Below are 51026 nucleotides of genomic sequence, written 5' to 3' on the forward strand. Positions count from 1 at the left end.
CCGCTCGTCGTCGACGCCGCCGCGGTGCTCGACGAGTTGGCGTTGCCGTCGGGGCTGACGACCTGGAGCGCCGCCTGCGACGGCGGTTTCATCAACGGCGAATTGGGCATTCCCACAATCGTTTTGGGGCCGGGAGACATCAACACGCAGGCACATCAGGCAGATGAGTCGGTGTCGATCGATGAACTGGTCTGTGCGGCACAGGTGTACCTGCGGCTGGCGACGAGGATGTTGGGGTAAGACGGCGTCAACGCGAAACCAGCTCCGGCTCCACTCCTTGCTCCGGGATCCCCGTCCCGCGCAGTGAGCAGCCCGCGGTCTCCTTCAGGAAGGCCAGCGCCACCATGCCGATCGCACAGGCGGCCATCATGTACGCGGCCGGGAAGAGGTTCCAGCCGGTGCCGTCGACGACGGCTTCGTTCACCAGTGGCGCCGTTCCGCCGAAGGCCGCGGTGGCGACGTTGTAGGAGATGGCGAAACCGGCGTAGCGGACCTGGGTGGGAAACATCGCGGGGAAGGTCGCGGAGATGGTGGCGAGCTGCGGGATGTAGAGCACGCCGAGGACCACGAATCCGACGATGGCCCACGCAAACCCCTGTCCCATCAGCCAGTACATCGGCAGGGCCAGGACGAACAATCCGATGAGCGAGATCCACCACATGGGCTTGCGCCCCGTCGAATCCGACCATCGGCCGAAGAACGGAATCAGCAGCATCATGATGACCTGGCCGATCAAGACGACGGCAGAACCGCTGTCTTCGTCGAGGCCGATGGTGTTCTTGAGGTAGTCGGGCTGGTACGCGAGGAGGGTGTAATTGGCGACGTTGAGCGCGATCACCATGCCGAACATCGTCAGGATCGGGCGCCAGTAGGTGCTCACGAGCTCCACGAGCCGGCTCCACGCGGTGCCTTCGACCGCCTCGGACTGCTTGACCTCGTTAAATACCGGCGGATCGTCGAGCTGCGAGCGCAGGTACAGCCCGATCGCACCGAGCGGCAGCGCCAGCAGGAACGGAACGCGCCAGCCCCACGAGTTCATCTGGTCGTCGGAGAGCATGAGGTTGAACAACAGCACCAGCGCCGTTCCGCCGGCGAATCCGGCCAGCGTGCCGAACTCCAGGAAACTGCCGTATCGACCACGTTGCTTGTCGGGTGCGTACTCGGCCATGAACGTGGCCGCGCCGCCATACTCACCACCGGTCGAGAAGCCCTGCACGACGCGCAGCGCGATCAGCAGGATGGGCGCCCACACACCGGCGACCGCGTGCGACGGCAGCACGCCGATGAGCGCGGTCGCGCCGGAGATGAGCAGGATCGTCATGGCGAGGACGCGTTTGCGGCCGAGGCGATCACCCAACGGTCCCCAGACCATGCCGCCGAGCGGGCGTAAGACGAAGGAGATCGCGAAACCGAGCATGGTTCCGACACCGCCCCAGGAACCGGGAAAGAACGTGTGGGTGAGATAGGTGGTGGTCGCGGCGTAGACGCCGTAGTCGTACCATTCCGTCGCGTTTCCGATGGCCGACGCCCCGATGGCGCGGCGGAGGTCCTTCGTGTCGACGGTCAAGGTGGTGCTCGCCTGGTCAGTCATCTGCGCCTTCCGAATACCTCATGGGCCAGCTGAGGTGCGTGTCGTCTCTAGTTACGTGCGTTATTTAGGCAAAGTAATAGCGTCCTCTTAGGTGTCTACCCCATGAATTCCCGACGGCCAACCGGAAAACAGCGTCGAACATCACATTTCGCACCGCTGACCTGCGACATCGACCGAAGGTCACGATGGCGCAACAGCTCGCTGGCAGGTGATGCACAGGTTTCGCTTAGGCCATTCGGACGGTTGGCCACTAGGATGCGAAAGGTTGCGCATGCATACCAGCAGTTGTTGTGAGATCGGAGATGCTTTGTCCGGGATAGTCGAGAAGGACGCGGAGTCGACGCCCCCGGTAACCGCTCCCCCGCCCAAGCGCGACAAGCATCTCTACCAACTCGACCTGGTCCGGCTGATCACCTTCGCCGCGGTCATCCTCGACCACGTCATGCTCGGCGTCATCCCGCTGACCAGCATCACAGCCGGCGGCATAGAGATCTTCCTGCGCTACTCGCGCTACTCGTTCTTCGCGCTGACCGGCTTCGTTCTCGGCTTCCAGTACCGCAATCGCGAACTCGACACGCTGACTTTCTGGCGTCGTCGCTACAAGCTGATCGGTATCCCCTACGTCACGTGGACGCTGTTCTACTGGGTGTACTCACGCTATGACATCGGCGGCTGGCACGACGTGTGGAACACCGTCGACTCACCCAGCCACATCCTGGTGACGCTCAAGTCGCTGGCCTACGACCTCATCACCGGAAACGCCTGGTACCACCTGTACTTCCTGTTCGTGAGCATGCAGATCTACCTGGTGTTCCCGGCGCTGCTGTGGGTGCTCAAGCGCACCTGGGGCTACCACCGCTATCTGCTCGTCGCGAGTGGCGCGTTCCACGTCGTCCTGCTGTACGCGATGGTGCGACCGCCGCTGGGCATCTTCACGCACGGTCCTCAGGGGACCATCTGGATGCACCTGTTGGTGACGATCCTGCCGTACCAGTTCTTCGTGCTCAGCGGGTGTATCGCGGCGCTGCATTTCGAAGCGTTCCACGCGTTCCTCAAGCGGTACCGGCTGGCGAGCTTCGCGGTGGGAATCGTGGTGATGTCGGTAACGCTGATCTACTACGTCCACCGGATCCATGCGGGCGAAGACATGTTCCGGGCGACCAACGTGTTCATGCTGCACAACGCATTCGCCTACATCGCGATCGTGGTGATGCTGTACGGCCTCGGGTCGATCTGGCAGGAGCGGCGCAATCCCGGGTCGACCGCCGACCGGTTCCTCAAGACCGCGGCCGACCGATCATTCGGCATCTACCTGGCGCACGGTCTCGCGCTGGAAGAATTAATGAACATCGTCCACGTCCACCCGGACTGGCTCGCCTGGCCGACGATGATCCTCACCTATCTCGGTACCGCGGTGCTCACCGTGTTCATGGTGGAAGTGTTGCGCCGCAGCCCGATCAGTCTGATGACCACCGGGCGCGAGCCGCTGCCTGCGAAGGGGCAGCGGGCGTGGCTCTGTGCCGCGGTCGGCGGTGTCGGCGTGGTGATCGGGATAACGATCCGATTGCTGTTCCATGCGCGCGTCGGAGACCTGACCGCGCTGACCGGCGCGGTGTTGATCGCGACGTCGGGCTGGGTGTGGTTGCGGCAGCGTCGGGCGCTCGCGGAGCCCAAGCCGGTGGTCGAGCGGGTCGCGACCGCGGACTGACGGCGCGGTTGTCGTGACGTCGAGTCCGCGTGGCTTCGTGTCCCAACAAACGCAGACGGATCCGACATAGCCACCGCCCTGAACAACCCAGAACATCATGCGCCCCACGAGTTACAACGAACCGTTGGGATCTACTCACCACCCGACCGGTGCGGCCGGCGTTCTGGGCGCAGTTGCATGCTCGATCCCGACGGCGAGCCAAGAGACGGCGACAAGGATAAGACACGCCAACGCCGGTTCGAGCGCCTGACGTAGCGCGAAGTCAAGGCCCGACGAGAACATCCACGCGTACGCATAAACCACCCCGCAGAGGACCCCGCCCACGGGTGCTAGCACGATCATGCCCAACGACGTGCGGTGTCCCGCGAGCCAGGCCAACAGCAGCAGGCCATAGGCGATCCCGTGCCCCACCGCATATTCGGTCATATCGTCGAGCACCAGCCACTGGACACTCCACTCCAACTGAAGACTCCCTGCCGTCGGGCCGATGTAGGCGAGGAAGAACGCCGCCGCTCCAAGCCATGCGCCGAGGTGGATCGCCGCACCGTGGCCGACGACCGTCCTCGATCGGAATGCGAGTAACAGCACTACCGCCAGAAGTCCGAAGACCCCGGCCACGACGGCGGACATTCCCAATGACATCCGGTCGACGGCATCACAATCGGTTGGCCCACCGCAGGTCGTGTAAAGGTGGTGCCGCACGTATGACTCGATCCCAACTGCAAACACGAAGCACACCATCAGCGCAGCGACGAAAGCCGAACCGTACGACCGACCTGACGGCTGCTGCGCGTGCGAGAACGGGTACGGCGCGGGATATCCGTCCCGGCCGATACCCTGCGGTCTACGGTTGTTCGGGCGGTGGCGGCAGGTATTTACCCGGCCCTAGGGGACTCGACATGCCCCATCAGTCCCCTCACCGCTACCCCACGCCATCGACCGAACGGGCCAATCGGCGTGCCTGATGTCCGGGCATCGAGTCCACGTGTGCACTCACGTCCCCGTGGCGGGTATCGGAGGGCGTATTGCCCTCGGATGCCGACGAGGGGGACGCCAATTCACGCTCAACACAAACGGCCCCACCCATTTCTGGGTGGGGCCGTTCGTATTTCGCGTAAGCCGCGGGGAATCTATCCGATCTTCAGCGACTCACCGTCGCCCGCGACGTCCACCGGAACGGTGTCGCCGTCGCGAACATCGCCTGCCAGCAGCGCTTTCGCGAGCTGGTCGCCGATGGCCTGCTGCACCAGGCGGCGCAGCGGACGGGCGCCGTAGAGCGGGTCGAAGCCGCGCTCGCCGAGCCATTCCTGTGCCTTCGGCGTGACATCGAGCGTCAACCGACGTTGCGCCAGGCGCTTGTTGAGCGCCTTGAGCTGGATGTCGACGATCGACGTCAGCTCCTCCGGGCTCAGTGCGTGGAAGATGATCACGTCGTCGAGCCGGTTGATGAACTCGGGCTTGAACCGCGACCGCACCGCCATCATCACCTGATCGGCGTCGCCGCCCGCGCCGAGGTTGGACGTCAGGATCAGAATCGTGTTGCGGAAGTCCACCGTTCGGCCCTGACCGTCGGTCAGGCGACCTTCGTCGAGGACCTGCAGCAGTACGTCGAACACGTCCGGGTGAGCCTTCTCAACCTCGTCGAACAGGATCACCGAGTACGGGCGGCGACGAACGGCCTCGGTCAGCTGACCACCGGCGTCGTAGCCGACGTACCCGGGAGGCGCGCCGACAAGCCTTGCGACACTGTGCTTTTCACCGTATTCGCTCATGTCGATGCGGATCATCGCCCGCTCGTCGTCGAACATGAACTCCGCCAGCGCTTTTGCGAGCTCCGTCTTACCGACACCGGTCGGTCCGAGGAACAGGAAACTGCCCAGCGGCCGATTGGGGTCGGCGACACCGGCCCGTGCGCGCCGCACGGCGTCGGAAACCGCTTGCACCGCTTCGGATTGACCGATGACGCGGGCACCGATCTCGGACTCCATTCGGAGCAGTTTCGCCGTCTCGCCTTCGAGCATGCGGCCGGCCGGGACGCCGGTCCACGCGGACACGACGTCGGCGACGTCGTTGGGTCCGACCTCCTCTTGGAGCATGACGTCCTCGCCAGGTGCGGTTCCGGTCTTCTCCAGGGCGGCGGTCAGGTTCTTCTCCAGGGTCGGAATCCGGCCGTAGCGAAGCTCGGCGGCCTTGCCGAGGTCGCCGTCGCGTTCAGCGCGATCGGCTGCGCCCCTGAGGTTTTCGAGTTCCTCCTTGAGGTCGCGGACCGCGTCGATGGCCGAGCGCTCGGACTGCCAGCGCGCGGAGAGCTCGTTGAGCTTCTCCTTGTTGTCGGCGAGTTCGGCGCGCAGCTTCTCCAGGCGATCCTTCGACGCCGCGTCCGTTTCCTTCTGCAGCGCAAGCTCTTCCACCTCGAAACGGCGGACGATACGTTCCACCTCATCGATTTCGACTGGGCGGGAATCGATTTCCATCCGAAGTCGCGACGCGGCCTCGTCGACGAGGTCGATGGCCTTGTCGGGCAGGAAGCGCGACGTGATGTAGCGGTCGGAAAGCGTTGCGGCAGCGACCAATGCGGAGTCGGTGATGCGGACACCGTGGTGCACCTCGTAACGCTCCTTGAGTCCACGCAGGATGCCGATGGTGTCTTCGACCGATGGCTCGCCGACGTAGACCTGCTGGAAACGTCGTTCCAGTGCGGCGTCCTTCTCGATGTACTGGCGGTACTCCTCCAGGGTCGTCGCGCCGACGAGGCGCAATTCACCGCGAGCCAGCAACGGCTTGATCATGTTGCCCGCGTCCATGGCGGAATCGCCTGTGGCACCGGCTCCTACGATCGTGTGCAGCTCGTCTATGAAGGTGATGATCTGTCCGTCGGCGGCCTTGATCTCGTCGAGGACGGCCTTGAGCCGCTCTTCGAACTCGCCGCGATACTTGGCGCCCGCGACCATCGAACCGAGGTCGAGGGAGATGACGGTCTTGCCGCGCAACGACTCCGGGACGTCGCCTTCGACGACGCGCTGTGCGAGGCCTTCGACGATGGCGGTCTTGCCGACGCCGGGTTCGCCGATGAGGACCGGATTGTTCTTGGTCCGTCGGCTCAGTACCTGTACGACACGGCGGATTTCGGTGTCGCGGCCGATGACCGGGTCGAGCTTGCCTTCACGAGCGCGGGCGGTCAGGTCCGTCGAATACTTCTCCAGTGCCTGGTACTGCGACTCGGGATCGGGGCTGGTGACCCGAGCGGCACCGCGGACCGACACGAATGCGTCGCGTAGTGCCTGCGGGGTGGCGCCACTGTTCGACAGGAGCTTGGCAACGTCGGTGTCGCCGGTGGCCAGGCCGACGGTCAGGTGCTCGGTGGAGACGTACTCGTCGCCGAGTTCGGTGGCGAGTTGCTGAGCCGCGGTGACAGCAGCGATCGACTCACGCGACAGCTGTGGCTGTGCGCTGGCCGACGAGACCGTCGGCATGCGGTCGACGAGGCCCTGGGCCTGGCGTCGAACATCGACCGGATTGGTGCCGACCGCTTTGAGCAGCGGTGATGCGATTCCGTCGGTCTGGTCGAGCAGGGCGACCAGAATATGGGCTGGCCGAACGTCGGGGTTGCCGTTGGCCGCAGCGCTTTGCACGGCAGCCTGCAACGCAGCCTGCGTCTTGGTGGTGGGCGTGAAACTGTCCACTAGTACTACCTCTCGTCTGTGTGTTCTGGCGACGGACGCGGTGTGCGCATTCCAGGATGCCAGAGTTAAGTCTTATAGGCTCAGGTTTGAGCCTTCGAGAGGTGTAACGCGGTCAAAGTTGAGTTTGTTCCGCTCAAGTTTGAGTTGGGAGAGTGAGGTGGGTCATGTTTTGGGGTGGGGTGCGCCGCGCTCGCTCGTGGTCCGGACTCCGGCGTCCAGAGACCGGACTACCGGACCTGATCGCCACATCCGTCACACGGGACGGACTGCGAGGGTAGGTTCCGGTCGAAAGCGACAACCCGAACAACTGGTCACCGACCAGATTTGAGTCCTCGGCCCGGGCAGCACGCTGCGCCAGTTCGGCCTGCAGTTGCGTGAAATCGTTCACGTCGGCCTCCTGTGGCTCAGTACTTCGTCGTCCTCAAAGAGAGGCCGCCGACCAGTACCTGTGCGGTGGACAGGACGTACTCGCAGAGCCGCCAACACATCGCGGTCCTTCGATGCGCAAGCTGATAGGGCACCCCGCCCGAGTTGACATGGGCTCAGATGTGCCGGTTTCGCGGAGGCCGTCGGCAGTTGCGAAGGAGGCCCCCGCATGAACTCGATGGATGCTCACCGGTGAAACTGCGAAGACCTTGCTGATCGCGCCCGATTCTCGTGCGCTAGCTTCTGAGACTTCAAGTGGCGTGCTGGACGCTGCGTGCTCACTGTTCGCCCTTCGCTTGTAGTAGGTCAAGCAGTTGTCGTTCGGCGGCCACCAGATCATCGCGGTCTGCCGAGCTGTCGTCCGCGGCGAGTTCGACGGTCAGAAGGAACGTTTCCAAAGCGCTGCGCACCTGCTCAAGCCACCGATCGCGCGATGCCTGGTCAACAGCTGTGAAACCGGCCTGTGAAATCGGGTCGGTGGCGGTCGGCAGAATCGAGATAGCGCACGAGATCGATTGCGGCCCACGCATCCACGTGGCGGTGCCGAGGAGGTCGTTGACGACCGCGACGACCGGCACGAGTGCGTCAGCCAACTCGCCCCCGCTAAGCCGAAGGATCAGCGTCGGATCACCTGACTCGGCGTCGCGAATCGATTCAAGAGACAGTCCCGCTTCGATCGCGACGACGCCGGCTTGCCGCTCGACGAAGTCATAGACTGCACCATTCAGGTCAATCGCCCGAAACGACGCCATCAGGTCTTCGAGTAGAACTAGCCGCCCTGAAGCAGCGCTGCCGCGCCATGTCGCGATCCGTTCATCTGTATCGCCCTCACTGATTCCTGCAGTTGGCAAATTCTCGTAGAGCCAATGCCGGACCGCAGTTCGCCGCTGAAAGCGCAGTACCGCCGTGTAGTAGTCGACCAGTCGTGCAACCACCGCCGAGTGCGCTGGCGGCAGCAGCTGTGACCTGACTCGCGCCCATTGCTGGTACCCACTGAAATCGCCGGCAGCGAGGCGATCTACTGCTAGCCTGCCCACGGCAATGTCTTTCGCAGAATTCGGAGCGTGCACGTCGGCGGAACGCAGTTCGGCACGGAGCATGGCCCGCAGTAGCAGTTGACCGTCCTGGTCAGAGTTGGCCGATTGAGTGGTGTCGGTTCCGAGCATGTAGCTCAATGCGTCTGCTGCTGTGGAGTGTTTCGCCGCGGTCTGCGTGCTAGCCCACCCGCCGCGCCACTTTGGGCGGTCTTCGATGCCGAAGGTCAGGGTAGCGCGGTAGCTGCGGTCGTGGTGTTCGCCGCGCGATTCGAAGTCGACTTCGAATGGGACTTTCAGGGGGCCGCAGTACTGGACGAGAAGGGTAGTCGGGTCCACTGTCGGGGTGAACGACGACACCCATTTCCACAGCACCGAAGGTTGGCGTTCCATCAGGAGGTCGCCGTTAGCGCGCCACGCCGCGGCCACCACCGATTGGGTGACGTCTTCCTTGACATCTGCGGAGATGCGCATTCCCCTGCTGTGCAGAATTCCCGCATTCAGTGGCATTTCGTTGAACAGTTCGATGATCGCGTTCCGCGGCAACGATGGCGTGGTGACTGCGGTTGTTGGCACCTCGTACGACTCGTCGAGAGTATGCAGAACGTAGTGATGGCTTACCAAGTTGCTGAGGACTTCGGCTCCCTCGGTCGCCAAGACACCGTAGTCGCGCTGGTGTGCTCGCGCCACCAGCGTCTGGTTCTCATAGACCCAAGATCTGTGGGTGAGCGCCTGCGCCATCAGCCCGACATCGGCGACTTCGAACGCGCCGGCGGCCCACTCACGTGCGTCCTCGTGGCGTGGAAGTTTTGCACTATAGAGTTGCGGCCTGACCTCGGGAACCCGCGACGGCGGTGCAGGCACGCAGTCCGGTGCATACGAGTGCAGGTAGGTGCGCGCGGCCAGTTTCCGTGCAGCCTTTCCGGACCGTGCTGTGCCGGATGCGGACAGTCCGTCGACTGTGACGGTGACGGTGAACTGTTTGTCGTGGTCAGGGCCGGTATCGGTCCGGCTGAAGGTCGGGGCGGACGCGACGTGCGAGGTGAGCAGCGTCATCCAATCGGGTTCCGGCACGCTCGGTGTGTACTTGATGTGGTCCAGGAGTCGGTCTGCGGGCGCCTGCGATCCTGTAATCAGCGACAATGCCCCGAGAATCTGCATCGCGACCTTTTCTGGCGCCGAGCTTCGACCGCCCGCAGCCAATGTGGCAGCCTCTCCTGTGCCGTACAAGCTCAACTGGTTGGCCGTCACCCAGGCTGCCAGGGCGGATCGCGCGTCCCTGTCTCCTTGCAGGGTGGCACTCACGTCGTTGTTTGAAGTGAATTCGCCTCGCTGTGACCGGACCCGGTCCAGCAGTGCCACCCGCATCCAGCCCCGCCCCAACGTCGCCAGCAGATCCAGTACCCCCGAGGTGATCGGCGGTTGCGGTACTGACTCGTACAAGTAGCTTTGATGGAGACGCGCCCACCGCACCCACCGCAGGGCAGCGTCGTCTGGTTTCACTTGCAGTGTTTCCAGGTCGTCAGCCAATGCATCCGGAAGCTGCGGCAACCAGGCAGAATTAGGCGCTTGCGGCACGGACTGTGCCCACCGCGTCGCGATGGTCTCTGGGCGAGGCGCGAGATGCTGGCCGATGCCTGCTGGTGCTGCCGCGGCCCGTTTCGTGCGTTGCGCAGAGACCGCCCGCTCGGGTGCGTGAATGCGAATGAGCTCATCACGTAGCCACGGCCGCAATGTAGGGGTACGTCCAGACTGGATCGCTTGCTCGGCTAGGCGGCACTCTCGTGTACGGGTCCGCGATCCTGCAATCGCTGCCAGCTTCCGGACTCCCACCAAAGTTGGGAGCACCGCATCAGCCGCCACCGCCAGATCATCAGTCAAATGGACCTTCCGGAGACGAGCCTGCTCATGCAGGCGTCGCGCCATCATATGAAGAGGCTCTGGCGGTGGCGGAGTTCCCAGCGCAACAATTCCTACCCAACGGTTCCCAAAACTGAACGCTGAAATGACCTGCTCCAATCGTGTCCACCGCGGCCGCGGCCACACCAGGGCTACATCACCCCTTCGCGACGACCTTCCGTCTACGAGTGAAGCGTAGACGGCCATTCCGACAATCTCGACACGACAATCGGTGCCATGCGACAGCCGGATTCGTTAGTGCGGCAAATGATTTGCTGGAGGTTCCTGGCTTGTTAGTCGAGCAGTTCTCACAGCGCTTGCGCCTGATTTCACACTGCCTCTCGCTCGTGTTGTGTTGGCGCAACTTCTTCGAGGATGCAGCTGGAAGTGCGGCACAGTTGTTTCGTAGGTCGACACGCTGCCCATGCCGTCGGCAGATTGGCTCCTATCGACACTCCGGCACCGGACGGCACGGCGTAGGCCTAGGCGTCGGCCAGTCCTCAACGGGTGTGCCCACATCCCCACCGCGGTGTCGATTGCGCCCGGCTCTCCGAAGGCGGACCGCCCGCGACTTCACCGGAACTCCACACGGGCCTCGTAGTCGGCCCATCCGTCCGGCCTGACGAGTTGGGCAGGTTCGCGGAGGTCTGCGGCGGGGCGGTCCCTGTCGTCGTCGGGTAATGCCCTTGATGGTGACATCCGACTGCGACAATGTCTCCCCATTTTCGAGCAGGCTGTTCGTGAAACAGCTTGAGCCTCAATCTGTTTCGTCTGCTTTGGAGACCGCCGCAGGAGTCTCCGCGGGCGATCCGGCGCAGTGGGACGGTCACTTCGGCGTCCGATCCAGCCCGGTTCCGCGCAGGAACCGGTGCCATGATCGCTGCCGGGCGAGGTAGGCCTCGATGTGCGGAGGTAGCGCGGTGTCGGAGTTGTGGACGGTGTCGGAGTTGTGGGTGGTGTCGTTGTCGTTCACTTCCATTAGACGCAGCGGGCGGGCAAACGGCTCCATCAAGTTACGTACGTGGTCAGATGCGACAGCGAAGGATCGTTCAAGGATCATCTGCAACAGATGCGCAATCTCGACATCGGCGCATTCACGGCGACGGCGTGCACGTCCGACCAGTGCATCCACCGGATGTCGAGAGGCGAAAGGATCGAGCAGTCACGTCGGAACAGGCCAGACTCCACGGAGAAGATGCCATCGGGATGCGCCCTCCGGGGGCCGCTGCTGCAGCGGAGGACGAGGAGGTGCCGCGGAGACGGCCGGCGAAGTCGGCCAGAAGGAGGACTTCTCACGGACGTCCGACACCTGGTTGAGATGCATGTCTATGGTCGCAGAGTGGGAGACAAACCGGACGATCCGACGGCTATGAAGGCGCCCCGCCCTGGCGAAGAGACCGCAGAGGTCATGATCACCGTCAAGACGTATCCGAACCCGAGCGACTCGTACGGCGAGACGGTCTGCGTGGCCGGCGTCCGGCTTGACCGTCGCGAGCCCGAGTGGATCCGCCTCTACCCGGTGAAGTTTCGCAACGACGACTTTGACAACACCTTCAAGAAGTACGATGTCATCCGCGTCAACGGCGCGTACAGCCACAAGAGCGATAACCGACCTGCGTCGTTCCGGCCCCGCCAGGACAAACTGGTTCTCGTCGACCACATCGGCTCGAAGCCCAACTGGCAGCGGCGTCGGCTGAACCTCAGTGATCTGATCGGTGCCACGACGATGTGCGAGCTCCTTGGCCAGAACCCGATCGGCGGGATGGCCACTCCGTCACCATCTATGGGCTTGATCAAGCCCATAGACGTGGTGGCCACCGTTGGCAACGGAGACCCCTGGACCGCCCGCACTGGCTAAGCCCCAACAACCCCACATGCAGTCGAGGTCTGAAGCGACTCGGGTTACCCGCGGATAGCCTCCCTCGCTGATACCGCCTGAGCGTCCGAACAGTCAGCGGTCCTGGCGCAGCTCTATCGTTAGCCCGCCGCCGTCCCAATTCTCGCGCTCCGGACAGCCATAACTCGCGCGTTGTGCCGGCGGACGCACAATCAGGCCACCGAGAATCCGCCGATAGCTTCCTTAAATCGTATTCAACTCGGTTCAGCGTCCCTTCAGCCCGATCCCGGCACTCTCGCAGTCATGCGTCGTCCGCCAACTGTGGTTATCGCCGGGTGTTGCCTTGCCCTACTGGTCGTTATTGTCGGTGTCGCCGTCGCCCTCAACGGTGGCGGACCGTTCGGCATCGACTCGACCGTCATGTCCTGGATGCTCGCACACCGTGCCGCCACCGCGCAGTCGTCGGTGTCGACGCTCACCGCTGTCGACACTTTGACCTGGTTCTTCAGCCCGGTCGCCGTATGCATCTGGACTGTGCTGCTCGCGGTGGCCATCGGCGTTCGCGACCGCACTGCCGTGCGGGCGATCCCGATAGCGGCCACTGTCGCCGCTGCCGGTGCCGCCGGTGAAGTGGCGAAGATCGCCGTGAATCGACCACGTCCGTCTCTCGTCTACCAGTTGGGTACGCCCGAAGCCACCTATTCGTACCCATCGGGTCACGTCACCGGGACATCAGCCCTGGCTGTCGTGGCGGTGGTCATCGTCGGGGCCGCGTGGTCGCGCACGACGCGCCTCATCGCCGCCGCCGCGGCAGCGCTCGTCATTCTCACCGCGGCGGCCACTCGCCTGTATCTGGGCGTGCACTGGGTAACGGACGTGATGGCCGGCGCATGTCTGGGAACCGCTGTCGCACTGGTCATTCCAGCCGTGAGCGGACGGGCTCTCCCAATTCTGGCGGTGCGAGCTCCAGATCGCATGCGTCGTTATCTACTGCCCGCAATCAGCGCGTCACGTCGACCTCCGGCCGTCGCCCCTCACTGAAGGAGCTCACACCATGAACTCACCCCTTACCGACTCCGACTCGACGTCCCCGCGAATCGGTGCCCTGAGCAAGGTGCCTGAAGTCACCGTCTACTTCTGGATCATCAAGATCTTCGCCACCACCGTTGGCGAGACGGCCGCGGACTATCTGAACATGACGTTGGGGTTCGGGCTACAGAGCACGACGGTGATCACCGTCGCGCTGCTGGTGATCACACTCGCCGCGCAATTCGCGGTGAACCGGTATATTCCGGCGCTGTATTGGTGGGCGGTGCTGCTCATCAGCGTGACGGGAACGCTGATCACCGACAATCTGACCGACGTATACGGGATACCTTTGATTGCGTCCACTGCGGCGTTCTCGGTGGCGCTGATCGTTGTGTTCACCGCTTGGTATCTCACCGAGGGTACCTTATCGATCCATTCGATACGTACCCGCAGGCGAGAAGCCTTTTATTGGCTGGCCATCTTAGTCACTTTTGCACTCGGCACTGCCGCAGGCGACCTTATCGCCGAGAAATTTGCGCTCGGATATGGTCTATCGCTGCTGCTCTTCGCCGGAGTGATCGCGGCGGTCACCGTTGGGCACTATCTGTTGCGTCTCAACGCTGTGTTCGCGTTCTGGGCGGCCTACATCGTGACCCGTCCACTGGGTGCATCTTTGGGTGACCTGCTCACTCAACCCGCAGATGCGGGCGGTTTCGCCTTCGGCAGTACAGCGGTCAACGTGGTGTTCCTGGTAGTGATGGTCACCCTGGTCGTCTATCTGTCCATCAGCAATGTCGATCGTATTGAGCAAGTCGAACAGCTCAAACAACGCCGGGACTTGGTCGAGGACCACACGTGAGCGACCGGCAACGCGTCATCCCCCGATGGTTGGCCGCAGTGATGACGGCGTACGGCGCGACAGCATCAGTTGTGCTGGTCGGACTGTACGCCTCCATCGACACACCCAGTGACGGCGACTGGTCGGCATCAATGCTCGACGATACGTGGCGTACCGCCGTGCTGGTGGCAGCGGTGATCACGGGGTCGATGGCGTGTGGAATATCGGCGATCAACCGGAGCTCGAAAGATGCCGGCTCGCCGGAGCGTGCGGCACGCCGTCAAGCGCCCTGATCTGTGCGAGCGGCGGTGGCGGATCCCCGCATCCACCGCTCGAAGTTCAATGCCGATAGATGATCGATTCCTGGCGGCGGGGGTAAAACGGCACCGATCTGGGATTCTCGTCCGGGTCCCTACGAAGATCTGCAGATAAGTATTCCACTGAGGGGCCAACTTCTTCCCCTACCGACCAGACATTCTGCGGAAAGTTGTGGACGCAGATGTACACCGAAACAACCGGGCGTAACTCGATCCCAGGTGGACTGACGCCACCTCACACCATGCCCGCAAAACTGTGCCAATAGTAGGTCTGTAAAGGCATTCTGCCTTTACAGACCTACTATTCTGCAGATTTCTGACACCCGGTTCGGGGAATCAATCGGCTAGCCTCCCAGGACCAGGCCGGGTACTTGCGACAGGGTGCTGGAGAGCGCGTCGATCTTATTGGACAGGTCTTTGCGCTGTTCGGGAGTGACGGTGGTGTAGCTGACATATCCGTCGCCGTCGCGGAATTTGTCGATGGACGTGCGTACGTCGGCGAACTGTGCCGTGATCTTGTTCATCAATGTCGGGTTCTTCGCGGAGATCGTCGGCTGCATTTCGGCGATCAGTGTTTCAGCGCCGTCGACATTGGCGGCGAAGTCCCACAGGTCGGTGTGAGAGTACCGATCTTCCTCACCGCCGACTTTGGTGCGTGCGATCTCGTCGATCAGGGCCTGCGGCCCGTGGACGAACTGGCGGCTTTCGAAGGTGAAGGTCGGTTTGGTGATCTCGACGTGCAGCTTGGTCACCGAATCGAGGAGTCCCTTCGCCACGGCCGCGATGTTCGCGGCCGTGTCATCGGTCTTGGCGTGTGCGGCATCGGCAGGCGCGATCTGCCCGGCTGCATCCCCGACTTCTTGGGGTTGCGGCGGCCAGAGGAAGCGTTCGAGACGATGGAAGCCGACGAACGGGTCTTTACCGTCGCCGGTGTCGTCCCATCGCATGTCGATCAACGGATCGAGGTCGGGGAACGACTCGGCTACGGGTTCTATGCGCTCGTAAAAGGTGCGTACCTGACCGAATTGGCCGCGAGCCGCGTCGAGATTGCCGGCGGTGACGTTGCCCACGAAGACTTTCGTCTGGGCGAGCAGTCCGTCGACTTGGCCGCGAATGTAGTCGAGGTAGCGGGCTTTGGCGGCATTGACGTCGGCAGGTGCTTGCGACTTTTCTTTCTTGGAGCCTGATACGGTGATCTCTTTGCGTAGACCGGTCCCGACCATGCCGGGTTTGCATGCAACGGTGTAACTTCCCGGATCGACGATCTCCACGGTCAGGTTACCGGACAGACCGGGTCCGATGTTCTCGACCTCACCGAGGACACGGTTGTTGTTGCCGTAGACGTAGAATTCGGTGACTTTGGAACCGTTGTTTGTTACCGCGAAATTTACCGGACCGGTTTGCGCCTGGGTTGAGGCGAGATCACAGGATTCATTGGTCGACGTTACCGCGATTGCACCGTCAGCGCTCCGTTTGCCGGTGCAGCCGGCAATGAATGCCGGTGCTGTGGCCGCAAGCAGCACGACCGGAATGGTGATTCTCTTGTTCACCTTCGATGTGTTCCTTTCAGATTCCGGCATCGGGGGTGGCCGGGGCTTGCGGTGGCGAATCGGTTGCGGACTGGGCTGGTATGCGAACACGATTCGCGCGGAGAAAGAAAGTCAATACGACGACGATATAAAGGGACCAGGCGGCTATTTGCAGAACGGTGGGGTCGGGCCGGAAGTTGAATATCCCCGCCATGAGCGTTCCGTACCACGAGGATCGGTCGTACTGCTCGGAGAAGTCGAACGCCAGGTTCGCCGACCCGGGTAACCAGCCGACCGTCTGAAGCGCTCGGACCCCGTAACCGAGGATTCCGGCAGCGACGAAGATCAGGAAGATACCGGTGTACAGAAAGAATTTGTGAAAGTTCAGTCGGACGGCACCGTGGTACAGAAGCACCGTCAACCCGATGGCAAGCACAACGCCGGCAAGGAGCCCGATCAGCGGCCAGAGCCCGCCCGAGACGCTCTCGGCGTAGCCGACCATCAACAAGGCTGTTTCAAAGCCCTCACGGCCGACCGCGAGAAACGCCATTCCCACTACCGCGGGCGCGCCGCTGATCAACGCCGACGACAGACCGGCTTTCAAGTCGGCGGAAATGTGCGCCGACGCCTTACTCATCCAGAGCACCATGAATGTCACGATGGCGACGGCGACCAGCGAGGCGACGCCTGCGATCGCCTCGGCGGTCAGTGTGGACACCGTCGACGTACCGAAATGAATGGCGAGGAAGATTCCGATCACCATCGCGACCGCCGCGCAGACACCCACCCAAATCCATTTCACGGCGTCGCGGCGATCCGATTTGACGAGAAACGCGATCAGAACCATCACGACGATGCCCGTTTCCAGTCCCTCGCGGACACCGATCAACCCACTGCCGAATAGCTGTGCGGGTACTGACGGACTCGCCACAATCATGTCAAAATGCTCCATTCTGGGGCCTATTCGGACCGCAACGGTAGATGCGGCGATGACGAACTAATTGTCGAAAAGCGTTTGGCCCCACCACTGACCCGCACCGACTCCGGGCGGGCATCCGAATAGTGCTGATCCGACGTGGGTGATGTATTCGTTGAGGCCGTCGCGCTCGGCGAGTGCCTGCTGCATGGGGACGAATTGTCGATGCGGGTCGCGGCAGAAGGCGATGAAGAACAGCCCGGCGTCGAGATGGCCGAAGCCGTCGCTACCATCGGTGAAGTTGTAGCCGCGCCGCAGTAGTTTCACCCCGCCGAGGTTGTCGGCGTGCGCCAGCCGCACGTGCGCGGTCCGCGGAATTACCGGTGCTGTGCCGTCGCTGAGCTGGAAGTTGGGTGCATCGAACTCGCCGGTCTGCCCAAGCGGTGCCCCGTCGCCCTTCGTGCGCCCGATCACGGCTTCCTGTTCGAATAGCGAGGTGCGGTCCCACCGCTCGATATGCATCCGGATTCGGCGAGCGACAAGATAGCTCCCACCTGTCATCCATTGGGTGGCCGGCGTGTTGTCGGACCTGTCCACCCACACCCACCGATCCAACAGGGCTGTGTCTTCGGCTTTCAGGTTGGCAGTACCGTCCTTGAATCCGAACATGTTGCGGGGCGTGTGCTGGCTGATCGACGTACTCGAGGTCCGGCCGAACCCCAACTGCGACCACCGGACGCTGACGACACCGAAACCCATGCGCGCGAGATTGCGAATGGCGTGCACGGCTACCTGCGGGTCATCCGCGCACGCTTGCACGCAGATGTCGCCACCGCTTCGCGCCGGGTCGAGCTGATCCTTGCCGAATGCCTCCAACGGGGCCAGTGCCGCCGGCCGGCGATGGGCGAGACCGAAACGGTCGTCGCGAAAGGGGTCGGAGGCGTCGGGCCCGAACAATGACGGCCCGAATCCGATGGTCAGGGTGAGCGACGCCGCCGCAAGACCCAGCGCTTCTCCCGTGTCGGTCGGCGGGAGGTAATCATTCAGACCGACCGCACCACCGGCAAAGGTTTCCTCTCCGCGCGTCATCCGTTCGGCGGCCACGGTCCATTGCTGAAGCATGCGGGCGAGCTCGGATTTGCTTCGAGTGATCACGTCAAAGGACGCGAAATGCAGACGATCTTGGGCCGCAGTCACGATTCCCGCCTGCCGCTCGCCGCGGAACTCGATCGGCTCGACGTCCATGGCGGCCACTGAATGCCGTACAATCACGGCGCCGGCCGTGGCCGTGGCAGCGGTGGTTCCCGCCGCGCCGACGACCGCTGCGCTCAACAGGGCTCGACGTGACAGCCGAGGCCCGCCGCGGCCCGCATGCGCGGCGTCGGAGGGGTGATCATCGTTCACGACGCAGCCGCGCCATCACAGGTCACTGCTGTCGCGGCCCGTGCGCTACAACCAATCCGCCAATACATAAGCGCATCCTGCCCTAACTATACTTAGGGGACACTGAAGCGAAGTTTCGCCGAGATTGCCACGCCGTTAGTGTCGACGAGTGCGCAGGCGACTCACGGCCGCAATCCTTCGGATACGGCAACGGCTTCAACCGGTACGCGCGCGGCTCACGGTCGTCGCCACCGGTCTGATGACTGTCGGGCTACTTTTCGCCGCGATCCTCATTCTTGTCACGCTTCACCAGTTGTTGCTGCGTGCGGCCGATGCCGCAACCCACGCCCGCGCCGCCCAGATCGGTCAAGTCTTGTCGACCGAAGGTCTTCGCGGCGTCGACGCCCCCTTGCTCGCCACAGCCCACAACGTGACCTTGATTCAGGTGATCGACTCGCACGGCGTCATCCAGCTGACCAACGATGAGCGGTTCGGCAGACCAATGGCTCGACCGATGCCGCCCGGAGAACGCTCCACGCTGCACGGCACTCACGGTGACGCCACCGACGAAGAATTTCAAGCGACAGCATTGGGAGTGGCGAGTCCCCAGGGCCCGATGACGGTCGTGGTCGGCGCAGCCGAGAGCCCCATCAACTGGACGGTCCTCATCGTCGCGATCCTGTGCTGCATCGTGTTTCCCGTCATCGTCATCCTGATGGCGGTACTCACCCACCACTTCGTCGGCAGGACGCTGCGGCCGGTCATGGCGATAGTCCACCGCGTCGGCGATATCACCGGCGGAGACCTGGACCAACGAGTCCCGGTGCCCAACACCGACGATGAGATCGCCACTCTCGCACGGACGATGAACGCGATGCTCGACCGGATCGAATCGGCTCGCGCACAACAACTTCAATTCGTCGGTGACGCCTCCCACGAACTCAACAGCCCGCTGACCACTCTGGTCGGACTTCTCGACCTGGCCCGCACGAAGAACACCGCGATCGAACCGGCCACGATCGAAACCGTCATGTTGCCCGACGCGCTGCGCCTGCAACAGATGGTCGCCGACCTGCTATTGCTGGCCCGAGCCGACGAACGCGGCGTCCCTCTTCGGGTCGGCGACGTCGACCTCGACGACATCGTCAGCGCCGAGGCGACACGCCTGGCAGCGCTGTCGCCACACACGGTCGAGGCGCATATCGTCGCCGCCCGCGTGCGCGGTGACGGCGAGAAGCTCACGCGCGCCCTACGCAACATCGCCGACAACGCCGGCCGCCACGCGATGAGCACAGTCACCTTCACCATGGCCGTAGACTCGCACGACGCGACGGTGACCATCACCGTCACCGACGACGGCGACGGAATCCCCGACGACGACAAACACCGAGTCACCGAACGATTCGTACGCCTCGAATCGGCACGTGACCGCGGCAGCGGCGGTTCCGGACTCGGCTTGGCCATTGTGGCCGAAATCGTGCGTGCCCATCACGGAGGGATTCTGATCGCCGACGCGCCCGAGGGCGGAGCCACTGTTGGGTTCACCCTGCCGAGCGAGGCCCGATGACGGTCTCAGCCGCCACCGTCGGCGGCAAGTCGGTATCCCACCCCGCGCACCGTCTCAATCGCCTTGCACCCGAACGGACTATCAATCCGGCGCCGGAGGTAACTGATGTACACCTCGACCAGATTCTCGTCGCCGCGGTAGTTCGCATCCCACACGGAATTCAGTACCTCGGCTTTCGAGACCACCTGCCCCTTGTGTCTCATCAGGAACTCCAACACTCCGAACTCGCGGGCGGTCAACTCCACCTGTACCTCACCGCGACGAACCGTGTGCCCCGCTGGATCCAGCCGCAAGCTTCCCGCCTCCAATATCGCCGGCCGCTCGGGTGCCCCTCGACGGGCCAGGGCGCGGATCCTGGCGATCAACACGACGAACGAGAACGGCTTCGTCAGATAGTCATCGGCGCCGAAATCGAACGCGTCGGCCTGGTCGTACTCGCCGTCCTTGGCAGTCAACATCAAGATCGGCGTCCACACTCCCTCGCTCCGCAAGGTCCGGACAACCTCGTAACCGTTGCGACCCGGCATCATGATGTCGAGGACGATCACTTCGAACTGCTCGTGCGAGGCCCGCTCCAGGCCGGCCGCTCCGTCAGGTTCAACGGTGACAACCCAGCCTTCCGCGGCAAGCATGCGCCGCACCGTCTCCGCGACGTTGGGATCATCGTCCACCACGAGAATGCGCATTCGTTCACTATCGCCTATCGGCAACGTTCACCGAACACGCGCCCGTGGCCCGATATCGACCGCGTGCATCTGATCCGCTATCCGGTCCATCGCCGAGTCGGGGTCATGGACATTCAGCCCGGAGTCGGGCATAGCGAGGCTTCAGCAGCTCCCAGCGTCCCTTCAGTCACGCGCACGCATGCTAGGCACGGTCAGGCCCCCACCTGGCACAACCACAGAAGGGACACCACCGATGAACACCCAGAAGATCAAGACCTCACTGGCAGCCGCGGTCTTCGGCGCAGCGATCCTCGGCGGCGCCGGCTACGGGCTAGCCAACGCAACGACGTCGACCACACCGGCCCCAGCCACCCACCACTCCACTACCACTCATGCCGGCGACAAGGCCGACCGCGTCGACACACCTGAACCCGGCGACACCTCCGACGCACCCGGCAGCGTCGATAAACCCGAGCCCGGCGACACCCCCGACGCACCCGGTGCCGTCGATAAACCCGAGCCCGGCGACACACCCGATCACTGACGAGAGGGTGCGGTGTTCCGACAAGTCGCCGCACCGATCGCATCTTCCGACGACGAAAGGAGTGGCGCGTGCGGGTATTGGTGGTCGAAGACGACCGGAACGGCGCCGAAACACTTCGCCGCGCCCTCCTCGCCGACGGCTGGGTAGTCGACGTCTGCCGAGACGGCGACACAGGACTCATTCAGGCGAGTAGCGGCACCTACCACGCGATCATCCTCGACATCATGCTCCCCGGCCTCAACGGATATGAGGTCGTCCGTTCGCTCCGGACCGACGGAATCGCAACACCTGTGCTGATGCTCAGCGCCAAAGACGGCGAATACGACCAAGTCGACGCATTCGACCTCGGAGCTGACGACTACCTCACGAAACCGTTCTCACTCACCGTCCTGGCGGCGCGGCTGCGAGCCCTCGTGCGGCGTGGGACACCCGCCCGGCCACCCACGTTGACCGCGGGCACCTTGACCCTCGATCCTGCCGGGCACACCGTCCACCGCGGCGACACCGAGATATCTCTTACCCCAAGGGAATTCGCAGTCCTCGAATTCCTGATGCGCCACAAGGGGATCGTCGTCACCAAGACGGAGATCCTGCGCGGCGTCTGGGACCTGAACTTCACCGGAGACGACAATCTGGTCGAGGTGTACATCGGCTATCTCCGGCGACGAATCGACCGGCCGTTCGGGTGTTCGTCGATCGACACGATCCGCGGGCTCGGGTACCGCCTCGTCGACAGCACCTGACCAGGTCGGAACAGTCCAGCGCCGCCGTCATCAACGCCGCCGCCACCTGGCACAACGCTGCGATCGACGCATCACCTACTACCACCGCTGGGAGTCAGTCAGTTAGGCCAGCGGCAGAGTGATGACCACCTCGGCGCCGCCCAGCTGAGACGATCCGATCCGCACCCCGCCATGGTGTGCGCGGACGATCTCATCGACGATGGCCAAGCCCAACCCCGCTCCGCCGCTGCCGCGCTCGCGGTGGCTGTCCAGGCGGACGAATCGATCCAGTACTCGTTCTCGATCCTCCGCGGGTATTCCCGGCCCGTCGTCGGAGACCACAACCGCGCCAACCTGTCTGGCGCTGTCGACCGCCATCGACACCTCGACCCGAGATCTTGCGTACCGCACGGCGTTGTCGACCACATTGCGCAGCGCCCGATCCAGTTTGGCTCGATCCCCCCTCACCCGCATCGCGGCGATGCGTGCGGCCACCCCGACGGTCGACAATTGCTCCAGTCGGCGAACCTGCTCGCCGACGATGTCGTCGACGTCGACATCCGAGACCCGAAGCGGAGTTCCTCGCTCATCGGATTTGGCTAGCAGCAGTAGATCATCAACCAGTTGCTGAAGTCGCTGAGCCTCTGGAAACAGCATGCCGGTGATCGTCGACTCATCGATCGGTTCACCGGTTGTGCGTGCGATATCGAGAATCCCGACGATCGTCATCAACGGACTGCGCAACTCATGCGACGCATCCCCGACGAACCGCAGCTGCTGCTCCCGTGCCTCATTCAACCGCGCCAACATCTGGTTCATGGTCCGTGCGAGGCCCGCGATCTCGTCGTGTGTCCGTGGTACCGACACCCGCTTACGAAGATCAGTACTGGTGATCGTGCTCACCTGAGCGCGGATCCGCGCTACCGGCCGCAATGTTCGCCCGCTGACATAGAAGGCGCTGCCCGCCAGTAGCACCAGGATGATCGGAAAGACCAACGCGAGCAGCACCGCGACGGTTGTGACAACCGAATCGATCGGGCCTTCCGCAGCGCCGACGACGATCGTCACCGCACCCGACGACGTCGCCACCCCCACGACCGAGGCGCGGTATTCGGTCGGATCCGCGCCGTAGGTGACACCGTCGACGGTGCGACGCGTACCCGCCGACATCGGAAGAACGTGGGCGATGCCACGCACACCATGCGTGCCTGCCACCAGACGCCCCCGACTGTCGATGACCTGAACCACGTCGATACCCGTCGTCGCGGCCAATGCGTCGGCATCGATCCCGGCCACGGTTTCCACCTGAACGACGGACGCCACGGCCAGCGCCCTCGACCCCGTCGCCGCATCCGCCGAATCAGTCAGCGAGGCGTGCACCAGAAACAGCATGATCGCGGCTGCGATCGCCAACGCGGCTGCCAACAGCACCGTCACCAACGCCGTGAGCCGAACACGGACACCACCGGTACGTTCGCGTACAAACGTCACAAGGAGTCGGACACGGCCGTTCATCATTCGAGACTAGCCAGCTAAAACGTGCGTACCTGGGAGTCTTCAGCGTCCCTTCAGCATTCCAAAGGCTGACCACAGCGCCCGCAGAGCACTCTCGACACATGCGCAGCGCGCCGCGACGCCCCCACCCGGCACCGATTCACACCGGTGGTCGGGCAGCGGCGAATCCAACCGCCAGGGCGCCCGTCGAGCACGCCCGCACAGCACGAGCCAAACTCCTGACCGCGACGGCGGTCGTCCTGGCGGCCGCGCTTCTACTGACGGTCGGCACATCGTATGTTCGCGCGATCACCGCTCCCGGCTATACGAGTTTCGCGGACAAAACATCGTCGTGGCTGCGCGACCACGGAGCCGGCCCCCTCGTCGACCAAGTCGAAACGTGGTACTACACCCGCCACCAACCGTCGCGCGAGGCCGCCGACATCAACCAATTCCAGCATGGCCAACCTGCACAAACCGCGGCGATCGCACTGCCGAACCTGCCCGTCCCCACTGGCTCGCATACACCGCCACGCTGGGTGGCCGGCCGTACCCGGCACGGGCGACCGACCGTCTACATCAGCGCATTCGAACCCGACCCGACCCACCCCAGTATCGTCACCGGCGTCGCGATCATCGACTCCACCGCCACGACAACGCACTACATGACCGGAACTCAGCAGCCGCGGTCCCCGGTCGGCCAGAGCCCCGCCAAAGTACCCACGACAGAAGCCGCAAGCCTCGTGGCCGTCTTCAACTCCGGATTCCGATTCGACGACATCACCGGTGGCGTCTACGCGTTCGGCCATGAATACAAACCACTGATCGTCGGTCAAGCTACAGCCACGATCGACGACCACGGCCGACTCGACGTCGGTCAATGGGGTCGGGACGTCACAAACACGGCGCACCTGGTCGCGGCTCGCCAGAACCTCGCTCTGATCGTGGACCACGCCGCGGCGCTCCCACAGCAGTCCACCAGCAGCGCCGCTTGGGGCGGAACTCACCTTCAATACCAGTACACCTGGCGATCGGGCCTCGGCGTCGACCACAACGGAAACATCGTCTACGTCATCGGCAACCACCTCGATCTAGCGACCCTCGCCACCGCACTCGCCGACGCCGGTGCGGTACGCGCCATGCAACTCGACATGCACCCCGGCATGTCCACATTCACCATCTTCACCCCGACCGTGTCCAGCCCCCACCGTCTCAACCCGACAAAGCTGCTGCCCTGGACCCCCGGCCCCGCTACTCGATACCTCACCACCGACCGCCGCGACTTCTTCTACACGACGCTCGCGGGTTAGCTGCGATGCACGATTGCAATGCATCGACCGCCGCGGCGATCTCGACCAGACTCGCCGATTCTCGAGTCGACCCGTCCGACGAAACGCCTCGATCGCGCGATTCAGCCCGGTCGATCATCCTTCACAGTCGGCTATCGCGAACAGCAAACCGCCCAACATCGCCATATTCTTCTGGAACTGGACCTGTTGCATCTTTCGTGCGGCCGGGTCGTCGACGCTCCAGAAGGCATGTCCGGCGATCGTGGTGGGGATCAGCGAACCGACGAGCACGGCAGCCGAGGGGCGTCGCGCGAGTCCGACGATCATCGCGGCGCCAGCCGCGGCCTGCACGGCTCCGTTGGCACGGACGATCAATTCGTCGTCGGGCAGCGGTATCACCCGACGGAGCGCCGCGAGCATCGGCGCCGCCATGCCAACTCGCGGCCCTGGATCGTAAGCGGCGTCGAAACCGAGTTTCGCATAGGTGGTGCCCGTGGCCAAGCGTGCCGCGATACGTGCGAGCCGAATCGGTGCGCTACTCATACTGTCATTCCTCTATTGATTCCATATCGACGCGGAGTCGAGATCTGTTGTGGGGTAACAATTTTCAAGTCTTGACGACTGCCGCCGTCCCGTCATCCCACCAGGTCCAGCGCGGCTCGAACGATGCTGTCGGTGTCGATGCCGTGCAGGCGGTAGACGTCGTCGAGCGAACCGACCTGTCCGAATCGGCTGACACCGAGCGCGGCTCCGGGTACTCCGTGGACCCCGGTGAGAAAGGACAGGGTGTGCGGGTGCCCATCGAGGACCGTGACCATCGGCGCCGCGCGTTCGGCGGGAAAGACCTGGTCCAGAATCCAGGTCGGCGACTCAGACAGCCCCCGGCGCGCCTGCATCGCCTCGAACAGCAGGCCGGCGCTCGTCACGCACACCACGTCGGCCGCGATTCCCTGACCCGCCAACCGATCTGCGGCAGCGAGGGTCTCCGGCATCAGAGCACCCATGCCGACCAGCGTGACCGCGGGGTCGGGGACTCGACGCAGGAGGTAGGCACCCGCCACGACGTGACGGCGGCGGCGCTCGCGTGCTGCCGGATCGTCGGGTACCGCAGCGAGGATCTGCGCGACCGGCCTGGTCGAGAGGCGCAGATACGCCGAACTTCCGTCGGGTCGGCCCAGCCGACTCATCGCGGCGAGCAGCGTCCACTCGGTGTCGATGACGAACGCGGGCTCGTAGCTGACGCACCCCGGTTGCTCGAGCCCGATCGACGGGGTGGTGATGGACTGGTGCGCACCGCCCTCGGCGGCCAGCGTCACACCCGACGGCGTACCGACCAGGATCGATTGGCCGCCGGCATAGATGCCGTACGACCACGGCTCCAGCGCACGCTCGACGAACGGGTCGTACATCACTCCGATGGGGAGCAACGGCTCACCCCAGCGACTCCAGGTGGCGCCCAGCTCGCCCATCAGGCCGACCAGGTTCGTCTCGGCGATGCCGAGCTCCATGTGTTGCCCGGTCGGCTTCTCTCGCCAGTGCATGATGGTCTCGGCGTCGTCGTTGAACCAGTTGCGGCGTTCGGTCGGCGACCAGACCTCGACCTTGTTCACCCACCCGGCCAGATTGGTGGTGGAACTGACGTCCGGACTCACCGTGACGATCCGCTGCGCGGCTGCCGGCGCGTCCCGAGTCAACGAGATCAGCGCGCGGCCCAGAGCCGCCTGCGTCGTCGACGTGCCCGACGGTGTGCGCCCGAGATCCTCGGGAACCGCAGGCGGAGAATGCATTTCGACCGGAGTCCGGGCCAGCCGCCGTGCGGTCGCCGCGCAGAGCCGACCGGCGTCGCTCGCGGTCGGGAATCTGGACCACGGCCGGTCCGGGTCGGTGCCCATGCCTGACGCGAGGTCGGCGAACTGATCCGTCGTCAGCAGCGACGAATGATTCTGCGGATGTCCTTCGGTGGGCAATCCGTGCCCTTTGATGGTGTAGGCGATGATGACGGTCGGTCGGGAGTCGTCGATCTGCGCGTACGCATGACGCAACGCCGCCAGGTCATGTCCGCCGAGGTTGCGGATGGCACGGGTCAAGGTGACGTCGTCGAGTTCGGCGAGGAGACCCGCGATCTGTCCGGCCGCGTCGGAGTCACCGGGCAGTCGGGATCGCAATTCGCTTGCGGTGCAACGCAACAGCCGCTGGTACTCCGGGTTGGGCATACTCAGGATGCGCTCGCGCAGTGCGTCGCCGCCCGCCCGGGTGAACAGCCGCTCCAGGAGTGCGCCGAATTTCACCGTGATGACCTGCCATCCGGCCGCCCCGAACATGCCCTCCAATCGTCCGGCCGCGATGTTCGGCACCACGCGATCCAACGATTGCCGGTTGAGGTCGACGATCCAGACGACCTCCCCCAGGTCCCGCACCGCCGGGTCCAGGATCGCCTCCCACACCGCCCCTTCATCGAGTTCGGCGTCGCCGACCAACGAATACTGCCGACCGGCTCCAGTGGAGGTGAGCTTGGCATCGACGTACCGACGGGCGATGGCCGCCCAGATCGGCGCCGTGGCGCCGATGCCGACCGATCCGGTCGAATAGTCCACCGGATCAGGGTCTTTGATCCGGCTCGGATAAGACTGCAGCCCACCGAATTCGCGCAATGTCGTCAGATAGGACTCGTCGAGCTCGCCGAGCAGGTAGTTGATGGCGTGCAGCACCGGCGATGCATGCGGCTTCACCGACACCCGATCGCCGGCCTGGAGATGTTCGAACCACAGCGACGTCATGATCGACACCATCGACGCGCACGACGCCTGGTGTCCGCCGACTTTCATCCCCGACGGATTCGGCCGGACCCGGTTCGCGTGGTGGATGATCGCCGTCGAGAGCCAGAGCACCCGCTCTTCGACAGTGCTCAGCGCGTCGGGCACATCCGCGTGGTCGGCGATCTCATCGACGGTCCGTTGTGCGTTCATATCGGAAAGAATCCTTCTCTAGAAGCCTGGTAGCACTCGCCGGGGTTGCTTGTCCTGACTCGATACGAGCGGGCGATTGATGTGCGAAAGACGCCGGAACGTGTTCCGTTACGGCGCGTGGCGGGCCGGTTGGGCCCGCTCACGCAAGTGAGAGTCTGTGTGCAGATCTCAATGATCAGTCCATCATCGCTGTACAGTAAGCACAACAACGCGCGAGCACATTGCGCATTGTGCGCACACATCTGTTCCGGCCACGTGGAAAGGTTGGCAGTTTGCCCAGCGAAGATCGCTCCGCCGACGTCGACGGAATCGATGCCCGGATCCTGTCGGCGCTCACCGCCGACCCGCGCGCGACCGTCGTGGCGATCGCCGACCGAACCGGATTGGCACGCAACACCGTCCAGGCTCGGATGTCCCGGCTCGAAGACCGCGGCGTGCTCCGGTCCTTCGAACGTCGCATCAACCCGTCGGCGCTCGGCTATCCGCTCACCGCCTTCGTCCTGACGAGTGTCACCCAGCGACAGTTGACCGCCATCGCCGCGGCGCTCGACGACGTGCCCGAGGTACTCGAAGTTCACGGACTCAGCGGGGTGAGTGATCTGCTCGTACACGTCGTGGCCCGCGACGCCGACGATCTCTACCGCATCACGGGCATGATCCTCGACATCCCCGGAGTCACCAGAACGACGACGGCCCTGGTGATGCGCAAGCTCGTCGACTACCGCATCACCGACTTGGTGAACCGACTGTTGTGACACTGACCGGTCGACACACGCCCCCTCACTCCGGCGGTGCGGGGCGGAGAATCTCAGTCAGCGCGCCGATCAGCGCGTCCACGTGGCTGCCCTCCGGTGCACCGCTGATTCGCCAGGCTATGTGTTTGTCCGGGCGGATGAGCACCGCACCCGCATCACTGATCTGGCAAACCGCACGCCACCGCCCGTCGGTGTCGAGGTACTCGCCGTGCTCGCCGACCTTGATCGCGGTCAGTTGGATACCGAATCTGTCCGCGGCCTGTCGGGCGGCGTCGAGCCAGGCGTCACCATCTGGTCCGGTGATCAGTGCGAAACCGCTGCTATGCGGCGACAGGTCGTGGGTGGACAGTCGCCGACCGTCGTGCTCGAGCCAGGCGTGCGGAAGCCGATGTCCGGGGCGGGTCGACGGGCGGTAGGTGGCGCCCATCGGGTCCCGCTCGGGCCTCTCGGTGCCGTCCGGGATGAGTGCCCCGACGTCGTATGAGAAGCCGATCTCGAGATCGTGCGCTTGGAATTCGGTGCGCTGGGTGTCGAGGACGTGGGCGGCGCGGGCGCGGCGGGTCTGTCCCATGGGATCGTCGGCGAAGAAGGCCGCCAAGGCCTGGACGTTCTGTTCGGGGGCCGCGCCGGGCAGCAGACCGAAGCCGGGGTCGAGGACCAGGTGGTTGAAAAAGGTGAACATGGCCCAGTCGACATTGCGGGTACCGATCGGCTGCCGCTCGGCGGCATAGGTGGCCAACAACGCAGCCGACGCTTGCCCGCTGAGCACGGCCGCCAACTTCCAGGCCAGGTTGTGGGCATCCTGGAAGGCGGTGTTCAAGCCGAGCCCGGTGGTCGGCGGGTGTCGGTGCGCGGCGTCGCCGGCGAGAAAGATCCGCCCGTCCTGGTAGCGCTCGGCGACGACGCCTTCGATGATCCAGCTGTTGATTCGATGGACCCGCATCTCGAGGTCGGGAAGCTTGAGCAGCCCGCGCACCCGGTCGGGCATCAGGCTGTGCTCGTTGCGGGCCGGATCATCCGGTGGCAGAACGGAATTCAGAACCCATTCCTCGGACTGCGCACCCCAGGTGGGTCCCATCTGCACGAGTCCGCACCCATCCCAGCCGTCCGGATTGATCAGCCAGGTCATCATGTCGGCGTCGTCGTAGTATCCGGAGAGGTCAGCGCTGAAGTGGACGCTGATCATGTCGAGGAGTCCGGTCTGGCCGGTCATCTCGATACCCGACATCGGGCCGACGGTCTTGCCGCCGTCGGCGGCGATGACGTATTGCGCTCGGACCGAATAGGATTCGCGCGAATCCAGATCGGTGACCGACGCGGTCACACCGTCGCTGTCCTGCCGCAGCCTGGTCAGTTCGTGGTGGAACCGCACGCGACCGGGGCCACGTTCCTCGGCCACGTCGCGCAGCAGCGGCTCGAGCCGACTCTGCGGATAGTTGCTGGACAGACACGGACTGTCGCGGGAATAGGTCTCCCGAAGCGCACCGCCGCCGAACGCATCGAGCCGGCCGAGTGATCGCCGGTCCAGTGGTCCGTCACCACCCAGCGAGGTCGCCCAATTGACGCTGCCCATCTTCTCGATTGGCGTGCCGACCTCGTAGATCGCATCGGCGAGGGCGTGCTGACGGAAGATCTCCATCGTGCGCTGATTGAGGTAATGCGCCTTGGGCAGTCCGGACCCCGTCAGGCGTCGTTCGATCACGAGATGGTCGATGTTCAAGTCGGACAAGAAGATCGACGCGGCCAAACCGCAACCACCGCCGCCGACGATCAAGACCGGCACTTCGGTTATCGACATCGAGATATGTCTCTTTCTGCTGATGCCCGGCCGACGGCCCGGCGATGAATGTTGAGTCGGTGCTACTCGGCGGCCATCGGATGGGGCAGTTCGGGACTCGTCGTCAGTGCCCACGAGCGTGTCTGCAATTCGGCGCACGCGACACCCGCACGTCGTGCTTCGACCATGAGCTCGGGCCGGTAGCCGACGCCGATCGGGTCTGCGTCGTACTCGGCGCCCTCCATGTAGGCGGTGGCCTCATCCGCGGTCGTGAAGTTGTCGACCTGCATCTCGACATGATTGCCGTCGGGGTCCTCGTAGTAGAGGGAGGTGGTGACGCCGTGCTGTACCGGCTTCCACGGTTCGATGCCGTTGGCCTTCAACGACAGGTATCTGTCGAGCAGTGCGTCGAGATCCGGGAAGGTGTAGGCGACGTGATTGACGCACGCGGCGTTGTCCGGTTTGCGGACCAGATCGGGGTTGTGTGCCAGAGCGATGCGGTGGTGCTCGTCGTCGAATGTCAGAAACGACATCCCGTGTCCCTCGTAGACGACATGGGCGTCGAGCAGGGCGCAGTACCAGTCGCGCATCTCGTCGATCTGTGCGGTCTGGAATACGACATGGGCGAACGTCGGCGAAATGGACACTCTTGTACTCCTGTTCAGATGGTGTGGGTTGGTCAGATCACCGGGGTGATCCGGATATCCGAGTCGACGAGGGACTTTCCGTAGATCTCGTAGCAGACCATCGGTAGGATGCCGGCATGTCGGCCAGCGACTTCGGAGTCGCGCCAAATCCGTTGCAGCGGACTGCTTTCGGCGAAGCTGCCCGCGCCGTGCACGTAGAGGAGAGTGTCGATGGCCTTGACGACGTGCTCGATCGCCCAGCCGATGTCGGCGCGGATGCGGGCGCGGGCCGAGAAATCCAATTGTTCGCCGCGCGCGGTCGCCGAGTCGATGTCGTCGGTCACGCGGTGCGCGTGAAAGTGCGCGGTGTCGATCATCATCGCCGCCTGGGCCAGTTGAAGCTGGACCGCGACGGAGTCGGCCGCTCGGCCGTAGATCGTGTGGGCCACCGAGCGCTTGGTGACGTTCTCTTTCACGAGCGCCAACGCGGCACGGCCCAGGCCGAGCTGCGGGCCGACCATTCCGACGGTGAACAACGGGCCGAGCGGCGAGTGGTAGAGCGTCTCGTCGTCGTGTTCGGTGGGGACGATGCCCTCGAGCGCCTCCGGTACCGACATGAGTCGGTGTTCCGGCACGAAGACACCATCGGCGATCAGGCAATTCGAACCCGACGCGCGCATCCCGGCGACGAACCAGGTCTCTTCGAGATCCAGTTCCCGGCGCGGCACCAGTGCCATGGCCTGATCCACCACGGCACCGGCATCGTCGGTGACGGGAATACTCAGGACCGACCAGTCGGCATGCAGCGATCCCGAATTGTAGTACCAACGGCCGCTGATCCGGAACCCGCCGTCGACCTTCATCGACTCCACCAGCGGGGAGAACACTCCCGACACCAGCGCATCTGGGGCGTCGCCCCACACTTCGTCCTGCGCACGAGTCGGGAAACACCCGGCGAGCCACGCTCCGGAATTCAGCAGCGATACCACCCAGGCGGTACCGCCGTCGGCTTCACCGACCGCCGCCGAGACGTCCACCAGGGTCCGCATCGAACTCTCGTATCCGCCATAACGTTTGGGCTGCAACAGTTTGAAGGCTCCGACTTGTTCGAGTGCCCGGAAACTTTCGTCGACGACACGCCGCTGCTGCTCGCCCTGGGCGGAGTTCGCGCGCAGGAGGGGCTGGAGTTCGCGGACGCGGTCGACGATGCCTGAGGCGTCGGTCGAGCGGCGATCGGCGGTGGCGGTGGGGTCGGTCAGGCTGGTCATGGTGCACTCCTTGTCGGCACGGGCTGAGTTGTGTGGGGTGTTTTCCGGTGCGGTGCGGGCGTATTCACAGCATCGGGGTGATCTGGTCACCGTCGGCGAGCATCGCGGTGCCGTACATCTCGTAGCTGACAGCGGGCACGATGTAGGCGTGGCGGGCCGCCACCGCGGAGTCACGCCAGAGCCGCTGCAGGTCATTGCTGTCGGCGAAACCCGCTGCGCCATAAGCGAATAGCAGGAGGTCGATGGCCTTAGTCACTTGATCGACCACTCGGCCGGCGTCGGCGCGGGCCCGGGCACGGTGCAGAGCGTCGGGAAACTCGCCCGCGCCCGCGGCGGTATCGACCATCTCTGCGCCGCGGTAGGCGTGGAAATGCGCGGAATCGATCATCATCGCCGCTTCGGCGATCTGATGCCGGAAGACCGGAGAATCGGCCTTGGCCGAGTAGAAGGTGAACGTCAGGGGTTTGGTGGATGCGACGACAGTCACCAATTCGAGTATCCGACGCGCCATGCCGAGTTGGGGCGCAGCGATCCCCAGCGCGAGCACCGGCGTGAATGCGCTGCGATAGAGCACTTCGTCGGTGTGTTCGGTGGCGACGGTGCCCTCCCATGCCGCGGGTGCGGAGATGACCCGATGCTCCGGAACGAAGACGTTGGTGGCGATCAGACAGTTCGAGCCCGATGAGCGCATCCCGGCGACGAACCACGACTCTTCCAGCGTCAGCTCGGTCCTCGGGATCAGGGCGATTCCCTGATCTGTCGGTTGCCCGGCGTCGTCGACGATCGGCATGCCCAGCACCGCCCAGTCAGCGTGCCACGATCCCGAGTTGTAGTACCAGCGACCAGTGACGCGATACCCACCGTCGACCTTGACACTGGTGGAGGTGGGGCTGACGACTCCGGAGATCTTGGCGTCGGGATTCGACTGCCACACATCATTCTGTGCCCGTTCGGGGAACAAACCGGTCATCCACGCGCACTGATTGCACAGGGTGACCACCCACGCGGTTCCGCCGTCGGCCTCGGCGACCGCGGCGGCGACTTCGATCTGCGCTCGCAGGTTCATCTCGTATCCGCCGTATCGCCGCGGTTGGGCGATCTTGAAGATGCCGACCTCGGTGAGCGCGCTGATGCTCTCTTCGACGACGCGGCGGTCCAGTTCTCCCTGCGCGGCGTTGCGCGACAGGAGTGGCCGCAGGTCCCGGATCCGGTCGAGCACCTCGTCAATCGTGGGCACGCAGTCGGTGTCGCCGAGGGCGGGGATTGCAGTAGTCATCGGTGTTTCCTCCAGTTCGATGTCGAGTCGGTTCAGCGGCAGATTCGTCAGATCACCTGTGCCGCAAGCCCTTCGGCGTCGACGAGGCCGACGTCGTCGAGCATTCGACGTAGTGCGGACACGTCCGCGACGGTCACGTCGCCATAGGGTGCGCGGGGATAGCCGCCCGGTCCGCCGAGAATGCGCGAAATCGCCTTGTACACCACCACTCTCGGGAGGGCGCGGTCGGAACCGATGTGCGCGATCGCCGAGGCGAGCGTGACGATCCGGCGATAGCTCTCGTTCACGCCGACGATGTCGTGGGCTTCGAGTGCGTCGTACAGTCGGCGGCACGTCCGGGGGGCGATGTTCTGCAGATTGTCGAGTTCGCCCCGCGCTCCGTCGGCGTGGGCGAACATCAACTTCGGCGCCATCGTCAATACCGTTGTCCGCGAAGCGATTCGGGCGACGAAATCGGCCACGTTCGACTGGTCGGGGTGATGCTTGAACACGCCGATGACGTGCGGGTACGTGCTCACGAGACGGTCGATGACGTCGCTGGGAACGTCGAAGCCGGTCGAGGAGTTGCACGACAGCACGACCGGTATGTCGACCGAACTCAGCACCTCGTCATAGAACCGATCGTGCATCGCGACGGTTGGGACGAAGGAATGACCCAGAGTCGGCGGGTAGAGTTGAATTGCGTTCAGGCCGAGCGCCTTTGCCTCGCGAGCGAAGGCGATGTTGCGGTCGGCGGTCGGGAACTCGCGGTTGGCGGCGACGACGGGGAGTCGTCCATCGATCTCCTCCGCGGCGATCTCCCAGGTCCGGAAGATCTCGGCATCTGTCATCAGCACGCCTTCGCCGGTAGCCGGGCTCGCCGGCCAGAAGCCGACCTGCTCGCTTGCCAGCCAACGGATTTGGGCGCGAAGCGCCGATTCGTCGAGCGTGCCGCCGCGGGTGAACGGGGTGATGCCCATTGCGTAGCAGCCGTGCTGGAGCGCGACATCGCGCGGGTCGAGACCAGTGGAATGTGATTCGGGCACAGGGGTTTCCTCACACAGAAACAAGCTGGTGGCCGGGGATGGAGGCACTACACGGGAGACGAACTGTCGTATGCAGCGCAGCCGGTTGACTGATCGGACGACGGCCAGGTCGGAACTTGCACCGATCGGAAGGTCTGTAGCGGCTCACTCCCGACTGTAATCGACGTCACACGTAGCCACAAGACTTTAGGACCAACTTTGTTCACTATTCTTGGTGAACGTCGCCGCGCCGGAACCCGCCGCGAATGACGTGGTTCGATAACAAGGTGCAGGAGGCGAAAGCTGCGGTGAAATCGTCAGCCTCGGAGGAGGCAGCGGCCCAACGGGTATCCGACGACGGCCGCTCGACGGGCAAGGGCACGCGCCGACGCGGGGACGCACTCGTCCACGCCATCTATGAAACGGTGCTCTCCGAGTTCGCCGACGGCGGCTTCGGCCAGTTGACCTTCGACAAGCTTGCTCCGAAGATGGGCACCGGGAAGGCGTCGCTCTATCGCCGCTGGTCTTCACCGACCGAGTTGCTGATGGCTGCCCTGACCGACCCGATCACCGGCTTCGGCGAGCCGATCGTTCCAGACACCGGGTCGGTCCGATCCGACCTGGTGGCCGCGTTCACCCACCTCGCCGAGAGCCTCGACCGCCCGCACGGCCGCGCAATGCTCGCGATCATGGGGCGGCGCACGACCGAACCGGAATTGTTCGAGCAGTTTCAGCGCACCCTGGTGCATCCGTATGAGGCGGTCACGCTGCAGGCGCTCGAGGCCGGCGCGGCACGCGGTGAAGTCGACGCGGTGGCGGTCAACGCCCGCACCACCGCAGTCGGATCACGACTGATCGTCGCGGAGTACACCTACACCGGACGGATCGATGCGGCCGAGGTCGAAGCCATCGTCGACCAAATCGTCCTGCCGATCTTTACCCCGACCGCCCACAGACCTGCGCCCTAGCGTCGCCCTAGCGTCCCGCGGGTGCATGCTCGACGCCGGCGCACCAGACCGCCCGGACGTTGCGGGTCGCGGTGATGTCCGCGGTCGGATCGCCCTCCACCAGAAGAAGATCCGCGCGTTTGCCCGGTGCGATGACTCCCCGATCGGAGAGTCCGAACGCCGCGGCGGGCCGGACGGTGGCGCAGCGCAGAATCTCCGCCGGGGTGAGTCCCGCGGCAGCCATCAGTTCGAATTCGTGATGCAGACTCTCGCCGTGCTCGACCCTGGCCGGCGGTCCGGGCGCGGTATTCGCATCGGTTCCGGCGATGATCTCGACGCCGCCGCCGTGAAGAGCGCCGACGCTGGCGATCAAGTGATCGATCGGGGCGTGAGGGGCGACCTTGGCGAGGATGCCCTCCATCATCGTCATGGTGGGTATCACGCTCTGTCGGTTTGCCTTCATCGCCGCGATGTCGCGCGGGTCGATCACTCCATCCAGCGGGACGTGGGTGATGAACTCGGCTCCCGACTCGACTGCCATCGTGTAGGCACCTCGGCTGCCCGCGTGGATCACGGTCTTTCGACCGTGCTCGCGTGCCGCGGCGACGAGGGCGTGGAGAACCTCCGACGACGGCCCGCCGTCTCCCGGCGCCTCGGCGACCCCCTTGATGTAGTCGACGCCTTCACTCACCCGTTGCGCGACGTGACGCCGGGCATCCTCGGGTGTCCGCACTATCGCGTCCGCGTCCATGCCGGGCATACACGAATGCGGTCCACCGTCGCCGATCGCCGGCAGGCCGGCGCTGCGAAAGTCCGCGCCGCCGCGAACCCTTCGCAGCGCGGCGACTCTATCGGCCGGCCAGCACGCCATGTCCAGTCCGGTCGTCACTCCCCACGCGGCCAGAGTGTGGAGTTGTTCCGGCGCGTCGATGTGCACGTGCGCGTCGATGAAACCGGGCAGCAGCACCGCTCCAGCCGCGTCGATCATCTCCGCGCCCGCGGCGTCCTCGCCGATGACCGTTCCATCGATGACCACGGTGGCGGGATCAAGCAGCGTCGTGCCGTCGAAAACTCGGGCGTTGATGATCGCCACCCTGCCGCGGTTGCGGGAGCCGGGTGTCGGCGCGGTGCTGGACATGTGTGCATCTCCTTGCTGGAGGCGGATCGATGTGGTGCGGGTCCCGGTTCGAACGCGCTGCCTCACGAACGGTCGGGGTCGTGTTCCATCCATGCGAAGCTGAATCGGTAGAGTGCGTCGACCTGCTCTGGTCGGTCGTCGCCGTAGAGATCGTCGGATATCTCGTAGCCACTCGCGTTGAGGTAGTAGGCCAGGAATCGATACGACGGCCGGTAGGACGACAGGACGGCGTGATCGAGAGCCGCATCGGCACCCGCCGTGGTAGCCAGCAGGGTGTCGCGCTCGTAAATCGGATCCAATGACTGGATCTGCCAACTGCCGCAACGTCTTTCGAGTCGGTAGAGCAGTCGGGTGTAGGAGGTGACGTCGACCTCGATCCCGTCGAGCGCGTCGCGGAATTCGATGGCCGCGGAGATGTCCACGACCGCTCGATCCTCCCGCACGGAGACCACCGGCGGACCGAGTCGGTGCGTGGCCCGCTGCCCCCGGCGCGACATCTCCCGCGATTCGACGATGAAATCGGCTCCGGTGCCGCGGAACCAACTCAGCCGGATCTGAGCGGCTGGGTGAATGCAGTCGCGCATCTGGTCCCACCATCCCCGATCACGGGCTTGCCGTTCGCGCAGGACAACTTGCGACACCGCGATGATCGCATCGGTGCTACCCGTCACGACGCGACTTGCCCGGCGGTTGCTCGGATCTGTTCATATGCGGCGCGGATTCGGGGGATCAGGGTGCGGGCCGCCGCTTCGTCGACGGCACCGTCGTCGAGGAGGCTGAGGATCTTTCCGCCGCGCCGTGCCGCCGGAAGAGTCTCCGGCCGTGCTGTGATCAGCAGATGATAATGCGGATGGTTCTCGCCGAAGGCCATCTGGTAGACGCGTTGCGCGCCGGTGACTTCACTGAGCGCCGAGGCCAGGTCGCGGGCGCGAGTGCCCAGCGTCGCGGCCTCGGCGTCGTCGATTCCGGTGATCAACTCGGTGTGTCGGCTCGTGCGCAGGACGATCCAGCCGGGAACTTCCATACCGGGCCCGATGCCTGCCGACCACAGGTCGTCGTGGAATACGGTGTCGTTGGTCCCCGGTTGTCCCATCGCGCAGATCTTGCAGTCTTCAACACTGTTGTCGGGCATCGCTCTACCTTCGGTTGTCGTAGCACGCGGTCGTCGTTGCACTCGGTCGACGCACGCGGTTGACGCACGCGGTCGCCGCGCGCGGTTGAGCTCAGATGAGCGGGGTGATCTGGTCGTCGCGACCCAGCAGTGCCTTGCCGTAGATCTCATAGTTGACGGCGGGCAGCGTAACCGCATGCCGCGCGGCCACCGCGGAGTCGCGCCAGATCCGTTGTAGCGGATTGACATCGGCGAACGACCCCGCCCCGTGCGCCGACAACAGGATGTCGATGGCCCGGGTGACGTGATCGAGGACCCAGCCTGTGTCGGCGCGTACCCGAGTTCGGGTGAGAACGTCGAGGTATTCGCCACGGGCGGCGGCCCGGTCGATGTCGTCGGCCGCCCGGTAGGCATGTAGGTGCGCGGTGTCGATCATCATCGCGGCCTCCGCGATCTGGAGCTGGAAAGCAACCGAATCACTTTGTGCCGCATAGAATGTGTAGGAAATGGCCTTCTTCGGCGCCTTCTCCCGGACGATCTCGAGTGCCCTGCGCCCCATGCCGAGTTGCGGACCCGCCAGTACCAGCGACAGGATGGGCACGAACGACGAACGGTACAAGGCTTCGTCTGGATGATCGGCGAGATAGTCGCCGTCGATCGCGCCTGGGACTCGGACGATGCGATGGTCTGGGACAACGATGTCGGTGGCTATCAGACAGTTCGAGCCCGACGACCGCATACCCGCCACGAACCAGGTTTCTTCGAGATCGAGGTCGGTGCGCGGCACAAGCGCTAGCCCCTGATCGACGATGTCACCGTTCTCGTCGGTGATCGGGATGCCGAGAACCGCCCAGTCGGCATGCCACGAGCCGGAGTTGTAATACCAGCGACCGGTGACCCGAAAACCGCCGTCGATCCTGGTCGCCTCGGCGGTCGGCGAGAGGACCCCGGACACGCGTGCGTCGGGGTTGTCTGCCCAGACGTCGTCCTGAGCGCGCTCGGGGAAGAGCCCCGTCATCCACGCGCACACATTGCACAGCGTGACCACCCACGCGGTTCCGCCGTCGGCCTCACCGACGGCCGCGGATACGTCCAACATCGTCCGCATCGACGTCGCGTATCCCCCGTACCGAGTGGGTTGGGCAACCCGAAACGCCCCGGCCTCAGTCAAGGCGGTGATCGACTCGTCGACGACGCGTCTCGCCTCCTCTCCGGAGGCGGAGTTCGCGGCGATCAGTGGTGCGAGCGCACGCACTCGCGCAACGACCTCGTCAGGGTGCTCGCGGGTGACGCCCGGCGTCGGGCTCTCGATGGTGGTCATTGTGATTCCTCGGATGGGGTTGAAAGGCGGCCGATCAGCATGAGCAAGCTGCGATGACGTCGGCGATCAACGGACGTTTCCGATCACCGAAACGGGAGTGCGTGCCGAATGTTCGGTGCGCGTAGATAAGAGGCGGGAGGTCGACGCGCGCGACGCGGGTGACGAGACCGAATAGCAGGAGGTGATCGCCTCCTTCGACGGTGTCATACAGGTCGCAGGCCAACCAGCCGGCCGCTCCCTCGATCCGCGGCAGGCCTGAATCGAGGTGCCAGGCGGTCTCGGCGAATCGGTCCACGCCGCGTCGGGCGAACGTCGTCGCGAGGTCGTCCTGGCCGTGGCCGAGGAGATTGACGCCGAACCGACCGGCCGACCGAATGCGGCCAAGCAGGTAGGACGTCCGTTCGAACGACACGGTGATCAGGGGCGGTTCGATCGACAGTGCGGCGAACGAACTCACCGTCGCACCGTATGTTCGACCGTCCTCGGTCGTCGTGACCACGCCCACGGGCGCGCATACGCTGCCCATGATGTCTTTGGCGCGCTCGGGATCGATGCCGGCGCCTGCGGCCGCCGCTGTTGTCGCGGTCATTTGCGGTCAGGCGGGGACGAGTACAGACATCGGGTTGGGAAGGTCGGCCTTGAGGGCCCACGCCCGATTCGTCAGTTCGTCCACCGATGCGCCGCCGCGGCGCGCCTGCAGGAGAGCCTCCGGATCGAAGGCCGGACCGACTGAATCGGCTGCGTACTCGGGGCCCTTCATATACGCCGTGGCGTCGTCGGGTTCAGCGAAGTTATCGATCTGCATCTCGACGAAGTTCCCGTCGGGATCTTGGTAGTAGAGCGAGGTGGTCACGCCGTGAGCGATGGAGACTGCCGGGCGTACGCCCCTGTCGCGCAACAGGACATAGCGATCGAGCAGGTCGTCGATGTTCTCGAAGGTGTATGCGGTGTGGTGTGCGCACGCGGTAGTCGGGGACTTGCGGGTCATCTCCATCGGCGGGCTCAATAGCGCGACCCGGTGGTGTTCGTCGTCGAAGGTGATGAAGCACAACGCGTCGTCCTGATAGACGACGTGACCGTCGAGCACGGTGCAGTACCAGTCTCGCATCTCGTTCGGCTGCCCGGTCTGGAAGACGACATGGGCGAACTTGGGCTTGGCGGACATCGAATCACGCTCCTTCGTGGTGTGGGTGGTTGGTTGTGCGATGTGGTTTGCGAAGGCGGTGTGGACTGTTTCTTTGATGTCGGGTCAGTCGCTCGGTGCGACGAATCGGTTGTGCATCTCGCCGATGCCCACCCCGTGGGTGACGAGCTCGTCACCCACCGACAGCAGGCGCGCGGGATCTCGGGCGACGCCGACACCGGCGGGGGTGCCGGTGAAGATCACATCACCGGGATACAGGGGCAGCACTGCGGACAGGTATTCGATGACGCGTGCCACCGGGAAGATCATGTTCCCGGTGCGCCCCTTCTGCATCTGCTCACCGTTGACCCGGCAGCCGAGTTCGATGTCGTCGCAGTCGGCGAACTCGTCCGGGGTGACCAGACAGGGACCCATCGGGGAGAAACCCGGATAGGACTTGCCGAGGCCGAACTGCGGTGACGGCGGACGCAGCTGAAGTTCCCGTTCGGACACGTCCTGCCCCATCGTCACGCCCGCCACAAACGACCACGCATCTGCACGATCGACATGAAAGGCTTTGCGCCCCATGATGACAACCAGCTCGGTCTCGAAGTCCACCGATCCGCCCGGATGCACGATGTCATCGTTGGGACCGGTGATCGACGACGCGAACTTGGTGAACACGACCATCGAATCCGTCGGGATCTGCATGTTCGCTTCCTCGGCGTGGTCGCGATAGTTGAGCCCGATCGCGAAAACCTGCCGCGGCCGGGGCGACGGCGCCCCGAGTCCGGCCGGGTCGACCTCGACGATCGACGACGCGTCGACCGCCCCCGCCCACTCGACGAACTCGTCCCACCTGTCGTAGATCGACGCGACATCCGGGCCGAATTCGCCGTTGCTGGCCTCCTCGACGTCGACGTATCCCCCGGGACGAACGAGTCCGAGACGGCCGTTCGTGTTGATGATCTTCATCAATCCTCCTTGTTCTTCGCCGACGTGTCCTGCCCCGACGTCGTCGATCTGGGCGAATCGGGCGCGACCAAACGGCATCACTTCCGGTGAGCGCGATGCCACCATGCCTCACTGTGGCGTAGACCACACGCTAACAGCAATATGTTATAACAGCAAGGCCGCTCGCCTGGCTCAACAGCACCCACGACGTCGCATTACCTGCGGTACCCTGTGCGATATAACGGCGTTTGCAGGCCAGCCCAGCGCGAAGGAGCACGATTTGTCAGCCGAAGGCCAGATCCGTCCGATCGAGTCGCGTTCGGTGGCCACACAGGTCACCGACGAACTCCGTCGGACCATCCTGAACGGCACACTTGCGCCGGGGCGCGAATTCTCACTCCGCGAGATCGCTGGCCTGCTCGATGTAAGTTTCATCCCGGTCCGCGAGGCCCTGCGCAGCCTGGAAAGCGAAGGGCTGGTAATCATCCGGCCGGGCCGAAGCAGCCGCGTCACTCCACTGAACCTCGACGACCTGCACGGGATCTACCGACTGCGGAAGATACTCGAGCCCGAACTGGCCAGTCGCTCGTGCCAACTGTTGACGGTGAATGAGCTGGATCGGCTCGCCGAGCACGCCGTCGAGTTCGCGGACGAGAAGCTCAGCATGGACGCGATCTACGACAGCCACCTTCAGTTTCATCTCGCGTTGTTGAAACCCGCTGCGACACAGTGGGATGCACGAACACTGACCACTCTGTGGCGGGCCGCGGAACGATACATCCGGATCGGTTTCGGGCTGCTCGACGTCGACCCTCATGAGCACGAACGGCGAGGTGAGGCGCATGAGCATCTGATCGAGGCGTTTCGTCAGCGAGTACCCGATCTGGCCGCAGAGGCAGTGTTCGAGCATCTCGCTCGCAATGAGCAGGCAGCACATCGCGCATTGGACGCCTACAACCGAGAGCCTGCCACCGCGGCCCGCTGAGCGCCGGTGAACTCACTTGGCAGCTCTTCGGAAGCCTTGCTGTTATAACATATTGCGGCTACCGTGTGACACACGCCATATCGCAGGAGGAATTCGTTGTGAATCACCAGGTCATTGACGCCGACGGCGTAGCAATCGCCACAACACTGTTGCGGCCCGCAGCGGCTGACTCACGATCGCCGTTGCTCGTGACGTTGCACGGCGGCACGTACACCAGCGGCTACTACGACGTAGCCGGATCGCCCGCAGGCTCCTTCAACGAGGTCGCAACCCGCAACGGGTTCGCCGTGCTGGCGGTGGACCGCCCCGGGTACGGCGGCAGTAGCGTCCTTCCCGAACAGACCAACACCTTCGCGCGGCAAGCCGAGATCTTGGACGTCGCTATCGGCAAGGCGCTCGCCGACCACGGACCCGGCGACGTGGTCCTCGTCGCCCATTCGATCGGCGGAATGATCGCGCTGGAGATCGCGGCCCGACGGCCCGCGTGGCGATTGGTCGGGGTGTCGGCGACCGGCATGGGCGCGCGGATACCGGCGGGCGGGGCGTCGGAGCAACTCGGCGGACTCGGGCTGTCCGGCATAGTCGAACTGCCCGCCGAACAGCGCGAGGCGATCATGTTCGGCCCGCCCGGAACGTATTCGCCCGAAGCGCTCATCGCCGCCCGAAATTCCTATGCGCCAACACCTTTCATCGAACTCACCGAGGCACCGCGGTGGGCGCGTGAACGTCTCGCCGCAGTCGCGGCGCAGGTCGCCGTGCCGGTTCACAACGCGCTGGCCGAGCACGATGCACTCTGGGACACCACACCGGAAGCCCTGGCCGCATTCGCCGACGCATTCGCGGGACGGGCCACCGTCGAGTTGGTCCCCGGGGTGGGACACTCGATCGACCACCACTTGCGGTCCACCGAAACCCACCTGCGCCAATTGGCGTTCGCGCTGTCCTGCAGTGCCCGGGCAGCGGCCGCGTGAAGGTTCCGCCCACGACGCAGGTCGTCATCGCCGGTGCCGGTCCCGTCGGTCTGAGCGCCGCCATCGAACTCGGGCACCGCGGCATCGACTGCGTCATCGTCGAGCCGCGAGCCGAGCCGACGCGACTGCGACCGAGAGCCAAGACGCTCAATATGCGTACGCTGGAACACATTCGGCGCTGGGGACTCGAGGAGGCACTGCGCGCACGGGCTCCTCTGCCGCCGTCGTGGTCCAGCGACGTTTCCTTTGCGACGACATTGCTCGGCACCGAGATCACCCGATTCTCCGGGGTGCTCGGCTTGTCCGATCCCGACGGCGTGGCGCCGGTGCTCGGCCAGCAGCTGCCACAGTACGTGCTGGAGGATCTGTTCCGGGAGGTCGTGGCCGAACTACCGACATGCACGCTGGCCGTCGGCTCACGTGTCGCCGACGTCCGGCAGGACGACGCTGCGGCGCGGGTGCGGATCGTTGACGAGACCGGCGGCACACGCGAGGTCGAGGCCTGCTACGTCCTCGGTGCGGATGGTGGACGAAGCATTGTCCGCGACACCATAGGCGCGAAATACGTTGGGCACCAGGCATTGTCGCCGAACGTCGGGATCGTGTTCCGGGACGAGAAGCTGATGAGCCGGCTGACGACACCACCTGCGGTTCAGACCTGGCTCATCAACGACGAGGTACCCGGGCTGATGGGCCCCGTCGACCGCACCGGCACCTGGTGGCTGATCGCGTTCGGGGTGGACGGCACGGCACCGGACTTCGATCCCGCCGCCACTGTCGCGGGCGCCCTGGGCGAAGCGCGGCCGGTAGAGATCGTCAGCATCGACCCCTGGACGGCGCGCATGGAGATGGCCGATCGATGCCGGGCCGGGCGCTGCTTCCTGATCGGCGACGCCGCACACCTCAATCCGCCGTTCGGTGGTCACGGCCTGAATACCGGGATCGGCGACGCGGTCGATATCGGCTGGAAGATGGCCGCAGTTCTCGACGGCTGGGGTGGGCCCGCGCTGCTCGACTCCTACGAGGCCGAGCGACGCGCACTACAGCAGCGAATCATCGACGAGGCCGCGCAGAACATGTCGGTGCTCTCGACGGACCTCATCCGCGCGGATCTCGACGCACCCGACGACGCGGGACGGACCGCGCGCACAGCGCTCGCCGAACGGATCTCAGCCACCAAACGGCGCGAGTACTTCAGCCTTGATCTTGTTCTGGGGCAACGATATTCAAACTCGTCCGTGTTGCCGACAACGATCGCCACCGTCGAGGACTGGCCCACGCGGGCCTGCGTCGGCCGACGCTTGCCGCATGCATGGCTCTCACCCGGACGCTCTACGTTGGACATGGTCGGGCCGGAGTACACGCTGTTGATGCTTGACGACGAGCCGGTCGATCGCGTCACAGCGGCGGCGAACGCATTGACGATGCCGCTGCGGGTCGAGCACCTGCGCCATTCGGGGCTCGCTGAAACGATGGGGGCCAAGGCCGTGATCGTCCGGCCGGATCAGATCGTCGCCTGGCACGGGACGGGCCTCCCCGACGACCCGACGTCGCTACTGTCACTGTTGGCCGGCGACGGTCGCGTGTAGTCGAACAGGTGCGGCCACTCCGGGGATCGCTCGTGCGCGTGGAGCCGAGGGCCCGTCGCCACTTGCGTTCATTCCGACGTCGACGCAGCCCACACGAGCGCGCGGACCGCGCATCGTTCGCAACGACCAGATTCTCCGCGCACCGAACTCGCCGATAAGGATATGAGCAGCGCTGCCGAGTCCTCTCGACAGCGCTGCCCACCGGATTTCAATGTCGAACACAGCGGCGATGAGACGAACGAATTCACCCCACCTGCCGCGGGCCCGACGATCAGTTGCCGGTCAACTTGTCCTTGATCGAGTCGACACCTTCCTTGACCTTGTCAGCGGCGTCGGCGACCTTCTGCTTCGCATCGGCGAGCCCCTGGTCGGCCTTTCCCTCATTCTTGAGGTCGTCGTCGCCGGTCGCGGCGCCGGCGGCTTCCTTCGCGCGACCCTTCAGGTCGTCAACCTTGTTTCGTGCGTCGTCTGCAATTGCCATCTGCTTCTCCTTCTGTAATTCGTGGAGCCAGTCGCGGATGCGGCATCCGCGACGCTTGTTCCGCAGCCACCACATCGTGGCCCGCGGAGGTCTTCATCCAGGAGCGTCGTACGCCGAGAAGGTTCTCGTCACGACGGTCAGACTGTCTCTTCGAGGTGCGTGCGTCGCCTGCGGTCCAGCGACAACGCAGGCGACGCACCGGCACGGCACGCGAGCGCACCCCCACCGTCGGGCCTCGAATTCGAAACTGCGCTCCCGCGCTAGGCCTGCATGAGGGTCGGCCCGTACAGGACGGCCATCGTCACCAACACCAGCATCAGTAACACCGCCACCACGCGATCGCTTGACGGGCTCACCAGTAGCGGAATATCCGAAACGGGTCGGCCGATCGCGGGTTTGCCGTTCACAGATACCGGGGTCATCGTCCGACCTCCCCTTCGCGAGATTCAAAATCTACACTCATGGACACAGATTTATGTCTATCGGTGAGATCGATAATTGTCAACTCGAGACGTCAGTTTTTCGTCAGACTCCGACGCCGGATGCGGCGATCCAACCTGCCGAAGCAGACGACTCGCCGACGTCGACCTGCGATCCCGTAACGTAGCTCTGGCTGCCTGGCCACTTTCGATCGCAAGCTGTTGCTTCGACACAGAAACGAGAATCCGTGCCCCGCAAGTCTGAGTTCGCCGGGCGGTACGCCGACGCCCTGCAGGTCCTCGAAGTCGCAACCCATCGAGTGGCCTACGTCGTCAACGAAGGCGGGCACTATGCGCTGCGTGTCGACTTCGAATTGGGCCGCTACCTGACCGCGACCAACACCACAGCCGCCGTCGGCCTCGACGACGAGGACGCCGACGAACCGTGGCGGGTCCAGTTCTTCGACGTATCCGACGACGAAACACGAACGGTGGCCGACGAATCCGCGGCCTGGCTCATCGACGCGTACGACGCCGCCTGCACGGCGCTCCCGCCGTCGACGCCGCCCAGCATCGGGGATTTGCAGTCACCGTGAGCATAAGACCTATACTGTCCGACATAGGTTTCCGATCAAGCAGCTCAGCTTCAGTCGGCTGGGCGCAAAGAACGGAGGGCGATGCCGCAGCCCACGCACATAGCCTCGGACAGAGGTGTCTACAGCATTTCGGTCGCGTCGGAATTGTCCGGAGTGGGACTCCAGACGCTCCGACTCTATGAGCGACGTCAACTCATCACTCCCACCCGGACCTCGGGCGGCACACGCCGCTACAGCGAGAACGACATCCTCCGCATCCAGCGGGTGACCGCGCTGGTCGACGACGGAGTGAACCTGCCCGGCGTGCAGCGCATCCTCGAGCTCGAAGACCGCTGCGAGAGCCTCAGTTCTCAGCTCGTCGCGAACGGACTCGTCCCGGGCGACGACGCGCCGGTCGACGCCGACGTCGTTCATTTGCACGCCCGGCCGATGAGCGCCACCGAGTGACGTACGCGGTCATCGCGCGACGCACCTGACGTCGATGCTGACCGCAGCGGACTATCCGTCGGTTGTCACGACCAAACCGATTCCCTGCTTCTTCGCCGAATACATCGCGGCGTCGGCGGCCCGGAGAATCGCCTCCGGGCTGGACCGCTCCCGAGAATGAACAGCTCCGCCGATGCTGGCAGAGACCGACACCGTCTCGCCGTTCACCGAAAACGGAACGCTCAGCGCCTCGCTGATCTGGACGCCGGCATCGACCACTTCGGTGCGCCCGGAGACGTCGGGGAGGACGAGTAGGAACTCGTCCCCGCCGAGGCGGGCGAGGTTGTCGTCGAGCTCCCAGAGTGCCCGTACGCGCACGGCCAGCTGCTTCAGCAGAATGTCGCCCGCTTCGTGACCGAATTTGTCGTTGATCGCCTTGAAACCGTCGAGGTCGAAGAACAGCGCACCGATCCGACGGGGTGAACCGTCGGAAATCAGGTCGGTGAGAAGCTGCATGATCGCGCCCCGGTTGGCCAGGCCGGTGAGCGAATCGTGCCGCGCCTCGCGTCGCAGCTGTTCCTCGACTCGTTTGCGGTCATCGATCACCCGCGACGAGAAGACGAACTTGTCCCGAGACCCCGGGGAAAGCCGAATTGCGCTCTCCACCCACGACCATTCGCCCGATCCGGTACTCATCCGGTACTCGACCTTGGTCACCCCGGGCGGATATCCGGTCGCCGACCGAGACAGTTCGAGCGCCCGGCCGAAGGCCTCCCGGTGGTCGGGATGAACCAATGACGCGAGCCGCAGCCCAACCAATTCCGCCGGGTCGTAGCCGAGTTCGCTCGCAAACGACGGTGACGCGTACGAAAACTTGCCCGCGACGTCGATGATCGCGACCATGTCGCCGATCGAATCGGTGATCGACCGCAGGAACGCCTCGTTCTGGTGCAGGCCGTCATACAGTGCCGCATTCACGATGGCAGCCGCGGTGTAGTTCGCAAGTATCGCGACCATGTCCTTGTCGACGCTGCGTGGCGACACCGCGTACAGGACCGCACACGGCTCGCTGTCGCGAAAAGCGGCGACACCGACAATCGATCGGTCCTCGACGTTCAGCCACCACAGGTCGCCCGCGGTCATCGTGTCCCAGCGCGCCAGCAGAGACTCGTTCGGCTGCCACGACGGTTCCGACGTCGACGAACTGTGCGCCCGGCCGGTCTCCAGCCCATCGGATACCGCGACCGACCACGTCTCGGGTGCACCGGTGAGGCGGCGGAGCAGGTCCGCGGACTCGACCAGCACCGAGTGCGTGTCGAGGTGACGGGTCAGCAGGTGTCCCGACGATGCGAGCAGCTCGAGCGAGTTGGTGCGTTCGCGCTCCGCGATCACCAACGACAGTCGATCTGTGACCGATCGCAGGATCGGCAGGTCGAGGGTACCGAGATCACGGTCGGCGCTGCGCCCGACGACGATGATCGAGGTGGTTTCGATCTCCCGGGTCAGCGGAGCCCACATCACCGTCGTCAAACCGAGTTGCGCGAGTACACGCGGCACCTGTTGCGCCGGCACCGTCCCCGCGGTCGACAGCGCCGCGGCAGACGCGGAATCCAGCGGCACACCACGGTTTAGGATCTCACTGTCGTCGGCGAGACCACATGACTGACGGACTCGCAGCATGGACTGATCGAAGTCGGCCACCAGCGTGAGGTCGGCGGCGAACACGTCGGAGAGCACGATCAGAAATCGATCCACCACCGACGCCGCCGATCCCGGTTCAGCCAGCGTGGCCAACAGTCTGATCAAGCGCGAAGTGTCCTGGTGCGCCGACCGTACGGCGGCGAGCGCGTCATCGACCCGCTCAGACGGTGACTTCACGGAGACTCCAACAACGAAATCGACGGTCAGAGTGCTAACGCTACCAAGGTCGCGTTGTGATAACCCGCGACGCTGTGCGTCCGGGCGAATTCGCCATAGGTGTAGAAGCCCGCAGTCGGGACATCCCGGGCCGCCTCCTGAAACAACCGGCATTCGGCCGCTCCGTCGTCGCCGAGCACATCCAGCCGAGCGACGCAGCTGAAGGAGAGAATCACACCGGCATCGGGGCGATCGGCAAGCGCGTCATGCGCCACCTGGGCCACGACGCCGAGCAGTTCGTCCGCAGACGCCGTGACCACCTGAATCGCCGAGTACGGCGGCAGCGGGGAGAAGGTCCGAATCCGATCGGCGTCGTCGAGGTAGATTCCCCGAATCGCGGTGCCCCCGCCGGGTTCGATGACGCCGATGGCCTGCGAGCGCGGCGGATTTCCGCCGGGGCCGTACCGGAGCGTCTCCGTGATCGGCCGCTCCGGCAGCAGCCGTGCGAGGACCTCGAGCGCGGGTTCACCGTCGATCTCGGTGACCGTTGTCCCGTCCGAACGGGTCACCAACATCGGTGAGCCGACGGGCTGCCACCCGTGTGCCACGACCACGCGTAGTGGGCGCGGCGAGTCGATCCACATCCCGACCGCGCCGTTCGCAAGCACGGAGTCGTTGTGGAACACCAGGGTCTGGGCCATGTTCCGGTCGTCTGCGGCGCAGCCCCCGACTACCGGCACCGTGGATCCGGCCACGTGGTGCACGCCGGCGAGCAGAGTGGCCTGGTCGGCGCTCAGCCCGTCGGACAGCAGCACAAAGGCCGCGTCCGGGCGACGCGGCTCACCGACAGCTCGGCGTGCGTTGCGCGCGAGTGCCCGTCCCGACTCGAACGTGTCTGCGTCGATGTCGGTCACCGAGGCTACGCCGAAGCGATACGGTCCGGCGGAGAGCGCGACGACGGTGACGCCGGCACCGGGAGCGGTCATCTCACCGCGGTGGAATTGCCCGCTGCTGGTCGCACCGACGACTTGTGCCGCACCGGATCGGCTGCGCACCCCCGCGAGGAGCTGGTGCGGGTCGATCGTCGCGGAGGCATAAACCACCACCAGCGCCGCCGGCCGGCCGGACAACGCAGCGATCGCCGCACTCCCCGCCGCTACACCAGCGGAAAACGAATCCGAGTCGACGCTCGCACCGATTCCGGCGACAACCTGATCGGTCATGCCCACCTTTCCAATGGCCTGATCGGCGTCAGGCACAGCGCAGTCGTGTGCCACCGATGAGTTCACCGACGGGCCCCGTCGCTTGAAGCACAGTGTGCACCGTCGGTCGCGCACGCGCCAGCAGTGCTCCCTCGATGCCGGCATCGGGTCGTCACCGCGCGGCAATCCGCCCACCCGATCGGGTGGCGCAACCACACTTCAGCACACCTATCCTGTCGTCGATCACATCGCGGCGAAGAGCCGGTGATCAACCGCGACGACTCTGTTTCCGCCGGGCCGCTACGACGCCGTCGCACCGGACGCGGCCCGGTGACAGCAAAGGAATTGTCATGCGCGCATTGAAACTCGTCGGTCCCGGTCAGCTGGAACTTCAGGAGGTGCCAGTCCCGGAGATCGGCGACGACGACATCCTCGTCAAGGTGGCCGCCGCCGGCCTGTGTCACTCGGACCTGCACATCCTTCATCAGGGCGCCCAGTGGCCCTTCTTCGGCACGACGATGGGCCACGAGACCTCCGGCCACGTCGAGGCCAAGGGTGCCAATGTGACCAAATTCGACGTCGGCGATCCGGTCCTGGTCCGCGCGGTCTGGGCCTGCGGCGAATGTCGCCCGTGCCGCCTCGGCCGCGAGAACGCCTGCGCCGTCAACGGTTCACGGTCGATGTTTCCGCTCACGCCGGGCCTCGCCGTCGACGGCGGCATGGCCGACTACATCCGGGTGGCCGCACAGCACGCCGATCCGCTCGGGGAGATCGATCCCGATACGGCAGCGCCACTCGCCGACGCCGGGCTGACCCCGATGCACGCGATCAAGAGCAGCCGTCATCTCCTCGACGACGGCGCGACCGCGGTCGTCATCGGCTTCGGCGGTCTGGGCCATATGGCGGTGCAGATCCTCGCCGCCGACACCGACGCGACGATCATCGTCATCGAGCCCGACGAGGCCAAGCGCGCCGCGGCGCTCAAGGCCGGTGCCGCCGTCACGTTGGCGCCCGACGCTGACGTCGTCGCCACGATCCTCGACCGAACCGACGGCTACGGCGTCGACGTCGTGTACGACTTCGTCGGCGCCCAGGGCACCCTCGACACTGCGGCCGCAGTCGTGGCACCCGAGGGCGCGGTCCGCGTCGTCGGGCTGGCCGACGGAGCACTGACGGTTTACGCGTCCCTGGAGGGCGAGCGACTGCCGTGGGGCGTCGACGTGCAGCGCGCCTACGGCGGCACGTCCGTGGATCAGACCGATGTGCTGCGGCTCGTCGCGAACGGCTCGATCGCCGTCGAGACGGTGACGTATCCGCTGACCGAGGCGCGCCAAGCGTTCGACGACCTCGAAGCGGGCCGCATCCAGGGCCGTGCGGTGCTGATCCCCTAGGCACACTTCTGAAGTGCGCGGGGGCTCCGGGGTGGGTGCATGTGCTGCCGACTGAGCCACCCCTGCTGGTTGAGCCTGGTTTCACCGGTCGGGGCACTCCATCTGCTGGTTGAGCCGCGAGGAGCGCTAGCGACGAGCGTGTCGAAACCCCTGTACCACAATGCATTTGATGGCAGCGCACGTGTCGAACTGTGATGGTATCGAACATCAAGGCGTGTGCATCCGAAGGGTGCACACGCATCACTTGCCGGGTGTCATCGCCGATATTGGCACGCATCATCGAAAGTCGTTGTGGCTGAGAGGTTTCGACACGGACTCGGCTAGCGCTACTTCGACTCGGCTAACACCTCGCTCAGCACGGCGCTCGGACCG

46 protein-coding genes (1 of these 46 cut by a window edge) are annotated in these 51026 nt (G+C 64.6%); 18 read left to right on the forward strand and 28 right to left on the reverse strand.

The window, feature by feature from the left end; translation table 11 throughout:
* A protein-coding gene (locus HH308_RS20685; protein WP_170196138.1) for a M20 family metallopeptidase crosses the window boundary here: on the forward strand, nucleotides 1-240 show its 3' portion. The gene continues 915 nt to the left of window position 1, outside the view; only the last 240 of its 1155 coding nucleotides appear in the window; its start codon lies beyond the left edge, outside the window; its stop codon occupies nucleotides 238-240.
* A gap of 7 nt (nucleotides 241-247) precedes the next feature.
* Here HH308_RS20685 and HH308_RS20690 read toward each other — a convergent pair whose 3' ends face one another.
* Nucleotides 248-1591, reverse strand: coding sequence for an MFS transporter (locus tag HH308_RS20690; RefSeq protein ID WP_170196139.1), 1344 nt, complete (start codon nucleotides 1589-1591; stop codon nucleotides 248-250).
* 271 nt (nucleotides 1592-1862) lie between these two features.
* Between HH308_RS20690 and HH308_RS20695 the strand changes: the two genes are divergently transcribed.
* On the forward strand, nucleotides 1863-3299 hold the full coding sequence (locus HH308_RS20695) for an acyltransferase (protein ID WP_170196140.1): 1437 nt from the start codon (nucleotides 1863-1865) through the stop codon (nucleotides 3297-3299).
* Between the two features lie 135 nt (nucleotides 3300-3434).
* Here HH308_RS20695 and HH308_RS20700 read toward each other — a convergent pair whose 3' ends face one another.
* The 4 genes from HH308_RS20700 to HH308_RS20715 all read right to left on the reverse strand — a co-directional run bounded on the left by HH308_RS20700 (nucleotide 3435) and on the right by HH308_RS20715 (nucleotide 11320).
* Entirely contained in the window at nucleotides 3435-3941 is a 507-nt protein-coding gene (locus tag HH308_RS20700; protein ID WP_170196141.1) for a hypothetical protein, read from the reverse strand.
* A gap of 488 nt (nucleotides 3942-4429) precedes the next feature.
* Complete coding sequence (gene clpB / locus HH308_RS20705; protein ID WP_170196142.1) at nucleotides 4430-6982, reverse strand: ATP-dependent chaperone ClpB; 2553 nt, start codon at nucleotides 6980-6982, stop codon at nucleotides 4430-4432.
* A 704-nt stretch (nucleotides 6983-7686) separates the two neighbouring features.
* Complete coding sequence (locus HH308_RS20710; RefSeq protein WP_170196143.1) at nucleotides 7687-9993, reverse strand: putative dsRNA-binding protein; 2307 nt, start codon at nucleotides 9991-9993, stop codon at nucleotides 7687-7689.
* 1174 nt (nucleotides 9994-11167) lie between these two features.
* The gene (locus HH308_RS20715; RefSeq protein ID WP_170196144.1) at nucleotides 11168-11320 is read right to left on the reverse strand and encodes a hypothetical protein; all 153 of its coding nucleotides are present in this window, start codon (nucleotides 11318-11320) and stop codon (nucleotides 11168-11170) included.
* Nucleotides 11321-11680: 360 nt separating this feature from the next.
* Here HH308_RS20715 and HH308_RS20720 point away from each other — a divergent pair, with 360 nt between their 5' ends.
* The 4 genes from HH308_RS20720 to HH308_RS20735 all read left to right on the forward strand — a co-directional run bounded on the left by HH308_RS20720 (nucleotide 11681) and on the right by HH308_RS20735 (nucleotide 14338).
* Nucleotides 11681-12199, forward strand: a complete 519-nt coding sequence (locus tag HH308_RS20720; protein WP_246284743.1) for a DUF8758 domain-containing protein — start codon at nucleotides 11681-11683, stop codon at nucleotides 12197-12199.
* A 282-nt stretch (nucleotides 12200-12481) separates the two neighbouring features.
* Nucleotides 12482-13219: a phosphatase PAP2 family protein gene (locus HH308_RS20725; protein ID WP_170196145.1), complete on the forward strand. Its 738-nt coding sequence runs from the start codon at nucleotides 12482-12484 to the stop codon at nucleotides 13217-13219.
* 13 nt (nucleotides 13220-13232) lie between these two features.
* Nucleotides 13233-14066 (forward strand): COG4705 family protein, encoded by an 834-nt coding sequence (locus HH308_RS20730; protein ID WP_170196146.1) that lies wholly within the window; start codon nucleotides 13233-13235, stop codon nucleotides 14064-14066.
* The gene (locus HH308_RS20735) at nucleotides 14063-14338 is read left to right on the forward strand and encodes a hypothetical protein (RefSeq protein WP_170196147.1); all 276 of its coding nucleotides are present in this window, start codon (nucleotides 14063-14065) and stop codon (nucleotides 14336-14338) included. Before HH308_RS20730 ends, HH308_RS20735 begins: the two co-directional genes overlap by 4 nt.
* A 368-nt stretch (nucleotides 14339-14706) precedes the next feature.
* Here HH308_RS20735 and efeO read toward each other — a convergent pair whose 3' ends face one another.
* From efeO to efeB, 3 genes are read right to left on the reverse strand one after another with little or no spacing between them, the layout of a single operon-like run.
* Complete coding sequence (gene efeO, locus HH308_RS20740; RefSeq protein WP_312870767.1) at nucleotides 14707-15912, reverse strand: iron uptake system protein EfeO; 1206 nt, start codon at nucleotides 15910-15912, stop codon at nucleotides 14707-14709.
* A 16-nt stretch (nucleotides 15913-15928) separates the two neighbouring features.
* Nucleotides 15929-16828 carry an iron uptake transporter permease EfeU gene (efeU, locus tag HH308_RS20745; RefSeq protein WP_170196149.1) on the reverse strand — a complete coding sequence of 300 codons (900 nt, stop codon included), beginning with the start codon at nucleotides 16826-16828 and terminating at the stop codon, nucleotides 15929-15931.
* 60 nt (nucleotides 16829-16888) lie between these two features.
* Nucleotides 16889-18211, reverse strand: coding sequence for an iron uptake transporter deferrochelatase/peroxidase subunit (gene efeB, locus HH308_RS20750; protein ID WP_312870768.1), 1323 nt, complete (start codon nucleotides 18209-18211; stop codon nucleotides 16889-16891).
* Nucleotides 18212-18359: 148 nt separating this feature from the next.
* Between efeB and HH308_RS20755 the strand changes: the two genes are divergently transcribed.
* Nucleotides 18360-19757: an ATP-binding protein gene (locus HH308_RS20755; protein WP_376767242.1), complete on the forward strand. Its 1398-nt coding sequence runs from the start codon at nucleotides 18360-18362 to the stop codon at nucleotides 19755-19757.
* A gap of 5 nt (nucleotides 19758-19762) precedes the next feature.
* Here the strand turns inward: HH308_RS20755 and HH308_RS20760 are convergent, their stop codons facing one another.
* Nucleotides 19763-20443: a response regulator transcription factor gene (locus HH308_RS20760; protein WP_170196150.1), complete on the reverse strand. Its 681-nt coding sequence runs from the start codon at nucleotides 20441-20443 to the stop codon at nucleotides 19763-19765.
* A 232-nt stretch (nucleotides 20444-20675) separates the two neighbouring features.
* Between HH308_RS20760 and HH308_RS20765 the strand changes: the two genes are divergently transcribed.
* Nucleotides 20676-20966 carry a hypothetical protein gene (locus HH308_RS20765; protein ID WP_170196151.1) on the forward strand — a complete coding sequence of 97 codons (291 nt, stop codon included), beginning with the start codon at nucleotides 20676-20678 and terminating at the stop codon, nucleotides 20964-20966.
* Between the two features lie 68 nt (nucleotides 20967-21034).
* Nucleotides 21035-21709, forward strand: a complete 675-nt coding sequence (locus HH308_RS20770) for a response regulator transcription factor (RefSeq protein WP_170196152.1) — start codon at nucleotides 21035-21037, stop codon at nucleotides 21707-21709.
* Nucleotides 21710-21811: 102 nt separating this feature from the next.
* On the opposite strand, the gene HH308_RS20775 is transcribed toward HH308_RS20770, so the two are convergent.
* The gene (locus HH308_RS20775) at nucleotides 21812-23203 is read right to left on the reverse strand and encodes a sensor histidine kinase (protein ID WP_170196153.1); all 1392 of its coding nucleotides are present in this window, start codon (nucleotides 23201-23203) and stop codon (nucleotides 21812-21814) included.
* A gap of 101 nt (nucleotides 23204-23304) precedes the next feature.
* On the opposite strand from HH308_RS20775, the gene HH308_RS20780 reads away from it, so the two are divergent.
* Complete coding sequence (locus HH308_RS20780; protein ID WP_170196154.1) at nucleotides 23305-24492, forward strand: hypothetical protein; 1188 nt, start codon at nucleotides 23305-23307, stop codon at nucleotides 24490-24492.
* Nucleotides 24493-24606: 114 nt separating this feature from the next.
* Here HH308_RS20780 and HH308_RS20785 read toward each other — a convergent pair whose 3' ends face one another.
* Entirely contained in the window at nucleotides 24607-25014 is a 408-nt protein-coding gene (locus HH308_RS20785; protein ID WP_170196155.1) for a DoxX family membrane protein, read from the reverse strand.
* Nucleotides 25015-25106: 92 nt separating this feature from the next.
* Nucleotides 25107-27437, reverse strand: coding sequence for a thiamine pyrophosphate-binding protein (locus HH308_RS20790; protein ID WP_170196156.1), 2331 nt, complete (start codon nucleotides 27435-27437; stop codon nucleotides 25107-25109).
* Nucleotides 27438-27709: 272 nt separating this feature from the next.
* Between HH308_RS20790 and HH308_RS20795 the strand changes: the two genes are divergently transcribed.
* Nucleotides 27710-28192, forward strand: coding sequence for an Lrp/AsnC family transcriptional regulator (locus HH308_RS20795; RefSeq protein WP_170196157.1), 483 nt, complete (start codon nucleotides 27710-27712; stop codon nucleotides 28190-28192).
* Between the two features lie 25 nt (nucleotides 28193-28217).
* Here HH308_RS20795 and HH308_RS20800 read toward each other — a convergent pair whose 3' ends face one another.
* From HH308_RS20800 to HH308_RS20820, 5 genes are all read right to left on the reverse strand, one after another.
* The gene (locus HH308_RS20800; protein ID WP_170196158.1) at nucleotides 28218-29990 is read right to left on the reverse strand and encodes an FAD-dependent monooxygenase; all 1773 of its coding nucleotides are present in this window, start codon (nucleotides 29988-29990) and stop codon (nucleotides 28218-28220) included.
* 62 nt (nucleotides 29991-30052) lie between these two features.
* The gene (locus HH308_RS20805; protein ID WP_170196159.1) at nucleotides 30053-30616 is read right to left on the reverse strand and encodes a VOC family protein; all 564 of its coding nucleotides are present in this window, start codon (nucleotides 30614-30616) and stop codon (nucleotides 30053-30055) included.
* A 32-nt stretch (nucleotides 30617-30648) separates the two neighbouring features.
* Nucleotides 30649-31863 carry an acyl-CoA dehydrogenase family protein gene (locus HH308_RS20810; RefSeq protein ID WP_170196160.1) on the reverse strand — a complete coding sequence of 405 codons (1215 nt, stop codon included), beginning with the start codon at nucleotides 31861-31863 and terminating at the stop codon, nucleotides 30649-30651.
* Nucleotides 31864-31927: 64 nt separating this feature from the next.
* Nucleotides 31928-33139 (reverse strand): acyl-CoA dehydrogenase family protein, encoded by a 1212-nt coding sequence (locus HH308_RS20815; protein ID WP_170196161.1) that lies wholly within the window; start codon nucleotides 33137-33139, stop codon nucleotides 31928-31930.
* A gap of 47 nt (nucleotides 33140-33186) precedes the next feature.
* On the reverse strand, nucleotides 33187-34164 hold the full coding sequence (locus HH308_RS20820) for a dihydrodipicolinate synthase family protein (RefSeq protein ID WP_170196162.1): 978 nt from the start codon (nucleotides 34162-34164) through the stop codon (nucleotides 33187-33189).
* Between the two features lie 245 nt (nucleotides 34165-34409).
* Here HH308_RS20820 and HH308_RS20825 point away from each other — a divergent pair, with 245 nt between their 5' ends.
* Nucleotides 34410-35111 (forward strand): TetR/AcrR family transcriptional regulator, encoded by a 702-nt coding sequence (locus HH308_RS20825; protein WP_170196163.1) that lies wholly within the window; start codon nucleotides 34410-34412, stop codon nucleotides 35109-35111.
* 7 nt (nucleotides 35112-35118) lie between these two features.
* Here HH308_RS20825 and HH308_RS20830 read toward each other — a convergent pair whose 3' ends face one another.
* The 7 genes from HH308_RS20830 to HH308_RS20860 form a co-directional block, all read right to left on the reverse strand.
* Entirely contained in the window at nucleotides 35119-36228 is a 1110-nt protein-coding gene (locus HH308_RS20830) for an amidohydrolase family protein (protein ID WP_170196164.1), read from the reverse strand.
* 62 nt (nucleotides 36229-36290) lie between these two features.
* Nucleotides 36291-36899 carry a nuclear transport factor 2 family protein gene (locus tag HH308_RS20835; RefSeq protein WP_170196165.1) on the reverse strand — a complete coding sequence of 203 codons (609 nt, stop codon included), beginning with the start codon at nucleotides 36897-36899 and terminating at the stop codon, nucleotides 36291-36293.
* Nucleotides 36896-37360: a hypothetical protein gene (locus HH308_RS20840; RefSeq protein ID WP_211188679.1), complete on the reverse strand. Its 465-nt coding sequence runs from the start codon at nucleotides 37358-37360 to the stop codon at nucleotides 36896-36898. The genes HH308_RS20835 and HH308_RS20840 overlap by 4 nt, the downstream gene beginning before the upstream one ends.
* A 91-nt stretch (nucleotides 37361-37451) precedes the next feature.
* Nucleotides 37452-38660, reverse strand: coding sequence for an acyl-CoA dehydrogenase family protein (locus HH308_RS20845; protein WP_170196166.1), 1209 nt, complete (start codon nucleotides 38658-38660; stop codon nucleotides 37452-37454).
* 34 nt (nucleotides 38661-38694) lie between these two features.
* Complete coding sequence (locus HH308_RS20850) at nucleotides 38695-39249, reverse strand: flavin reductase family protein (protein ID WP_170196167.1); 555 nt, start codon at nucleotides 39247-39249, stop codon at nucleotides 38695-38697.
* A 6-nt stretch (nucleotides 39250-39255) separates the two neighbouring features.
* The gene (locus HH308_RS20855) at nucleotides 39256-39825 is read right to left on the reverse strand and encodes a VOC family protein (RefSeq protein ID WP_170196168.1); all 570 of its coding nucleotides are present in this window, start codon (nucleotides 39823-39825) and stop codon (nucleotides 39256-39258) included.
* 84 nt (nucleotides 39826-39909) lie between these two features.
* Complete coding sequence (locus tag HH308_RS20860) at nucleotides 39910-40758, reverse strand: fumarylacetoacetate hydrolase family protein (protein WP_170196169.1); 849 nt, start codon at nucleotides 40756-40758, stop codon at nucleotides 39910-39912.
* A gap of 259 nt (nucleotides 40759-41017) precedes the next feature.
* Between HH308_RS20860 and HH308_RS20865 the strand changes: the two genes are divergently transcribed.
* From HH308_RS20865 to HH308_RS20875, 3 genes are all read left to right on the forward strand, one after another.
* Complete coding sequence (locus tag HH308_RS20865; protein ID WP_246284744.1) at nucleotides 41018-41722, forward strand: GntR family transcriptional regulator; 705 nt, start codon at nucleotides 41018-41020, stop codon at nucleotides 41720-41722.
* Between the two features lie 98 nt (nucleotides 41723-41820).
* Nucleotides 41821-42693 (forward strand): alpha/beta hydrolase family protein, encoded by an 873-nt coding sequence (locus tag HH308_RS20870; protein ID WP_170196171.1) that lies wholly within the window; start codon nucleotides 41821-41823, stop codon nucleotides 42691-42693.
* Nucleotides 42690-44282, forward strand: coding sequence for an FAD-dependent monooxygenase (locus tag HH308_RS20875; RefSeq protein ID WP_170196172.1), 1593 nt, complete (start codon nucleotides 42690-42692; stop codon nucleotides 44280-44282). Before HH308_RS20870 ends, HH308_RS20875 begins: the two co-directional genes overlap by 4 nt.
* 271 nt (nucleotides 44283-44553) lie before the next feature.
* On the opposite strand, the gene HH308_RS20880 is transcribed toward HH308_RS20875, so the two are convergent.
* Together HH308_RS20880 and HH308_RS20885 are read right to left on the reverse strand one after the other, a co-directional pair.
* A complete protein-coding gene (locus HH308_RS20880) occupies nucleotides 44554-44763 on the reverse strand; it encodes a CsbD family protein (protein ID WP_170196173.1) in 210 nt (69 codons plus the stop codon).
* A 260-nt stretch (nucleotides 44764-45023) separates the two neighbouring features.
* A complete protein-coding gene (locus HH308_RS20885) occupies nucleotides 45024-45185 on the reverse strand; it encodes a hypothetical protein (protein ID WP_170196174.1) in 162 nt (53 codons plus the stop codon).
* Between the two features lie 245 nt (nucleotides 45186-45430).
* Between HH308_RS20885 and HH308_RS20890 the strand changes: the two genes are divergently transcribed.
* A complete protein-coding gene (locus HH308_RS20890; protein ID WP_170196175.1) occupies nucleotides 45431-45778 on the forward strand; it encodes a hypothetical protein in 348 nt (115 codons plus the stop codon).
* Nucleotides 45779-45859: 81 nt separating this feature from the next.
* Nucleotides 45860-46225, forward strand: coding sequence for a MerR family transcriptional regulator (locus tag HH308_RS20895; protein ID WP_170196176.1), 366 nt, complete (start codon nucleotides 45860-45862; stop codon nucleotides 46223-46225).
* Between the two features lie 51 nt (nucleotides 46226-46276).
* On the opposite strand, the gene HH308_RS30515 is transcribed toward HH308_RS20895, so the two are convergent.
* Together HH308_RS30515 and HH308_RS20905 are read right to left on the reverse strand one after the other, a co-directional pair.
* Nucleotides 46277-48082, reverse strand: a complete 1806-nt coding sequence (locus HH308_RS30515; RefSeq protein WP_170196177.1) for a sensor domain-containing diguanylate cyclase — start codon at nucleotides 48080-48082, stop codon at nucleotides 46277-46279.
* 26 nt (nucleotides 48083-48108) lie between these two features.
* Nucleotides 48109-49284: an FIST signal transduction protein gene (locus tag HH308_RS20905; RefSeq protein ID WP_170196178.1), complete on the reverse strand. Its 1176-nt coding sequence runs from the start codon at nucleotides 49282-49284 to the stop codon at nucleotides 48109-48111.
* 329 nt (nucleotides 49285-49613) lie between these two features.
* Here HH308_RS20905 and HH308_RS20910 point away from each other — a divergent pair, with 329 nt between their 5' ends.
* The gene (locus HH308_RS20910) at nucleotides 49614-50654 is read left to right on the forward strand and encodes an alcohol dehydrogenase catalytic domain-containing protein (RefSeq protein ID WP_170196179.1); all 1041 of its coding nucleotides are present in this window, start codon (nucleotides 49614-49616) and stop codon (nucleotides 50652-50654) included.
* Nucleotides 50655-51026 lie beyond the last annotated feature (372 nt).

It is taken from the genome of Gordonia asplenii (assembly GCF_012933505.1).
Lineage (GTDB): Bacteria > Actinomycetota > Actinomycetes > Mycobacteriales > Mycobacteriaceae > Gordonia > Gordonia asplenii.

Excerpts from the sequence above, each read along its gene's own strand:
- HH308_RS20690 (WP_170196139.1), bottom strand. The coding sequence starts at position 1,591 with ATGACTGACCAGGCGAGCACCACCTTGACCGTCGACACGAAGGACCTC.
- HH308_RS20695 (WP_170196140.1), top strand. The coding sequence starts at position 1,863 with ATGCATACCAGCAGTTGTTGTGAGATCGGAGATGCTTTGTCCGGGATA.
- HH308_RS20700 (WP_170196141.1), bottom strand. The coding sequence starts at position 3,941 with ATGTCATTGGGAATGTCCGCCGTCGTGGCCGGGGTCTTCGGACTTCTG.
- HH308_RS20715 (WP_170196144.1), bottom strand. The coding sequence starts at position 11,320 with ATGGAAGTGAACGACAACGACACCACCCACAACTCCGACACCGTCCAC.
- HH308_RS20725 (WP_170196145.1), top strand. The coding sequence starts at position 12,482 with ATGCGTCGTCCGCCAACTGTGGTTATCGCCGGGTGTTGCCTTGCCCTA.
- HH308_RS20730 (WP_170196146.1), top strand. The coding sequence starts at position 13,233 with ATGAACTCACCCCTTACCGACTCCGACTCGACGTCCCCGCGAATCGGT.
- efeU (WP_170196149.1), bottom strand. The coding sequence starts at position 16,828 with ATGATTGTGGCGAGTCCGTCAGTACCCGCACAGCTATTCGGCAGTGGG.
- HH308_RS20760 (WP_170196150.1), bottom strand. The coding sequence starts at position 20,443 with ATGCGCATTCTCGTGGTGGACGATGATCCCAACGTCGCGGAGACGGTG.
- HH308_RS20765 (WP_170196151.1), top strand. The coding sequence starts at position 20,676 with ATGAACACCCAGAAGATCAAGACCTCACTGGCAGCCGCGGTCTTCGGC.
- HH308_RS20775 (WP_170196153.1), bottom strand. The coding sequence starts at position 23,203 with ATGAACGGCCGTGTCCGACTCCTTGTGACGTTTGTACGCGAACGTACC.
- HH308_RS20780 (WP_170196154.1), top strand. The coding sequence starts at position 23,305 with ATGCGCAGCGCGCCGCGACGCCCCCACCCGGCACCGATTCACACCGGT.
- HH308_RS20785 (WP_170196155.1), bottom strand. The coding sequence starts at position 25,014 with ATGAGTAGCGCACCGATTCGGCTCGCACGTATCGCGGCACGCTTGGCC.
- HH308_RS20790 (WP_170196156.1), bottom strand. The coding sequence starts at position 27,437 with ATGAACGCACAACGGACCGTCGATGAGATCGCCGACCACGCGGATGTG.
- HH308_RS20800 (WP_170196158.1), bottom strand. The coding sequence starts at position 29,990 with ATGTCGATAACCGAAGTGCCGGTCTTGATCGTCGGCGGCGGTGGTTGC.
- HH308_RS20810 (WP_170196160.1), bottom strand. The coding sequence starts at position 31,863 with ATGACCAGCCTGACCGACCCCACCGCCACCGCCGATCGCCGCTCGACC.
- HH308_RS20815 (WP_170196161.1), bottom strand. The coding sequence starts at position 33,139 with ATGACTACTGCAATCCCCGCCCTCGGCGACACCGACTGCGTGCCCACG.
- HH308_RS20825 (WP_170196163.1), top strand. The coding sequence starts at position 34,410 with ATGACGTGGTTCGATAACAAGGTGCAGGAGGCGAAAGCTGCGGTGAAA.
- HH308_RS20830 (WP_170196164.1), bottom strand. The coding sequence starts at position 36,228 with ATGTCCAGCACCGCGCCGACACCCGGCTCCCGCAACCGCGGCAGGGTG.
- HH308_RS20840 (WP_211188679.1), bottom strand. The coding sequence starts at position 37,360 with ATGCCCGACAACAGTGTTGAAGACTGCAAGATCTGCGCGATGGGACAA.
- HH308_RS20845 (WP_170196166.1), bottom strand. The coding sequence starts at position 38,660 with ATGACCACCATCGAGAGCCCGACGCCGGGCGTCACCCGCGAGCACCCT.
- HH308_RS20850 (WP_170196167.1), bottom strand. The coding sequence starts at position 39,249 with ATGACCGCGACAACAGCGGCGGCCGCAGGCGCCGGCATCGATCCCGAG.
- HH308_RS20855 (WP_170196168.1), bottom strand. The coding sequence starts at position 39,825 with ATGTCCGCCAAGCCCAAGTTCGCCCATGTCGTCTTCCAGACCGGGCAG.
- HH308_RS20860 (WP_170196169.1), bottom strand. The coding sequence starts at position 40,758 with ATGAAGATCATCAACACGAACGGCCGTCTCGGACTCGTTCGTCCCGGG.
- HH308_RS20880 (WP_170196173.1), bottom strand. The coding sequence starts at position 44,763 with ATGGCAATTGCAGACGACGCACGAAACAAGGTTGACGACCTGAAGGGT.
- HH308_RS20885 (WP_170196174.1), bottom strand. The coding sequence starts at position 45,185 with ATGACCCCGGTATCTGTGAACGGCAAACCCGCGATCGGCCGACCCGTT.
- HH308_RS20895 (WP_170196176.1), top strand. The coding sequence starts at position 45,860 with ATGCCGCAGCCCACGCACATAGCCTCGGACAGAGGTGTCTACAGCATT.
- HH308_RS20905 (WP_170196178.1), bottom strand. The coding sequence starts at position 49,284 with ATGACCGATCAGGTTGTCGCCGGAATCGGTGCGAGCGTCGACTCGGAT.
- HH308_RS20910 (WP_170196179.1), top strand. The coding sequence starts at position 49,614 with ATGCGCGCATTGAAACTCGTCGGTCCCGGTCAGCTGGAACTTCAGGAG.